Here is a 57,459-nt window from a genome sequence, read left to right as displayed (position 1 = left end):
GGCCATGCCGGCGCCATCATCAGCGGCGGCAAGGGCACGGCGGACGCCAAGATCGAGGCCATGCGTTCGGCCGGTATCATGGTTGCCGACAGCCCCGCCGCCCTGGGCGAGACCATGGTCAAGGCCATGAAGGGGTAAACGGCGAAGGGGTAAACGGCGGACCACATCCGCTGGAACATCCGAAAACGGGGGTCGGGCCTAGCGCTCGGCCCTTTTTTTCGGTGTGCCGGACTCACCCCGGCTCATTCGGGCGCCGCTCCAGCAAACTCGCATCACCATAGCTGTAGAACCGGTAGCCCGTCGCGATGGCGTGGGCGTAGGCGGCCTGCATCGTCTCCAGCCCGCTGAAGGCCGAAACCAGCATGAACAGCGTGCTGCGCGGCAGGTGGAAGTTGGTCAGCAGGCGGTCCACGATCCGGAACCGGTAGCCGGGCGTGATGAAAATGTCCGTGCCACCGGCGAAGGCGGACAGGGTGCCGTCCGGCGCGGCGGCGCTTTCCAGAACCCGCAGGGCCGTGGTGCCGACCGCGACCACCTTGCCGCCGGCCGCTCGCGCCGCCTGGATGGTCTCGGCGGCGGCGGCGGTGACCACGCCGTCCTCGACATGCATGCGGTGGTCGTCGGTGTCGTCCGTCTTGACGGGCAGGAAGGTGCCGGCGCCCACATGAAGCGTCACCGTCACGCGCTGCACGCCGCGCGCGTCCAGGGCCGCGAACAGGCGCTCCGTCATGTGCAGGCCGGCGGTGGGGGCCGCCACGGCGCCGTCGGCGCGGGCGTGCACGGTTTGATAATCGGCGCGGTCCTCGGCGTCGTCGGGGCGCTTGATGTAGGGGGGCAGGGGGATATGCCCGTGCGCCTCCAGCGCCGCCATCAGCGTCGCACCGCCCCGGTCGAAGCGCACCTCGACCTCGCCGCCGTCGCCCTTGGCGATGCATTCGCCCTGGAAGTCCGCGGCGATCCGCAGCGGCGTGCCGGGCTTCAGCTTGCGGGCCGGGCGGGCGAAGGCCCACCACGTGTCCGGCCCGGAGCGACGGTGCAGCATGATCTCGACCTTGCCCGCGCCGACCTGGGCGAACAGGCGGGCCGGGATCACGCGCGTATCGTTCAGCACCAGCACGTCGCCCGGGTCCAGCAGGTCGGGCAGGTCAAGCACCCCGTGATCCGCGAGCGCACCGTCGGCGCCGACATGCAGCAGACGCGCGGCGTCGCGCGGCCGGGCGGGCCGGTCGGCGATGCGATCCGGGGGCAGGGGAAAGTCGAACAGATTAACGCGCATGACAGGCCGGGTCCGGGGTGGCGGTCGAGTTTGGGGCGGTGTGGAGCGGGGCGCGCGAGGATGCGTCAGGCCACGTCAGCCGTCCAGTCAAACCGTTCCCCCAGGCGGATGACCGCCCGCACGGCGCGCAACCGGGCAACCGAGGCCATGGCGTCGACGCGGGGGCCACGCTACACTGGCGGCCCAGCCGTGGTCCCGTGATCGCAAGGAAAGCCGCATCCGATGCCTCCGCGCCCTTCCTCTTCCTGGCCCCCGTCGCCGCCCTCTCCCACTGGGGAGCCCCGGCCCGCGGATCAGCCGGCCGGTCCGGACGCGGTGTCCGCGCGGGATCCCGTGGTACCGGGCCGCGTGGAACACGAGGCTGGGGCGCCGACCGATAGGGTGTCCGACGATGCGTTGGACGCCCTGTTTGCGCGGCACGAAGATCGGGCCCATACCGTCAACGTGCGTTTGTCGATCCCGGTGTTCCGCTGGCGGTTCTATCTGGTGATGCTTGGGGGCCGGGAACTCCGCCATGCCGAGCGGCGCGCGCGGGACCGCTCGCGATATCCGCTGCTGACGCTGGGGAACGTGCTGTTTCTGGCGTGGTTCGTGTTCGCCGTCTATGCGTTCGTGCTGATCGTGTCGGTGGCGGTTCAGGGGATGCTGGGCGGGTGATGCCTGTGCGACCCGTCGGGAGTAAGATACCGTGATGAGTCTGTTGGCCGACCTGTATGCGTCGGGCAGGGTGGCCGACGTGCTGGTGGTGTTCGTGCTTTTGGAAGCGGTGGGCCTGATCTGGCTGCACCGCCGCGTGGGGCGCCCGGGCGCGCCCTGGGGTCTTCTGATCAATCTGGCGACCGGCGCGGCGCTCGTGCTGGCCCTGGGGGCGGCGCTCAAGGGTGCCGCCTGGCCCTGGATCGGCCTGTGGCTCATCGTGGCCCTGGTGGGCCATACGGCTGATCTGGCGGTGCGTTGGCGCGCCGGCGGCCGGTAACGGATCCCGTCCGGGATTCCGTTATCCGGTCGCGCCCAAGCCGGCGGCGATGGCGTTCACCGTCTGCAAAAGGGAGGGTAGCCAGCGGTCGGCTTCATGGTCGCGCCCGCTGGCCCGCAGGTCGCGCCACATTTCCAAGAGCTGAATCTGGCGGTCGTGGATTGGTACCAGCGCGGGGGCGCGCAGCGACAGAACATGCTGCACGCGCGGTCGCGTCTCGGCCAGCGGCCCCTGGTAGATCGCCTCCAAGCCCTCGCGCGTGCGCTCGTACTCCTCCAGGATCAGGCCAAGAAGACGTTCCCGGATCGCCGTGTCCCGGACCAACCCGGCGTAGCGCACCATCACATCGCGGTCGGCGCTGGCCCAGCCGGTGGCGGCGTTGCTGATGAGGTAGTGCAGCACCGGCCAGGAGGCGTCCCGCTTGCACGCGGCCAGCCGCTCGAACGCCTCCGGATCCGAATCCCGCAACGTCTTTAGGGCAGTGCCGACGCCGAACCACGCCGAGACGAGAAAGCGCGACTGGCCCCAGGCGAACACCCAGGGAATGGCGCGTAGATCCTCCAGCGTGCGTTGGCCCGAGCGGCGCGCCGGCCGGGAGCCGATACGACTGGATTCGATCACGTCGATCGGCGTCGCCTCGCTGTAGAATGCCATGAAGCCGTCGGCATCCAGCAACTCGCGGTATCGGGCGCGGCTGACCTTGGCCAACTGGTCCATCACCGGCGACAGCCCCTGATCGCCGCGCGGCCGGGCGGACCGCAGGGTGTGGTTCAGCGTGCCGGCGGTGAGCAGTTCCAGATTGTGCGCGGCGGTGACGACGTTGGCGTATTTCTGTGAAATAGTCTCGCCCTGTTCCGTCAAGCGCAGGTCGCCGCCGATGGCGCCGGGCGGCTGAGCCCGCACGAAGCGGTGCGTTGGGCCCGAGCCCCGGCTGATGGTGCCGCCGCGTCCGTGGAACACCCGCAGCCGCACGCCGTACTCCCGGCCGACAGCCACCATGGCGGTCTGCGCACTGAACAGACCCCACTGGCTGGCCATGAGCCCGCCGTCCTTCCCGCTGTCGCTGTAGCCGACCATCACCTGTTGACAGGGCCGCTCCGCTCCGGCGTCGAGGCGCTGGAACTCCAGGCTGGCCTTGGTCACCGGATGGGACAGGAAGCCCTCCAGGATCGCCGGGCCGTTCTCGAGGTCCTCGATGGTCTCCAGCAGCGGTACGACGGGCAGCGGGCAGACGGCGACCCCATCGCGGTAGGTCAACAGGCCGGCCTCTCGGGCCAGCAGATAGACGACCAAAAGGTCCGAGACCCCCCGGGTCATGCTGACGATCAGGGCGCCGAGACCGTCCGGTCCCCGGTCCGCGAGCCGGCGGGCGACCACCCGCAGGCAGCCGAGCACGCTCGCCGCCTCCGGTCCCGCACGGGTGCCGTCGTGCATGAACGGCCTGGGCGAGGCCAATTCCCGGTTCAGAAGCGCCAGGCGGCGCTCTTCGTCCCAGTTGGGGAAGTCCGCCCCGTCGATGCCGGCGGCGACCAGAAGCTGCGCCACGGCGCGGTCGTGGAAGGCGCTATTCTGCCGGATGTCCAGGGTTGCCAGATGGAAGCCGAAGCTGCGCACCATGGCGTGCATCGGTCCGACGTCGCGATCCGCCAGCCGGCGCGCACCCAGCGCCACCAGGGTATCGGCGAGGAGTTCCAGGTCCTTCAGAAGCTCGCGGGCGCGCCGGTACCGCCCGGGCGCCAGCGGGCCGGAGGGATCGGGCAGCGCCACGATCATCATGTTGACGAACTGGCGCCAGGGCTCGCCGCGATTGCGTTGGAATGCCTCTTCCGCCGGCGCCCCAAGCTCTTCGGTCATGCGGGTGAGGCGCCGGGTCAGGGCCGGGGGCACCACTTGCCGGGACAGCGTCAGCGACAGTCCGGCCGCCAGTTTGCCCAGGCGATCGCGCAGGTTCTCCAGCGCGCGGGCGGACAGATGCTCCAAGGTCCAGGCGGTGATTTCGGGCGTGACCAGGGGGTGGCCATCCCGATCGCCGCCCACCCAGTTGCCGAAGGTGACCGTCGGGCGGTGCGTGGGATCGTTGAGCAGGGCCGGATCAAAGCCGACGCGCCGCCACGCTGTTTCGAGGCGTCGGTCGAGCCAGGGCAGAGTCTGCGGAAACATCTCGCCCAGATAGTACAGGATGATGCCCAATTCGCCTTTGACGGTGGGCTTCTCCAGCAGGATTTCGCCGGTGCGCCAGAGCCGTTCCAGCCCGGCCTTCGTCTCTTCCCTCAAGGCGAGGCGTTCGCCAGGCGTCCACATCGTGTTCTCGTTGTCCACCAGCAGGCGATAGATGGCCCGGTGATGATGCAGCACGCTGGCGCGCTTAGCCTCGGTGGGGTGGGCGGTCAAAACCGGCTCGACCCGGATGGTCCCCAGGGCGTCGGCGATTTCCTGCGGCGTCCAGCCGTCGCGCGCGAGGCGGGTCAGGACATACTCCCAGGAGCCAGAGTCGGCCTCCAGGGCTTCCTCGGCTTCGACTTGGCGGCGGCTCTGCGCCCCCGCGTTTTCCTCGGCCTGCTGAAGGAGCTGGAAGGCAATGGAGCGGGCCTCGACGCACCGTTCGACCAGGGCGTCGCCCGGATCCTCGGGCCAGGTGTTGACGTTCGAATGGTCCACGGAGACAGCGGCGCCGTCCTGTTTCGGCCACGGCAGGCGTTCGGCCACGGTGTCCTCGCCGATCTCCCGCAGCACCTCGGCAAAGGCATCCATGAGATACCGCAGATCTCGCTCGACCTTCGGCAAGGCGGCTTCATCGGATAGGCGCGTCGTGTTGGCGGCGGGCATCGGCAGGCCTCGCAGGCAGAAAGCGGAACGATGTGGCAGGAACGGGGAGCGCGCACAGGTCCGCCCCCGAGGTGGCGGGCTTCAGGCACTCCCGAGGAGGATAACGTACGGACCGGCGACCGCAAGTCAACAGGCGGGATCTGTTGAATGGCCTCGGACGCCCCCTCGCAAGTGACCCTGCTCGCCGGTCACGGCGGGACTCACCCCTCCGCCGCCGGATTCTCCAGGCCCGCGCGCACATCCGTGTCTTGGGTGGGAGTCCATTTGCGGACAAAGGCTTTCAGGCGCTCGTCCTTCGGATCCTCCAGGACGATGCGCAGCCGCACGAGCTGGTCGCCGCGCGCGTCCAGAGCGCCGTCCTTGCGCGGCAGGCCCTTGCCGCGCAGGCGCAGGGTCGCGCCGGTATTGGAGCCCTCCGGCACGGTGACCGCCACGCGCCCGTCGACGGTCGGCACGGTGATCTTGCCGCCCAAGACGGCCTCGCGCAGGCTGATCGGCACCTCGGCGATGACATCGTCGCCGGACGCGGAGAACACCGGGTGGGGGCGGACGACGATCTCCACCAACGCATCCCCGGCGTTGCCGGAGATGCCGCTGCCCGTACCCTGGCCGCGCAGGCGAAGGGTCGTGCCCCCCACGCAGGCGGCGGGCACGCGCACCTTGAGCGTCTTGCCGTTGGCGAGGGTGACCGTGCGCGAGGCGCCCAACGCGGCGTCCTCGAACGACACCGTCAGGCGATAGCGCGAGTCCGCGCCGCGCTTCGCGTCCGCACCGTCGCCCCCTTCGCCAGCGGCCTTGCGCTTGGCCGACTGGGCGCGGGCGAAAATGTCGTCGAAGCTGCTGGCGCCCTTGAACAGGTCGTTGAACTGGAAATGGAAGCCGTCGTCCGCGCTGCCGCTCGCCGAGGCTCGGGACCCTCCGCCGAAGCCGCTGCGGAAGTTGCTGCCAAAGCCACTGCGCGGTCCGCTGGAGCGGAAGCCGAACGGGCGCTCCTGCCCATTGGCGTCGATCTCCCCCCGGTCGTAGCGGGCGCGCCGCGTTGGATCGGACAGCAGATCATGGGCCGCGTTCAATTCCTTGAACCGGTCCTCCGCCTTGGGGTCCGTGGTGTTGACATCGGGATGCATGGTGCGCGCCCGCGAGCGGTACGCGCGCTTGATGTCGTCGGGGCTGGCGTCGTGTGGAACGCCGAGCACGGTGTACGGGTCCTTCATGGCCGTCGGATCGACCCATATGTTGAATGATGCTCATGATATAGGGCGACGGACCGCCGCACGCCAGTTCCCACACGCACACGGCACCATCCCGTCCGCGGGTCCCTACGGCGCGGCGGAATGGCCTTGCCCCTTTGCCGTGACGCTAGCTCAGGATCTGCCACGTTCCGTCGGGCTGCTGGCAGGCGGTGCCCGTGGCCTCTTCCAGGCGACCGTCGATGGTCACGGTGGTCCGGAACTGACGGCAATACTGGCCGGTGTTGGTCTGGCCGCTGCGGATCGGCGTGATGGTGCCGGAGTTGCCGCTCTGCGGGTTGTTCCAGTTGATGGTCTGGCCGACCGGGGCTGTGTAGGCCTGCTGGGACGCCTGCCGCATCTGCTGGCGGTCGGTTTCGTCCAGGGACCGGCCGAGTTCGCTGCCGACCGCGGCGCCAAGCAGCACGCCCAGGCCGGTCGCGGCCATGGTCCAGCCCGAGGAGCCGCCGAACTGCGAGCCGAGCAGGCCGCCCAGCGCCGCGCCACCGAGCGTCCCGACAGTCTGCTTCGGATTGTTCTGCGCGGATTGACAGGCCGTCAGGGCCGGACCGGCGAGGAGGGAGACCGCCAGGACAGCGGCGGTGGAACGCTTGGCGAAAACGGGCATGGTTGGGACCTTTCGTCACGGACGCGGGAGCGTGCGCCTCCCTCTATGAAGCGGCAAGGTGGCGAAAAAATGAGCGGATCACGGAAATCCCGCGACGACGCCATCGCAAGGCCCTGTCAGGTGGCGTTTCCCTGCTCCACCGGCAACCCCTGGCCCCGCCAAGCCTGCATGCCGCCGCTGATCACCGACAGGTCGCGAAAGCCCGCCTTGCGCATCACGCGCGCGGCGTGCGCGGCCCGGCTGGCGGTCTGGCAGACCAGATAGACCGGCGTGTCCAGGACCTCGCCGCGGCTGGCTCCCATCTCCTTCAGGCGGGCGCCGATCTGGTCGAGCGGCAGGTTGACCGCGCCCGGAATATGGCCGGTGCGACCCGCGAACTCGCGCGGCGAGCGGACATCGACCACCAGCACGTCGTCGCCCTGGTCCAGGCGGGCTTTCACTGTCTTCGGAGGGACGAAGGACACACCGCGTGCCAGCAGGCGGGGCATCATGCGCATCAGCAGCACCGCGCCCATGCCGATGGCGATCGGCAGCACGATGTCCATCGAAAGCAGCGAGTCGAGGTTCTCCACGGTGGTCCGATCCCTGTCCAGTCGAGGTCGTGCCGGAGGTAGCCGCCGCCTCATGCGGAGTCAAGGTCGTGGCCCCGGTGTGAGACCATGGACACGGCGCGCGATCCCGCCTACATCCTGCCCCATGATGGACAGCACCAACGCCCCCCCCAATCCGCCCCGTATCCGCATCATCGGCGGCGGCCTCGCCGGCAGCGAGGCGGCGTGGCAATGCGCCCGCCGTGGCCTCGCCGTGACGCTGGTCGAGATGCGCCCCGAGCGCTCCACCGAGGCCCATGTGACCGATGGTCTCGCCGAGCTGGTGTGCTCCAACTCGTTCCGCTCGGACGATCCGGACGGCAACGCCGTGGGCTTGCTGCACGCCGAGATGCGGCGGCTCGACTCGCTCGTCATGGCGGCGGCCGACCGCAACCGCGTGCCGGCGGGCGGGGCGTTGGCCGTGGATCGCGAGGCGTTCTCGCGCGACGTTCAGGCCGCGCTGGAGGCGCATCCGGGCGTGACCATCACCCGGGGGGAGGTCACCGCCCTGCCCGAGGCGGACGACGGCCCCACCATCATCGCCACCGGCCCCTTGACGTCCCCGGCGCTGGCGGAGGCGGTGCGCGCCGACAGCGGGGAGGCGCATCTGGCCTTCTTCGACGCCATCGCGCCGATCGTGCACAAGGACAGCATCAATTTCGACGTGGCGTGGTTCCAGTCGCGCTACGACAAGGGCGACGGCGCGGACTACATCAACTGCCCCATGACGCGGGAGCAGTACGACGCCTTCCTCGACGCCCTGCTGGCGGCGGAGAAAGTCGCCTTCAAGGAATGGGAGGGCACGCCGTATTTCGAGGGCTGCCTGCCCATTGAGGTCATGGCCGAACGTGGGCGCGAAACCCTGTCCTACGGCCCCATGAAGCCGGTGGGCCTGACCAACCCGCGCGACCCGGAGCACAAGCCCCACGCGATCGTGCAACTCCGCCAGGACAACGCGCTGGGCACGCTCTACAACATGGTCGGTTTCCAGACCAAGCTGAAGCACGGGGAACAGGCGCGCATCTTCCGCATGATCCCCGGCCTGGAGACCGCCGAGTTCGCCCGGCTGGGCGGCATTCACCGCAACACCTTTCTGAACAGCCCGCGCCTGCTGGACACGACGCTGCGCCTGAAAACGCGGCCGTGGATCCGCTTCGCGGGGCAGGTGACCGGCTGCGAGGGCTATGTGGAGAGCGCGGCCGTCGGCCTGATGGCCGGCCTGTTCGCCAGCGCGGAGGCTCGCGGCGCCGAGGCTGTGGCGCCGCCGGCCGTGACCGCGCTGGGGGCGCTGCTGGGGCACATCACGAACCCGGCGCACGCCGAGACCTTCCAGCCGATGAATGTCAATTTCGGCCTGTTCCCGGAGTTGCCGGCCGAGATGACCCGCATCGGCAAGCGCAAGGTGCGGGGCCGCGACCGCAAGGCGCTGTACGGCCAGCGCGCCCGGCCGGCGCTGGAGGCCTGGATCCAGGATCCGGCGGTGGGCGAGGCGGCGTAAGGCCGCGTGCCCGGCTACTTCGCCGAGACCGGGACGGGTGCGGGCCTTGCCAGCGGGCGCTCGTCGATCGGCAGGTGCAGCACCATCGCCATCAGGCCCAGCGCGACACCGGCCCACCACACCGGATCATAGGTGCCGAAGGTGTCGTACAGATACCCGCCCAGCCAGACGCCACTGAAGCTGCCGAGCTGGTGGCTCAGGAACACGATGCCGAACAGGGTGTTCATGTAGCGCAGGCCGAACACCTGTCCGACGATGCCGGTGGTCAGGGGCACGGTGGACAGCCACAGCAGGCCCATGGCGGCGGCGAACAGGCCGATCACCAGCGGCGTCTTGGGCGCCAGCAGCAGCGCCAGGATGATGACCGAGCGCAGGCCATAGATCGCGGCCAGCCCGCCCTTCATGCTGTACCGCTGGCCGAACAGGCCCGACGCAAACGCGCCGACGATGTTGAACAGCCCGATCAGCGCCAGTGCCATCGCGCCCACCGATCCGCTCATGCCGAGGTCCTTCACATAGGCCGGGAAGTGCACGGTGATGAAGGCGACATGGAAGCCGCAGACGAAAAAGCCCGTGGTCAGCAGGACATAGCCGCGATGCCGACGGGCCTCGCCCAGCGCCTGTGCCAGGGTCTGCTCCAGTCCGGTGTCGAGACCCGGGCCGGTGGTGCGTGCCCGGGGCAGCGCGAAGGCGAGCGGCACCAGGGTCAGCGTAATGGCGGCCAGCAGCAGCAGCGCGGTCTGCCAGCCGAAGGCGACGATGAACCCTTGGCCCAACGGCGAGAACACGACCTGTCCCAGTGACCCGGCGGCGGTGCCCAGTCCGAGCGCGATGGACCGCTTTTCAGGCCCGACCACTCGCGCCATTGCGGCCAGGGCGAGCGAGAACGCGGTGAACGCCACCCCCAGACCGGTGATGACGCCCGCGAACAGATGCAGCATCCAAGGCACCGTCGCCAGCGCCATTCCAGCCGTGCCGGCGGCATACAGCAGCGCACCGACGGCGATCACCCGCGCCGCCCCGTGGCGGTCCGCCAGAATCCCCGCCAGCGGCAGGCCGAGGCCCCACAGCAGGTTCTGGATCGCCAGGGCGAGGGCGAAGGTTTCACGGCTCCACCCCTGGGCCGCCGTCATCGGCTCCAGGAACAGGCCGAAGACGGAGCGGGTGCCGAACCCCAGGAGGGCGATCAGGACACCGGCGACCATGACGGTGCGGACGTGACGGCGCGACGCGGACTCAGGCGAACCGCCCGGCGGACGGGGTTGGGATTGGCTCATAGCGCAAGATAGACGTAGAACCAGCCGAACAGGAAGAGCCAGACGATATCCACGAAGTGCCAGTACCACTCGGCGAACTGAAGGCCGAGGTGCTTGTCCTCGGTGAAGTGGCCGCGCCGGGCGCGCAGGGCACAGACGGTCAGGAACACCACGCCCACGAAGACGTGGAAGCCGTGGAAGCCGGTCGCCATGAAGAACACCGACGAATAGATGTTCGCATCGAAGGCGAAGGGTGCGTGGCCGTACTCGACGGCTTGCAACACCAGGAACAGCGCGCCCAGCCCGGCGGCGATGGCGATGCCCTTGACCACGCGGCCCTGGTTGGCGCGGTGCAGGCCCCCCCGGCCCCACATCAGGACGAAGCCCGAACTCACCAGGATGAGCGTGTTCGCCAGCGGGAGGCCCCAGGGGGAGAACACCTCGGTGCCCGCCGGCGGCCAACTCTTCACGACGGGGCTGAACAGGAACGCGTTGTGGAAGTAGGACCAGAAGAACGCGACGAAGAACATGATCTCGGAGACGATGAACAACCCCATGCCGGCGCGCAGGCCCCAACGGACACGGCGGGTATGGGCCAGCCCGGAGCGGGATTCCCGCACCACGTCACGCCACCACATCAGCATGGCCAGCAGCACGATCGCGAGGCCGCCCAGCATGATGTAGGGCGGCTCGCCGTGCATGAAATGCACCGCGCCATACGCCAGGACAAAGGCACCGATGGACCCCAGAAGCGGCCAGGGACTGGGGGCGACGATGTGGAACGGGTGGCCGCGCCTGGCGGCGGTGTCGATCATGGTCGAGGGGACGGTCATCGGGCGGATCTCCCTTCCGGGCCGGGCGCATCAGGTGGCGTCGAAGCGGGCGCCTCAGGTGGCGTCGAAGCGGGCGCCTCAGGTGGCGTCGAAGCGGGCGCCTCAGGTGGCGTCGAAGCCGGCCACCTCAGGTGGCGTCGAAGAAGGTGTACGACAGCGTGATGGTGTGCACGTCGCGGGCGTGCTCATCCTCCAGGATGGCCGGATCGACCGAGAACAGCACGGGCATGTCCACCGCCTGTCCCGGCTCCAGGGTCTGCTGGGTGAAGCAGAAGCATTGGATCTTGGTGAAGTACGGCGCGACCTTGGCCGGCGTGACGTTGAAGGTGGCCGTGCCGGTGATCGCGTGGCCCGAGGTGTTCTCGGCCCGATAGCTGATGAGGGACGGCCGTCCGATAGGGACGGTCACGGCCCGGTCGACGGGCTGGAAGCGCCAGGGCAGGGCGCGGTCCACGTTGGCGTCGAAGCGCACCGTGATGGTGCGGGCGGCGGCCCCGGGTTGGGTGTTGGAGCCCGCCGCCGGTGGCCCTGCGGTGGCTGGGGCGGGTGCGGTCTCTTGTGCCTTGGCCGCGATCTTCGGCGTGCCGCCGTAGCCGGTGACCTGACAGAACACCTGGTACAGCGGCACGGCAGCGAAGGCCATGCCGACCATGCCGACCGCCACCCCACCGAACAGCAGGCCGATGCGGGCGTTGGCGGTCCCGCGGGGGGGCGGGGGTTCTGTCCGGTGGGTGTCCATGCGCGGTTACTCCGCGTGGCTGGCGCGCCCGGCCAGGACGGGCGGTTGCTCGAAGGTGTGGGCCGGCGGCGGGGAACTCAGCGTCCACTCCAGGGTGGTCGCGCCCGGACCCCATGGGTTGGCGGCGACCCGGCGGCCGGCGATGAAGGCGTGCAGCACCACCACCAGGAACATGACCGCCGAGCCCATGGCGATGACGGCGCCGATCGACGAGATCATGTTCCAGCCGGCATAGGCGTCGGGGTAGTCCGGGATGCGGCGCGGCATGCCGGCGATGCCGGCGAAGTGCATGGGGAAGAACGTCAGGTTCACCCCGATGAAGGTCATCCAGAAATGGATCCGGCCCAGGGTCTCGCTGTACTGCCGGCCGGACATCTTGCCGAACCAGTAATAGAACCCGGCGAACATGCCGAACACGGCCCCCAACGACAGCACGTAGTGGAAGTGCGCCACCACGTAGTAGGTGTCGTGCAGCGAGATATCGACGCCCGCGTTGGCCAGGACGACCCCGGTCACGCCGCCGATCGTGAACAGGAACACGAAGCCCACGGCGAACAGCATCGGCGTCGTGAAGCGGATCGACCCGCCCCACATGGTCGCGATCCAGGAGAAGATCTTCACCCCCGTCGGCACGGCAATGGCCATCGTCGCGGCGATGAAGTAGGCGCGCGTGTCGACGTCCAGACCCACCGTGTACATGTGATGCGCCCAGACCACGAAGCCGATCAGGCCGATCAGCACCATGGCGTAGGCCATCGCGAGATAGCCGAACACCGGCTTGTTGGAGAACGTCGAGATCACATGGCTGACGATCCCGAACGCCGGCAGGATCATGATGTAGACCTCGGGGTGGCCGAAGAACCAGAACAGGTGCTGATACAGCACCGGGTCGCCGCCGCCGGCCGGCGCGAAGAAGCTGGTGCCGAAATTGCGGTCGGTCAGCAGCATGGTCAGGGCGCCCGCCAGCACCGGCAGGGCCATCAGCAGCAGGAACGCCGTCACCAGGATGGACCACGCGAACAGCGGCATCCGGTGCATGCCCATGCCCGGCGCGCGCATATTGATGATGGTGACGAGGAAGTTGATGGCCCCCAGGATCGACGACACACCCGCGATGTGCAGGCTCAGGATGGCGAAATCCACGGAGGCGTCGGGGTGGCTCGCAGCACTGGACAGCGGCGGGTAGAGCGTCCAGCCGGTCCCCGCACCAAACCCCGACAGTTGCGACAGCACCAACAGCGCGAAGGAGGACGGCAGCAGCCAGAAACTGATGTTGTTCATGCGCGGGAACGCCATGTCGGGCGCCCCGATCATCAACGGCACGAACCAGTTGCCGAATCCGCCGATCAGCGCGGGCATGACCATGAAGAAGATCATGATGAGTCCGTGCGCGGTCACGAACACGTTGTATTGCTGGTAGTTGTCGTTGAAGTACTGGATGCCGGGCTCGGCCAGCTCCAGACGGATGATGAGGGACATGCCCGCGCCCACGAGGCCGGCGATCACGGCGAACACGAGGTACATCGTTCCGATGTCCTTGTGGTTCGTGGAGAACAGCCAGCGGGACAGCCCGTAGGGCCGGTCGTGGTTGTGATCCCCGTGATCGGCGTGCGGGTGGGCCTCGGCGCCGGCGGTCGCGGCGTGTGCGGACGTGTCGGAGTTCATCGGCGGGGCGTCCCTTTGCTGTGCAGGTCCCTGTTTGGGTCAGCTTTTTTTGGTCAGCCTTTTTTGGGGGCGGGCGTCGGTGGAGGGGGGCGTCTGGGGGTGGCTAGTCGGCGGCGTCGGCGACCGAAACGGGCTCGCTCTCGCGAGCCGGCGGTGGAGGGTCGACGCGGGCGAAGTTCTCCTGGGCGTCCGCGAGCCAGGCCTGGAACTCCTCGTCCGGCACGGCGCGCACCGCGATGGGCATGAAGCCGTGGTTTACGCCGCACAGTTCGGAGCATTGGCCGTAGTACGTGCCCGGCTGTTCGATCTGCATCCAGCTTTCGCTGATGCGACCGGGGATGGAGTCGTTCTTGATGCCCAGCGCCGGCACCGCCCAACTGTGAATCACGTCGTCGGAGGTGAACAGCAACCGCACGGTCGCACCCACGGGCACCACGACGTGCTCGTCAACAGCCAGCAGGCGGGGCTCGTCGCCTTCCAGCTCCTCCGGGTACTTCATCCAGGAATCAAAGGTGAAGTTACCGTGATCCGGATACTCGTAGGACCAGTACCATTGATGGCCGATGACCTTGACGGTGAAGTCGGCCTCCTCTGTGCTGTCCATGAAGTACAGAAGCTTGAACGACGGCATCGCCACGGCCACCAGGATCGCCACCGGGATCAGTGTCCAAGCCACTTCCAGCGGGGTGTTGTGCGACCACGTGGAGGGTTCGGGGTTGCGGCTGTGGTGGAATCGCCACAGCACGAACCCCAACGCACCCATGACCGCCACGCAGACGCCGAGCATCAGCCAGTTGAGGTAGGCGTGCAGGTCCGTGATCAGGTGCATGGTCGGCGTGGCGGCCGGCTGGGACCACATCTGCCAGGGTTCGGGCTGGGCCGCGAGCGCCGCAGCGCAGGGCAGGCCGAGGATCAGCAGGGCGACGGTTCCAATGTGGGTGCCGATCCAACCGGTGCGCCGGACGGTCCGCGCGCAAACAGGGGCCGGGCGAACATCGGGCATGGCAGACGCATTCCTGTCGGTTTCGATGTTTTGGGCCTCGGGTGCGCACCCTGCGGCAGGCATCCGGGGCCGGCTCCGGTGGGTGAGGTCCGGTAGTAGACCAGCCACGCCACGCGGTTATCATGACCAAACTGTTAGAAACCGACAAGGGGGATCGGGAAAATTCATGGTTTCAGAACGCGCGGTATCGGGGTGTTTTGGGCGCGTGTGATGGTCTGAAAGTCGCCTCTTCTCGTGTCGGTAACGTTTCTTTATCGGCGGTGATGTGCGAAGCGTGCCTGGTTTTAAGTGGGTGGGCAGGGGGTTACGCGAGGGCCCGGCCATGTGGGTAGCGCGGCGGGTGGGGCATACTACTCGTCAGGGGAGGGGCGGCGTCGATGGACGCGCGGTGGCCGGTGTTTTGGAAGCCTCAGGGTGGTGGTCGGACGATCCAGTGTGAGGCGTCGTGCTCGGGCGCATCGGGTTGCGAAAGCATTTGTTTAGAGTCGCATGCCACACTGCCCGCCAGGGGAAGAGGCGGGGTAAGCACATCCCGGTCCGGGCGCGAACGCGCCGGGCCGTCTTGAGGTATGAGGGAGAGCGCGCGTATGCCCGTCCGCCGATCCGATAGTGGGTCCGCCGAGGCCCCGGCGCGGCCGTCTCAGACGTAGGAGCGGTCCATGCGCGGAATCGAACGCGGGTTCCCAAGCCGCCGGCCCGTTGGCGGGGTGCGGTTCGGGGCGGACGCCCGGGCAACGTCGCCCGGCACGCTGCCTGGGACATCCTTGGGCTTGGCCTTGCGGGCGCCGAAGGGCGGTGCGACGGGGCGATGCGATGGCGATTTGACCGGTTGGGCGGCCGCGCCGGTCGCGCGGGGCTCGCTGGCGCTCTTCCTGGCCCTCTACCTCCTGTTGCTGGCCTTCTTCATCATGCTGATGGCGTTGTCGAGCCTGGAGGGGCAGCGGGCACGGGCGGTCATGGAGAGCCTGACCGTGACGTTCTCCCATCCGCAGGAAACGACGGATGTCGTCGCCGACATGCCGATGGATGACCTGGACGGTAATGCCCGGGCGGCGGAGGCGTTCATTGCGCTGGTCACGGACCTGTTCGACGCGGCGTTACCGACGGTGCGGGTGCGGCATCTGGTGGCCGGGCGCTCGATTGAGGTGATGATGCGGGGCGACAGCCTGTTCGAGCCGGAGGCGGCCACACTGCGCCCGGCCCAGGTGCTGATGCTGGATGAACTCGTCGCGGCCCTGTCGGCACCGCCGGATGGCCTGCGGTTCGAGATGGCGGCGGTGGTGCAGACGGGCGCGGGTATGCCCGAGGCGGAAGCCGATCCGTCGCTGTCCGCGGGGGGGGCCTCCGGGCCTGATGCCCGGGATGGCTTCGGCGTCGGGAGCGTCGACGACCGCGGCGCGTTCGTGCCCCTTCCCGTTGCGCCGGACGCCCTGGCCCTGCAACGCGCTGCGGCTCTGGGGCGCGTGATGACGGCGCGGGGGGCCGTGCCGGGCAGCGTGCTCGTGGGGCTTTCATCGGGCGATCCGGCGTGGCTGCGGCTGACGTTCCGCGCCGTCGACGTCACCCGGTGGGATCCCGATTTCCGGGATATTCCGGCGGACGCCATCCCGGTGGACGAGCCCGACCCTGATCCAAATGCAACACCGGCGAGTGTCGCGCCGTCGTTTCAGGGCGGCGCACCGGGTGAAACCGGGTTTCGGGCTGCCCAACCGGGGGCCGCAAGTGCTAGAGTTTCCACAAATGATACGACCTCGCCGCCGGCTGCGGATTCCGAGTCCCCGGCCGCGCCGCAACGGACACAGCCATGATCGGTACCCGACGCGAAGACGGGTCTTCTATTGGAACGGCCTGGATGGTGACCTTCAGTGACCTTGTGGTCCTGATGCTGGCGTTCTTTGTTCTGCTGTTCTCCATGTCCGCGTTCAAGCTGGAAGCGTTCGAACGCTTGACCCAATCCCTGAGCGCGACGTTCAGTCCGTCGACCACGATCGCGCGGGAACCCGAGGCCGGCGAGCCGGGCGTCCTCGGCATCATGCGGCCGCGCGGGCAGAGCCTCGGTTACCTCGCCGGGGTGCTGGACTCTGTGTTCGACCGGGACGAGCGGTTCGCGGGAACGCTGGTCCAGCGGCTCGATGATCGGCTTGTCGTGCTTCTGCCGGCGGACCTGCTGTTCGAACCGGGCGGCGCGGCCATTGCGGCCGAGGCCCGGCCGGTGGTCACCGAACTGGGTAGCCTGTTGGCCAATCTTCGCAATCGGATCGCCCTGTCAGGCCATGCCGACCCGCGTCCGGTGGCGCCGGGCAACCCGTATCCCGACAATTGGGCGTTGTCCCTGGCGCGCGCGGCGGCGGTCGCGAACGGTCTGCGTCGGGCCGGCTTCGCCCGCCCGTTGGAGGTCTGGGGCCACGCCGACACGCGCTTTGCGGCGCTCGACTCGGTGCCCGAGGCGGAGCGCACGCGTCTGGCGCGCCGTGTCGATCTTGTTATCCTGCCGGACCGGGCCGAGGACGAGCTGCCATGATCCGTGACGTCCGGTCCCTGGGGCTGACCCTTCTTCTGGCGCTGGTGTGCGCCGCAACCCTGCTGACACGAGCCGCTCCCGCCTGGGCCGCCGAGGTGTCCGCCGCCGCCCATGACGGCTATGGGCGGATGGTGTTCCGGTGGGACGATCCGGTGCGCTATACGGTCGAGATCCGCAACGGCAACCTCGTGGCGGCCTTCGATGCCCCCATTCCAAACAGTGTGGCGAGCGTGCCGGGACGGTTGCCCGCCTATGTCGATACCGTGCGGGTCTCCCCGGACCGGCGCACCGTCACCCTGCCGCTGAAGGGCGACTTCACGCTGAACGTCTTCACGCTGAACAGCAGCGTGGTCGTGGACCTGAGGGGTGGCCCGGACCTGGACCCCACGCCCGCAGCCACGGCGACCCCGGCCGCGCCGGAGAGCATCCGTGTGCGTACGGGCAGCCACGACGGCTACCAACGCATCGTGTTTGATTGGCCGCGTCCGGTCGACCACACCCTGTCGCGCGACGGGCGGACGGTGACGCTGCGTTTCGACCGGCCGGCCCGTCTGGGCGTGGACGCGATCCAGGGCGATCTTCCAGCCGGGTTCGGCACGCTGACCAGCCGGATCGACGGTGATACCAGCGTGGCGGCCCTGACCATTCCACCGGGTGCCGAGCCCCGGGTGTTCACGTCGGGTCCCAAGGTCGTGCTGGACGTGACGACGCCGTCCGGCCCGGAGCCCAGGCCGGCCGCGCAGGCGCCCGAGCCGCCGCAGCGGCCGGCGGAACCGGAACAGACGGCCGAGGCCCCGGGTGCCCCGGAGAGCCCCGCGCCGTCGGTGCCGGATACCGCCGAGGCCACGCCACCGGCCGAAGGGGCTGGGGACGGCGGAACGGGAACCCTGACGCCCGAAGAATCCGTGCCGGATCCTTTCATCGGACCCACGGACGGAGAGGTCTCCATCCTTCAGCCCGGTCCTGAGGACGCCTCGGGGGCCGATGGGGTGGACCGCACACCCAACCCGGCCGCCATGGATGCCGTGGCGGAGGGTGGCCCTGCCCTGGCGCCCGGCGCCGAGGACGCCGCCGCGGATCGTCTCACGCAAGGACCCGGTGGGGGCGATGAGGCGGCCTCCCCAAGGGGCTCTGGCGGAGGTCAGGTGGTTAGCCTCGGGTTCTCGTGGGATCAGCCGACCGCCGCCGCCGTGTTCCGACGCGCGGGCTATCTGTGGGTCGTGTTTGATCGCTTCCAGGAGGTGGACCTGGGTCTGCTGCGCCGGCTTGGCGTCGGGGTCGTGCGCTCGGTCGAGCAGGTGCGGATTGGGCCGAACTCGACCCTGGTGCGGATGACCACCGCGCCCGGCTATAATCCCAGCCTGCGCCGCGACGGTCTGCTGTGGGTGGTCGACCTGATGCAGCAGCCGATGCGCCCCGAGCATCCGATCAACGTGCAGCCGCAGGTGCGCTCGCCGGTCGGCCCCCGCCTGCTTCTGCCGGTGATCGAAGGCGGTCGCGTCGTGCCGGTGCGGGATCCGGAACTGGGCGATCAGTTTTTCGTCCTGCCCCTGATCCAACTCGGACACGGAGTGTTTCCGGAGCGGACCTTCCCTGAGGTGACGCTGCCCGTGACCGCCCAGGGGGCCGTGGTGATTCCGCGCTCCGACCGGATCGAGGTGCGCTCCAGCCGCAGTGGCGCCGAGATTACGGCCGACGGCGGTTTGACCCTGTCGCCGGAGGACAACCGTTTGCAAACGCTGGCGACCCTGGGCGAGGGGGCGCTGCAGGAGGTCTTCGACATTCCGGGCTGGCGCCGCGAGGACGACGCCACGTCGTTCGACGATGTGCGCAAGGATCTGCAATACGCCGTGGCGATGGCGCCCGCCAGCCGCCGGGGACCGGCCCGCCTGGAACTGGCGCGCTTCTACTTCGCGAACGGTTATGCGCCGGAGGCGTTGGGCGTGCTGCGCGCCATCGCCGAGGAGCAGGTGGAGATGGTTGGGACGCCGGCGTTCCGCGCGCTGCGCGGGGCGACGCAGTTCCTGATGCATCGCGACCGCGAGGCCGTGGACGATCTCAGTCATCCCAGCCTCGTCGACGTCGACGAGGCGGCGTTTTGGCGCGCCGCCGCCCAGTCCCGGCTGGGGCAGGCCGGCTTGCAGGCGGCGATCCTGGAGGCGTCCGGCGGCGTGCTGGAGAACTATCCGCCGGACGTGCGCATTCCGCTGGCGCTGGTCGCTGCCGATGCCGCCATCAAGGCCGGCGACGATCTGGCCGCGAACACCTTCCTGGAATCGGCCCGCGATCCGGAGTTCAACACCACCCACGATGAAGCGGCCATTCATTATCTGGAGGGCAATCTGTTCGCCAGCGCGGGCGCGTTCGAGGCCGCCATCGCGGCCTGGAAGGAGGCTGAGATCGGCCAGAGCCGGCGCCATGCCGCGCTGGCCACCAAGGCGCGCCTCGATATGGAACACCGGCTCGACCTGATCGGCACCGACGAACTGATCGCCGGGCTGGAGGGGCTGCGCTTCGCGTGGCGCGGCGGCGACTTCGAATACGACCTGCTGCGCGAACTGGGCGATCTGTATCTGGACGAGGACCGCTACGGCGACGCCCTGCGCACCCTGCGCCTCGCGGCGTCGTACTTCGAGGACCGGCCGGGGTCGGAGGAACTGACGGAACGCATGCGCACCGTCTTCGACACCCTGTTTCTGGATGGGGCCGCCAACGACATGCCGCCGCTGACCGCCATCGCGTTGTTCGACGAATTCCGCGAACTGACGCCGACCGGGAACCGGGGCGACGAGATGATCCGCCGTCTGGCCGACCGGCTGGTGTCGGTGGATCTGCTCGATCCGGCGGCGGCGCTGCTGGAGCGCCAGATCCGCTACCGCCTGCGCGGTCTGGACCGCACCCGGGTGGGGGCGCGGCTGGCGCTGGTCTACCTGCTGAACCGGCAGCCGAGCAACGCGCTGGACGCTCTCGACAAGACGCGGTTCGCACCCTTGCCGGAGACTCTGGAACGCCAGCGCCGTCATCTGCGGGCGCGGGCGCTCGCCGACACCGACAATGTCCCGGCCGCGATTTCCCTGCTGGAGAACGACTCCAGCGAGGACGCCCGGGTGCTGCGCGCCGATATCCACTGGCGCGACCAGAACTGGGCCGAGGCCGCGCGCGCCCTGGCGGAGCTGGTGCCGCCGCCGCCAAGTGGGGACGAGACCCTGGCCGAGAAGGACGCCTTCCGCCTGATCGACTGGGCGACCGCCCTGACGCTGGCGGGCGACGAGACCGGGGCATCCCTGCTGCGCCAGCGCTACCTCGACGCGCTGGATGGCACGCCGTTCCGGGATGCGTTCGATCTGGTGACGGCCACGCCGGAGGCGGGTCTGATCGATATCGCGTCCGTCGGCGGCAAGATCCGGCAAGCGGAGAAGTTCCGCAGTTACCTGACGGCCTACCGGGACCGCCTGCGCGAGGACCGCCTCAGCGCGATCAACTGAGGGCAGGCGGGGCCGCCGCCCCGCCGTCCCGATCGCCGACCGACCAGGTGCCGGACGCAGGGCCCTTATGAGGGCGCCCGCTTGACGCCGAGTTGCGCGCCCGAAGGGGACCCGACAGCGAGTCCCATTCTGGCGCGATGCGCGTCGGCTGCGAAGGCCGTTCTTTTTTCGGACATTTCGTTTATCGTGTGTGAGCGGCCGGGCGAAGGGGACGCCTGGGGCGGCCGATGGTCCGCTCGCGCGCGATCCCGCACAATCCCATAAACGGAGAACGCCACGGCGCACAGGGGGCGGGGGAACCGTGGGGAGGGACGATGAACGTCACCGAAGGCGCGCTTGTGGAGCGGCTGCCGATCGCCACGTTCGTCATCGACCGCGATCATCGCATTGCCCACTGGAACGACGCGCTGGCGGACCTGACCGGGGTTCCCGCCGCCGCCATGATCGGTACGCGCGATCAATGGGCGCCGTTCTATCCGTACGAACGGCCCCTGATGGCGGATCTGGTCGTGGCCGGTGCGTGCCAGGCGGACATCGAGGCGTACTACCCCGACCAGTCCGTCCGTGCGGTGTTCCAGGGCGGGTACGAGGCCGAGGACTACTTTCCGGACCTGGGCAAGGGGCCGCGCTGGCTGCATTTCACCGCCGTGCCGCTGCTGGACTCCGACGGCGTCTGCGCGGGCGCCATTCAAACTCTGGTCGACGTCACCGGCCGGCGCGCGATGGAAACCGAGCGGCTGGCCAGCCAACGCCAGCTCACGGAGATCATCGAGGGCAATCCGGTGCCAACCTTCGTGATCGACGCGGACCACCGTGTCACGCACTGGAACCGCGCCTGCGAAGTGGTGATGGGGATTCCGGCCGCGACCATGATCGGGACCAAGGACCAATGGCGCGCGTTTTATCCGGAGCCCAGGCCGGTCATGGCCGACTTGATTCTGGCGCGCTCCAAGGGGGCCGAGTACCAGAAGTACTACAAGCACTATCGCGAATCGTCATTCATTGACGGCGCGTTCGAGGCCGAGGGCTTCTTTCCGCATTTTCCGCGCGGCGGCCGGTGGCTGGCGTTCACCGCGGCGCCACTGCACGGCGTTGACGGCGCGATCATCGGGGCCATTGAAACGCTCCAGGACACGACGGAGCGCAAGCGGGCCGAGGTCGCCTATGCCGAAAGCCAGCGCCAACTCGCGGAGGAAAAGTACCGGGTTTTGTTCGACGAGATGATCAACGCCCTGGCGGTCTACGAGATCGTGGCCGACGATGCGGGCTGTCCGATCGATTTCCGCTATCTGATCGTCAATCCGGCGTTCGAGGCCATGACCGGGTTATCCGGCGATGGTCTCCAGGGGCGGACCTTCCGGGAGATCAATCCGCCCGGAATCGTCTCGCGCGTATTCGAACGGTTCGCGCGGGTGGCGCTGACGGGTCAGCCCGATTCCTTCGAGATCAGCACGCAAGGTGACGGGCATCACTTCGATATCCGCGCGTTCCGGCCCACCGAGGGCGAGCTTGCCGTCACCGTCCAGGATGTCAGCGCCCGAAGGCAGGCGGAGGTGCGCCTGCAACTGCTGGCGAGTGTGTTCGAACATACGCAGGAAGGCATCATCATCACCAACCCCGACAGCGAAATGATCGAGGTCAACGACTCGTTTCTGCGCATCAGTGGCTACAGCCGCGAGGAGTTGATCGGCCGGCGACCCAACCTTTTGCAATCTGGACAGCACGGTCCGGAGTTCTACAACGCTATGTGGATGGCGCTGATGGAGGAGGGGTTGTGGCGGGGCGAGGTCTGGAACCGGCGCAAGACCGGCGAGATCTACCCGCAGCATCTGACCATCTCGGCGGTGCTGGACGAGCATGGGCATCCGTCGCACTACGTCGGCGTGGTGGTGGATATCACCGCCATCAAGCGGCACGAAGCCGAGCTGGACCGCATCGCGCATTATGACTCGCTGACCGGCCTGCCCAATCGCGTGCTGCTCAATGACCGGTTTCGGCTCGCCATCGCCAAGGCACGACGCGAGCACACCCGGCTTGCGGTCTGCTTCCTGGACGTGGACGGGTTCAAGCCGGTCAACGATTCGTATGGGCACGGCGCCGGCGACATGCTGCTGATCGAACTGGCGGAGCGGTTCCTGCTCGAGCTGCGCGGTGATGACACGGTGGCCCGGCTGGGCGGGGACGAGTTCATCATCCTGCTGGCGGATCTGCGGACCGAGGACGACTGTATCCAGATACTGGACCGCATCCTGGCCACCGTCAGCCGGCCATTCGCGGTCGCCGGCCATCCGGTCTCGGTGACGGCCAGCATCGGGGTCACCCTATTCCCGACCCGGGCCACGGACATCGATACCCTGATGCGGCAGGCCGACCAGGCGATGTACAAATCCAAGCAGACCGGCAAGAACAGCTACTTCTTTTACGACGACAACCAGGACGCGGTCGCCATCGAACACCATCGGATGGTGCACCGCTTCCGCCAGGCGCTGGCCGAGCGCGAACTGGTGTTGCACTACCAGCCGAAGGTCAACATGCGCTCGGGGCGCATCATGGGGGCCGAGGCCCTGATCCGCTGGCACCATCCCGAGCGCGGGCTGCTGCCGCCGGGCGAATTCCTGCCGGCCATCGAGAATGACGCCGTCATTGAGGACCTGGGGGACTGGGTGGTGGGGGAGGCCCTGCGTCAGGTCGCGACGTGGGAGCGCGCGGGCCTCACCGTTCCGATCAGCGTGAACATTTCACCGCGCCACCTGCAAAGCCCGCGGTTCGTCGAGCGGCTGGAGCGGCACCTGCGCGACGCCGGCCGCCTGCACCAGTCCTGCCTGGAGATCGAGATCACCGAAACGGCAGCCATCCATGACCTGCGCCACATCACCCGCCTGATCGAGGAGTGCCGGGCGCTGGGGGTGCCGTCGGCCTTGGACGATTTCGGCACCGGCTATTCCTCGCTGACCTACCTGAAGCTGCTGCCGGTGCACACGCTGAAGATCGACAAGTCGTTCATCCTGGACATGGCCCGGGACGCCGAGGATCACGCGATCGTGTCTGGGGTGATCGGTTTGGCGCGGGCGTTCGATTTGATCGTCATCGCGGAGGGTGTCGAGACGACGGACCATGGGCTGCTGCTTCTGGCCCTTGGCTGCGACTTTGCGCAGGGCTATGGGATCGCGCCGCCGATGGCGGCCGACCGGTTCCTGGAGTGGGCGCGCCATTGGCGCCCCGATCCCCACTGGGCGGCCGCCGGCCCCGGGATCGCGCCTGCGGACGCCTTCCGGATGAAGGGGCGGTAGGGAACTCTGGGGCCTACCCCCGCTTCCAGGTCGTGCCCTGCGGGCCGTCCTCCAGCACGATGCCCTGGGCGGTCAATTCGTCGCGGATGGCGTCGGCGCGGGCGAAGTCCTTGGCCTGGCGCGCGGCCTTGCGCTCCGCAATCAGGCCCTCGATCGCCGCGGCGGACAGGCCGTCCGCCGGGCTGTCGCCCTGGAACCACGCATCCGGATCCAGCCCCAGAAAGCCAAGCAGCGCGCCGCCGCCCAAAAGCTCGCCCTTCAGCCGCGCCCGCTCGGTCGGGTCTGTCGCCTTGTTCAGGGCGCCCGCCGTCTCGTGCAGCAGCGCGATGGCGCGCGGCGTGTTGAGATCGTCGCACAGGGCGTCCATCAGGGCGTCCGAGGGAGTCGGCTCGCCCTCCACGGTCACGTCGGCGGCGCCGCGCACGGCGGTGTACAGACGGTCAAGCGCAGTCTTGGCCTGCCTGAGCCCGACCTCGGTCCAGTCCAGCGGTTGGTGGTAGTGCGTGGACAGCATGCACAGGCGAATGGCTTCGCCCGGCGCGCGGTCGAGCAATTCGTGCACCGTGATGAAGTTGCCCAGCGACTTGGCCATCTTCTGGCCTTCGACCATCAGGAAGCCGTTGTGCATCCAGTAGCGCGCGAAGGTGCCCTTGCCATGGGCGCAGGTGCTTTGCGCGATTTCGTTCTCATGGTGCGGAAAGATCAGGTCCAGGCCGCCGCCGTGAATGTCGAAGCTGGGGCCCAGGTGCTCGGCGCTCATGGCGGAGCATTCGATGTGCCAGCCCGGGCGGCCCCGGCCCCACGGGCTATCCCAGCCCGGCAGGTCGTCGGTCGAGGGCTTCCAGAGCACGAAGTCCGCCGGGTCGCGCTTGTAGGGCGCGACCTCCACGCGGGCACCGGCGATCATCTCGTCGTGGGAGCGGCCGGACAGGCGGCCATAGTCTCCCATCTGACCCACCGCGAACAGAACGTGCCCCTCGGCCTCATAGGCATGACCGGACGCCACGAGCCGCTCGATCATCGCGATCATCTGGCCGATGTGGGCGGTGGCGCGGGGCTCCACCGTGGGGGGCAGGGCGTTCAGCGCGGCCATATCCGCGTGGAACTGGCGCGTCGTTTCCGCCGTGATCTCACCGATGGTGCGCCCGCTGGCCTTGGCCCGCGCGTTGATCTTGTCGTCCACGTCCGTGATGTTGCGGGCGTAGGTGACGCGCGGATACAGCTGCCGCAGCAGCCGGAACAGCACGTCGAACACCAGAACGGGGCGGGCGTTGCCGATGTGCGCGCGGTCGTAGACCGTGGGACCGCAGACGTACATCCGCACATGCGCCGGGTCGAGCGGCACGAAGGGGGTCTTGGTGCGGGACAGGGTATCCTGAATGGACAGCGTCGGCGGCATGGTGGCGGATCTCTGCGCTCGGGGGATACGGCAACGAAGGCCCGGTCTTACCGCGTCCGAGCCCCGCACCGCAACGGGGGGCGCCATGGGCGGTCGTGCCACGGCATCCCCGTCACGGGGCGAAGCGGGGGCGAGGCGGGACGGCTCAGGCGCCGCGTTGTGCCATATCGGCCAAGATCAGCAGGGCCAGGGACAGGCTCAAGCCGACCAGCGCCAGGGCGACGACGATGGCCAACCCGGTCAGATAAGGCAGATTCAAGTAAATCGCGTAGCCGCAAAACGGCATGGCGACGGCGGTCAGCAGGGCCACGATCCGGGCCAGTCGAAGGGTGCCGGGCGAGGACGATGGGCGGGCCGGGCTATCTGCAGCGGCCCCGTGATTTGGGTGATGAGGCATTCTGAGGTGAATCCGTCTCGGTCGTGGGGGCGGGGGCGAGATGGGGTACCGGAGGAATTCGTTCGGAACCGTTCAGTTCGCGCTAGGCAAGCCCATGGATCTCCAGTTTCTGGCGACGGTCTTTTTGCATGGCGAGATCGCCGTTGATGTACTTGTCTTTAAACACCGCCGACGCCTCGGCCGTGGTCGCCGTATAGATCTTCCGAGACAGACCGCTGCCCGGCTTGCGGTTCCAGGTCGTGACGATCCATTCGTTCGAAAAAAAGCCGTCCTTGGGCCGGAAGGATACACAACGACAGGCGCTCGTCGTCCCTTTCGGGATGGCGAAAATACGCATGGCCTGAATGGCGGGATTTGTGTAGCCGGTGCTTGTAAGGGTGGGGGTGGCTGGGTTCTCCCAATCCTCACGGTGAAGAAAGAAGTATTCCTCCGCGGCGCGCGACGCAACGACATAGTCATTTTGCCGTGCCGCCGTTTTCATGTCGCTGCGCAGGCGCTCAAAGCCTTTCTCGTCACTTGCGTAGTCGGTTCCGATCTGCCCGATGGTGATCGTGACTCCGAGAATTGTGGCGATTGCCGCCGCTGCGGCAAGGGGTATCGGCATCTCAGGCTCCTTCATCCCAGAGATCAGCGTTTGATGCTAGCGGGCGTGTCGGTTCGGTCAAACCATAGATTTCGGGCCGTCTCTCCGCGTTTGCACGGGGATGCGAGGCTTTGGCGACGTGTGTCCTGTGTGCCGTTACGCGGGGGCGTCGGTGTCCTTGATCGGATGCAGATGGACCGCCAGCCACACACAGGCGGGATCGGCGGAGGTCCTCAACACCCGGTGCGGCGTGTGGGCGGGCAGGAACAGGGTATCCCCGGTCTGCAACGGGATCTCCGTGCCGTCCACCCAGAGCGTCGCCGTGCCCTGAAGCAGCGCCACCCATTCGTCCTGCGGCTGGTCGTAGAGCGTGCTGTCCGGGCGGTCGCTGCTGATGATGCGCTCGACATGCAGCGGCCCGCGCCGCAGCAGGGTTTCGACCCGTTCGCCGGTCTCCGGCGGGAGCGCGTCCTGGAACAGGTTGGCCGAGCGCAGGGCGCTCGCTTTCAACCCGTCGCGCCCGCTCGGCCCGGTCATTTGGTGCCGAACAGGCGGTCGCCCGCGTCGCCCAGGCCGGGCACGATGTAGGCGTGCTCGTTCAGGCAGTCGTCCAGGGCGGCGGTGTAGATCGGGACGGTGGGGTGCGACTCCTGCACGACGCGCACGCCCTCCGGCGCCGCGACCAGCACCATGACGCGGATGCGAGAGTCGGGCACACCGTTGGCATTCAGGATGTCCAGGGCATGGGTGGTCGAATTGCCCGTCGCCAGCATGGGGTCCGTCACCAGGAAGAGGCGCCCGTCCACCGGCGGCAACTTCACGAGGTACTCGACGGGCTGGTGAGTCTCCGGGTCGCGGTACAGGCCGATATGCCCGATCCGCGCCGAGGGCATCAGGTCCAGAAGGCCGTCGGCCATGCCGGTGCCGGCCCGCAGGATGGGCACCACCGCGATCTTCTTGCCGGCGATCATCGGTGCGGCCGGCATGGCGGTGACCGGTGTTTCGATCGGGCCATGCTCCAGGGGCAAATCGCGGGTAATCTCATAGCCCATCAGCAGCGCGATCTCCCGCAGCAGGTTGCGGAAGGTGCGGGTCGACGTGTCGGTGCGCCGCATGAGGGTCAGTTTGTGCTGGATCAGCGGATGATCCAGGATCGACAGGGTCGGAAAGGCGGGGTCGGTCTTCATGGTAAGGCTCTCCGGAACTACGCGCGTGTCGGTGCCTGCGCCGCCCTGTCCGCCGCCCCGTCTGCTGCCGCGCGGCGCAGGCGGTCGAGGGCGCGGGCGCGGCCGATAAGGGGGAGCAGGGCGGCCAGCTCAGGTCCCTTGGGCTGCCCGGTCAGGGCCAGACGCAGCGGCATGAACAGGCCCTTGCCCTTGCGGCCGGTGGCGGCCTTCAACGCGCCGGTCCAGGTGGACCACGTCGCGGCGTCCCAGGGCTCTTCCGGCAGGGCCTCGGCGGCGGTGCGCAGGAACCCGGCGTCGGTGGCGGCATCGGCGCGCGGCACGACGTCACCGAAGGCGACCGCGTGCCACTCCGCCACATCGGCGAAACGCTCCAGGTTCCCGCGCACGGCGTCCCAGAACGCCGGGCCGCCGTCCGCCTTCAGCGCGGCCAGCCGCGGCTTGGCGGCGTCGTAGTCCAGGCCGTGCAGCAGCCGGGCGTTCAGGCGCGCGAGGTCGGCCGGATCGAACTTGGGCGCCGCCCGCCCGAAATGCCCGAGGTCGAAGGTGTCGGCCAGGGCGTCCAGTGTGGTGACGGGGGCCACGTCGTCCGAGGTGCCCAGGCGGGCCAGCAGGGCGTTGACGGCCATCGGTTCCAGGCCGTCGGAGCGCAGGTCCGCCACGGACACGCTGCCCAACCGCTTGGACAGGCCGCCGCCGCCGACGTCGGTCATCAGCGACAGATGCGCGAAGGTCGGGGGCGTGCCGCCCAGCAGGCGGCAGAGTTGAATCTGCACCGCCGTGTTGACCACATGGTCCTCGCCCCGGATGACATGGGTGATGGCCATGTCGATGTCGTCCACCACCGACGGCAAGGTGTAGAGCAGTGTACCGTCCGCCCGCACAAGAACGGGGTCGGACAGGTGGGCCGATTCGTAGTGGCAGGCGCCCCGCACGAGGTCGTCCCAGCGGATATCCTCGTGATCCAGGCGGAAGCGCCAGTGCGGGTGGCGGCCCTCGGCCTCCAGCCGGGCGCGCTCGGCGTCGGTCAGGGTGAGGCCGGCGCGGTCGTAGATCGGCGGCTGGCCGCGCGCGCGCTGGCGGCGGCGCTTGTACTCCAGCTCCTCCGGCGTCTCATAGCAGGCGTACAGCCGCCCCTCGGCCTTGAGGGTCTCCACCACGGCGGCGTGACGGTCGGCCCGTTCGGACTGGAACGCTTCCTCATCCCAGGTCAGGCCCAGCCAGCGCAGGTCGTCGCGAATGCCGGTGACGTACTCGGGGCGCGATCGCTCGGTGTCGGTGTCGTCGAAGCGCAGCACGAAGGCGCCCCCGGCCTTGCGTGCGAACAGCCAATTGACCAAGCCGGTCCGGATGTTGCCGACATGGAGATGGCCGGTGGGGCTGGGCGCGAAACGGACACGGGCGGCGGACATGGCGGGTCTCGGTTACGGTCACGGAGGCCCGGGTTGTCGCACGGACGGCCGCGCGATGCCAGACTCAGCCCATACCCCTGCGGTGACTTAAGCCGCGCCCAGGCGCACCGGCTGGCGTTGGCGGCCCCAGGCGCCGGGTGGACCGTCGAACACACCCGCGAGGCGGGTGCCGCAACTCCGGCAATGCCCGGTGTCGTCCAGGTGCCAGTCGCGCAGCTCGTACCAATCCCGTTCGATGACCCGCGCCCCGCAGCCGGGGCAGTGGGTGCTGCCGCCGTCCACGTCGTGAACGTTGCCGGTGTAGACGTGCCGCAGTCCCGCCGCCTTGGCGATAGCCCGCGCCCGCGACAGCGTGGCGGGCGGCGTCGGTGGCAGGTCGCGCATCTTGTGGTCCGGGTGAAAGGCGGAGAAGTGCAGCGGCACGTCCGGCCCCAAGGCCTCCGCCACCCAGTCGGCGAGCGCCTTGAGTTCATCGTCGCCGTCGTTCTGGGTCGGGATCAGCAGCGTCGTGATCTCCACCCACACGGCGGTGTCGTGGACGAGGTAGCGCAGGGTGTCCAGCACCGGCGCCAGATGGGCGCTGGAAAGCTGGTGATAGAAGCCCTCCGTGAACGCCTTCAGGTCCACGTTGGCGGCGTCCATGGGGGCGAAGAAGTCGGCGCGCGCCGCCGGCTCGATGTAGCCGGCCGTCACCGCCACGGACTTCAGGCCCCGCTCCCGGCAGGCGGCGGCGGTGTCGACGGCGTATTCCAGGAAGATCACCGGGTCGTTGTAGGTGAAGGCGACCGACCGGCAGGCCTGGGCCGCCGCGACCGACGCAATGCGGTCCGGCGTGGCGGGGGCGTTCAGGCGTTCCCACTGCCGGGCCTTGCTGATCTCCCAGTTCTGGCAGAACTTGCAGGTCAGGTTGCAGCCGGCGGTGCCGAACGACAGGATCGGTGTCCCAGGCAGGAAGTGGTTGAGCGGCTTCTTCTCGATCGGATCGATGCAGAACCCGGAGGAGCGGCCGTAGGTCGTCAGGACCAGGGCGCCGTCCTGCACGCCGCGCACGAAGCACAGGCCGCGCCCGCCCTCCGGGATGCGGCAGCGGCGCGGGCACACCCGGCATTCGATGCGCCCGTCGTCCAGGCGCATTCCGTGGCGCCCCGGGTGGGCAATCGGGAAGCGTTCGGCCGACGGTGTTCGCGCCGGGGCGGGGGCCGGATCGCGCGGGATCGATTCGCAGGTCATGGTAGGGCCGGACCCTCCGCGTCGCTGTGGTGGTCCATCGCATCATGATGACCGCTCACGGCGCGTCCGAAAAGGGACGATCCATCCGGGCCCGCGCTCATGTCCGGCGCCACCGTCATCGGCCGAGGCGGCGCCAGCCCCGGGCCAGGATCCGCAGCGTTCCCGGTCCATCCAGCCGCGCCAGGGTGACCAGATCGGTCAAGCGGCGCTCCAGGGCGTCGCCGTCTTGGCCGAGGAGCAGATCGGATGGGCGAAAGGCCCCTTGGGGCCCGTCACCGGGCCCCTCGGACCCGGTGCCGATGAGGCGCATGCGGCCTGCCACAACGGACGCCAACGCCCTGTGGCGCGGGTGGCGTCCCAGGCTGACCGTCAGAAGAACGCCCGCGAACCCCTTTTCCATCAGGGTGGGCGTCTGTGGGCGACTCGTACCGGGTGCGGTGGCTGGGCGCCGCGGCGGTTGCGGGCGAGGGGGCTCGGACTGCGGCACAGCGGGGGGCGTCCGCTCGCTCCGTTCATTGCGCAACAGCACGGAGCCGGCGAGCACGGCGTTTTCGATGTGCAGCCCGGCGCCGACATGCGTGTTCGGCAGGACGACGCTGTCCCGGATCACGGTATCGGGGCCGATCACGCAGCCCTCGGAGATCGAGACCCGGCCGGTCAGCACGGCATCACCGTCAACGAGGGTGAACGCGCCGATGTGAATGGAGCCGTTTTGTGTGCCCTGGTTGCGTGGCTTGACGGGGTCTGCGTTGGGCGTGGGGCCGGTTGCCGGGGGCGCGTCGAGCGCGAGTCCTCCCAAATGACCGGACAGGGTCCGCATGTTGGCGGTGTGGTAGTCCGCCAGCGTGCGGACGGGCAGCGCATCGCCGGACAGGTCCAGCGGCATGTCCGATGCCCCGTGGGGCGTTCCCGCCGTGCTGGGCGGGATCAGATGTACCCCGAAGCGGGTGTTGAACAGCATGCTTTTCGGCGCGCTCTCCGCTGCGGCCAGGGCAGCGCGCACCGACGGGGACCGCAGAACCATGGCGTCCAGAATCAGCGTGGGCCGCGCCATGGTCGGATCAATACGACGTCGGAGGGCCTGATTGGTCGCTCGCCGATCGGTTTGGAGCCACTCCACGGTTAGGCCCCACGCGCTGGCGTCGCCGACGGCGTCGCGGACGGATGTGTCGTCCGGCGCGATGGCGATCGCCACGGCGCTAAACCCGACGGCGGCGAGATCCTCCAGGGTGAAAAAGAGCAGCGGCTTGCCCGCGATGGGCAGGAGAGACGGCGGGACCGTCTCGGACAGGCACGCCAGGCCGGGCACGGGCCGGTCCGCGCGGATCAGCGCAAGCGCAGAAGGCCGCAGACTGTCAAGGGTGCTGGCGTACCGGGACCTCGACGCGATCGCAACCATGATGCGGTTCCCTTTTGTCTGACTCAGGGCCAACACGCGCGGGACGTCTGCCCGGATCCGACTTCAGCGGCGGCGGAGGTCGGCGTGAGCGACCGTTTGCTCGACCGATGGTTCGGACCTGCGGGTTCGGGGTGTTATCCGACCGTTCGGAGAAAGCAGGGATCGTGCCAGGACGGGACCAACAGACGGAGAGGCAGAGCCGGGCGCTGGGGTATGACCGGAGGCCTAGGATTTGGCGTCCCAACCGGCTCGCCCTGCGTGTGCCCCCATGGCGCGGTCTGCGGACGGGAAAGGCCGGTGTTGCAAAATGAAACCCGCAGCCGGTGCGCGGGTCGCAGATTGACACGTAGTTTGCCGCGGGACGCGCCGGGGGGGCGGGCGCATGGCGGGTCGGTCGGGGCGCTCGTCGCTCCGGTGGTGTCGGCGAGTGCATCCATTTCAGGTGGTTTGAATCGAGGTGGATCGCGGTTTCCTGTCGGTGCCCGACGCGCTACACTCCAGGATTGGCTTTGAGCGTAGCGACGCTCATATATCGCTCTATGGTAGGGGCGACTTGGCTGCTCTTGAGGGGCGGCGTGTCATGGCGGCAACCGGGGGATACAGGGGATAGCCTGACATGGTGGCTGGCCGAGAGGTGCCCGATGGGTCCACGCACGGATCGGACTCGCGCCGTCTGAAGCGTCTGGTGCGGGTCGCGGCGGCCGTTGTTTTCGTGGGGGCTGTCGCCCTGGCGGTTGTGACGATCATTCATACATGGCAGTCCGACTACCGGACCGCCAAACGGAGTCTCGACTCGGTGCTGGTGGCCTTGGGCCAGTACCTTGAGACGACGCTTGGGGGGATGGAGGCCCTCCTCGTCAACCTGGGCACCCGGTACGTGTTGGCCTCGGAGATCTCTGGCGACCTGTCGGAGACTCTCGAGGCGGCTGCGCTTCCGATGCCCATCGTCCGCACTCTTCTCCTGATTGATCGGGACGGTGTGGTCGTCGCCGAAAGCCGGCCGGGTCGTCCCGCCGTGGGTCTTGACGTCGGGGACCGGGCCTACTTCCAAATCCACAGGACCGCGCGCCGTCCGTTGACGATCGTCGCCCCTCCGGTGCGAAGCCGCGTGGACGGGGAGTGGGCCGTTCCCATTTCCCATGGTTTGCGGGCGCCGGGGGGCGCGCTGAGGGCCGTCCTGGTTGTGGCGGTATCGAGTGCGTCCCTGGACCAGATTCTCGCGGATCTGGGTGCCCGGGTTCCCGGCATGTCCATCCTATTCGGGAGCAATGACGGTGTCGTGGACGGGCGCTGGCCGACCGAGATGGTTCGGATCGGGACCGCGATCGCCGACGGCGCCGTCGTTCGGGAGCGTCTGACGGAGGCGCGAGGCGAGGCCTTTTGGGCGCCGCTCGTCCCGGGGGGACCGTCGGGCCTTGTGATGTATCGGGGGCTCGAGTCGCTGCCCGTGTTTGTCGCGGCGGGGATCGATCAGGGAGCTATTTTTGCCGACACCACCCGACAAGGCATTGTGTGGGCCTGCATCCTGGTCGTAACCGGCCTGTTGATGGGTGCGACGGTGCGTCACTTCGATCGGATCGTTGGGCGGCTTGATGCCAGCCGCGTGGCCGCCGAGGCGGCGGATCGCCGCAAGAACGAGTTCCTGACCAACATGAGCCATGAGATCCGGACGCCTCTGAACGCGATCATCGGGTTCGCCGCGATCATGCACGAGGACGATCTGCGCGCCGGCATTCCCAAGGTGTATGCCGATTACGCCCGGGATATCCAGGAAAGCGGGCGTTATTTGCTGGGCGTCGTCGACGAGCTTCTGGATTTGAGCGTGATCTCGGCGCGCGGGGTGGCGTTGTCCGATGACGTCGTGGATCCGGTGGCTCTGGTGACCGAACTGGTGCAGATCATGCAGGTGCGGGCGCGTGCAAACGCCATTGATCTGTCGGTCGAGCCGTCGCCCGGATCCACGCCGATGGTGCGGGCGGACGCCCGCCGTCTGTCGCAGATCCTCATGAATCTGCTAAGCAATGCCGTCAAATATACCCAGCCCGGTGGCACGGTCCGGACCGGCGTGCGGGCCGGTCCCGAGGGGCTGCACCTGTATGTGCGCGACAACGGGCCGGGCATCGGGTCCGAGCGGATCGAGGCGATCATGGAGCCGTTTCAACGCGACGGCGTGAACGAGGTCGCCTCGTCCGAGGGCATCGGTCTCGGCCTGGCCATCGCGCGCGGCTTGACGGAGGCGCACGGCGGCACCCTGCTGATCGTCAGCGCCGCGGGCAAGGGGACGGACGCCATCGTCAGCCTGCCGATGGACCGCGTCCTTCCGGAGGGGGGGACGGCGTGCCCCCCAACCGACCCGGGCGCGGCGTAAGCGATCGGGGGCTGCGTCACACCGGGGCCTGCGTGTGCGGGTACAAGCCGCTGGTGTCGCGCCCGTGCCGCCCGTACACTCCGCGCCATGCGCATTTTGTATCATCACTGGCTCTATCCCGGGGCGCGCCTGGCCCGGCTGGTTCTGGGTGAAAAAGGCCTGGACGTCTCGTTGCGTCCGGTGACCCCGTGGGTGCGGGACGAGGCGTTCCTGGCGCTTAACCCGGCGGGGGAGGTGCCTGTCCTGGTCGAGCCGACGGGGGCGGTCGTGGCGGGCGCGACCGCCGTGTGCGAGTACCTGGACGAGGTCCACGCCGATCCGCCGCTGCTCGGCACCGATGCGCTCGCGCGCGCCGAGGTCCGCCGGCTTGTGTGCTGGTTCGGCGAGGTGTTCCGCCGCGACGTCACCGAGCCGTTGGCCTGCGAGAAACTGCTCAATCGTGTCATGGGCGGGGGCGCGCCGGATTCCCGCGCGCTGCGGGCCGGGCGCACCAACATCCATATGCACCTGGAGTATATCGCCTGGCTGACGCAGTCGAACCGCTTCCTGACCGGGCCGCGGCCCACCCTGGCGGACCTGATGGCGGGCGCCCACCTGTCGTTGGTGGATTACGCCGGTGACGTGCCGTGGGACGATCACCCGGCGGCCAAGGAATGGTACATGCTGCTCAAGTGCCGCCCGTGTTTCCGGCCGCTGTTGACCGATCATGAACCCGGCTTGCGGCCGGCCCCGCAGTATGCCGACCTCGATTTCTAATCGGGATTTCCGACCCGCAATTTCAGACCCACGCGCCCCCTTTCCCCCCACGGAGCCCCGCCGTGACCGATCGCCCGGCCCCGTTCGACCCGCTTGACGACGTGGCGCTGTTGCGCTGGTACGAGGTCGCCGGCGTCGATGAGTGCGTGGGCGAGGCGCCGGTCGACCGGTTTGCCGCCGACGCCGCCCGGGCGGTCGCGCGGCGCTCGGGATCGGGCGCGAAGCCCGCGTCGGACTCCGGCGCACGCGCGGCGGGACCCGGCACGGCCGGTCCGCGCGCGCCGGCATCCATTGCGCGATCCGGCGCCAGCCGCGAGACCGGCTCTGGGGCGGCGGTGGCGCGCGAGGGCGCCGCCGCGGTGGCCGCCGGAGCCGCCTCGCTGGAGGCGCTTCGGGTCGCGCTGGAGGGTTTCGAGGGCTGTCCGCTGAAGGTGACGGCCACCAACACCGTGTTCGGGGAGGGCGCCGCCGACGCCCGCCTGATGGTGATCGGCGAGGCGCCCGGTGCCGACGAGGACCGGCAGGGCCGTCCGTTCTGCGGGGTCTCCGGCCGGCTGCTGGACGACATGCTGCGTTCGATCGGCTTCGATCGCACCACCGCCTACATCACCAACGTGGTGCCCTGGCGTCCGCCCGGGAACCGCAAGCCGACCCCGGCCGAGGTGGCGGTCTGCGGCCCGTTCATCGAGCGGCACGTGGCGTTGATCGCACCCCGGGTGCTGCTGCTGGTGGGGGGGCTGGCCGCTTCGACGCTGCTCGGCACGACCGAGGGCATCACGCGGCTGCGCGGCCAGTGGCGCACCCATCGGCCCGCCGGTGGTCCGCATAACATTCCGGCCATGCCGACGTTCCACCCAGCCTATCTGCTGCGCACACCCGAGGCCAAGCGTCTGGCCTGGCGGGACCTGCTGGCCGTGAAGGCGAAGCTGACGGACGACGCCTGACCGGGCGGTCGGGCTGGACCCAACGGTGCCCAGACGGGACCGAGGGGGGCGGTTACGCCATCGCGTCGATCTCGTCGTCCGACAGGTGCCCCGGCACGATGGTCAGGGGCACGCGCAAGCGGGCGGCATGCTTGCCGGTCAGGGCCGTCACAAGCGGTCCCGGTCCGTCGCCGCCAACCCCGGCGGCCAACACGACCACGGAGATGTTGGGCTCCTCGCTCAGCAGGTCGAGAAGCTGTTCGGTCGGCTCGCCCTCGCGGACGAACAGGGCCGGCATGCGCCCGGTCATGCGGCCGACCAGCGACGCCGTGCGCTGCAGCACCTCCTCGGCGTCCTCGCGGGCCTCGTCGCGCATGCGCTTGCCGACGAACATCCAGTGCTCGAATTCCGTCGGATGGCTGACGTGGAGCAGGGCGACATGGCCGCCGGTGGCGGTGGCGCGCCGACACGCGTACCGCAGGGCCGCTCTCAGTTCCGTGGACTGATCCACCACCACCAAGAAGGTGCGGTGGTCGGGACTGATGCTCACGCTCGTGTCGGTATCCTCGCGTTGCGTCGTCGTCATGAACATCATGGGTGGTCCTTCCTCCCGGTCCGATCCCGGGGTCGCCGCCGAGAGACTTTGGGTGTCTCCTTCTGCGTGGACGGTCGAAGCCTCCGGATCGGGGGGCGGGCACCACGTCCGGTGGTCCCGCCCCTGACACGACTCATCCGGCCATATTCGCCCGTCCAAACGATAAGGGCAATTGTCTTCGATGGGGGCGCGTGTCGACGCCGAGACGCGCGACTCGGTCCGAGTCGTGGAAACCGCGTCGCTTCCGAACGCTAGCGCGGGTTCTTCACAGGGGGAGGCGAGCTCCCGGCGTCCGCCTCGATGGGGCCGCCCGCCGCCTGCCACGCCGCCAGACCGCCCTCGATTCGGTGGATCGGCCCGGGGTGCCCCGCCTGCATGAGGGCCATCGCCGCGTGCTCGCACCGCACGCCGATGGCGCAATGCAGAACCAGCCGGCCGCCCTCCGGCACGGGGGGCAGCGCCTGCGGATCGAACGCCGACAGCGGGCGATTCGTGGCGCCGGGGATGTGGCCGCGGGCGTACTCATGGTCCTCGCGAACGTCCACGACGGTGGCACACTTTTGCGTGTACCAGTCGAGCGCCGTTGCGGCGTCCACGAGGTGCACGCGATCACGGGCGCGGGCCAGGGTGTCGGCGTCGAAGGGGGTGCGCATCATCGGGGAGGCTCCGGCCGGGGGCTCGAATCGGGGACGACGGGCCGGCGGCACAGGCGTCACCCGCCCCGGCGTATTGGTTCTGTCGTCACAAATGTGGGCTGTGGTATGACGCTGCAAGACGCCACCGCACGGACCCGGGCCCGATCGCCGGACGGTCCCGAGAGGGGGTTCGCCCATGACCACGCCATCCTCGCCCCAAACGCCGCCGCCGCCCCCGACCGATCCGCCCGCCGCCGATGCGACGCTGGACGCCCGGGACCTGCGGTGCCCGCTGCCGGTGCTGCGCGCCCGCAAGGCGTTGAACGCGCTGGCCCCCGGGCAGGTCCTGGCCGTCGAGGCGAGCGACCCGGCGAGCCTGGAGGACTTCCGGCAGTTCTGCGCGGCGGGCGCGGCCATGCTGGAGGCCCAGCAGGCCGAGCCGGAGGCCGGTGTGTTCCGCCACTGGCTGCGCCGGGGCCCCGCGTGACTCCTCTTGCCCGCGTGACTCCCCTTGAAGGCGCGGGGGTATTGTGGTTACTATACACCTCGGTCGCGCACGGTCTGACCCGGCCGGGTTGCGGCCTTTCGGCAACAGGCCCACCGCGTTTTTCGGGTGGTCCGGTCGGATCCTGGCGGGACCCCTTGATCAAATGTCTGAAGCTGAGTAGGGAGAGGCCCCGGGCAGTAAAGTCTGAGTGATGGACTTGGTGCCGCGCTGACCGGCGCGGCGGCGGGGTGGTCCACAGCCTCGATCATGCCGCACTCCGATCCGATGACCGCATCCGAGGTTGGCTCCGGGTTTGGCCCGCGCGTTTCACGGTCGCCTCGTTTCGCACCCTCCCTGGCGGTCAAGTATTGCGGTAGGCGGTGAAGTATAGTAGTTACTGGACCGCGCTTTGGAGCGCGTCCGCGTTCGTAAGGAAAGGCTCGCGATGTCCGCCGGCACGTCCCAGACCGGTTCTTCCCTCTCCAGCGATGTTCCGCTGGGCTCCACGCCCGCGTCGGACGGGTTCGCCCGGAACTTCGTGACGCCGTCGTTGAATGATCTCGCCAAGCAGGCCCAGGCCGCCAATCTGACAACCGCCGACTTTGTGGACGCCCTGGTCAACGCCGAGGCGGCATTCCTGGCGTCGATCTTGGGGCCGAAGGTCACCGGCGACATGCTCCAGGCCCTGGGCGCGCAGATATCGCAGACCGCCGCCGCGTCGGCCCATGGGTCGGAGGGCTCGTGAGCCGACGACATCGACGAAATGGCATCGCACAGCCCCTTGACAGCCGATAGGGACGTATAAAAGATGCTGTACACACGGATCATACGTCGACCCCACCGGCCTTTTTAAAGAGCCGGCCTGACCCCTCCCACGGCGGCCGCGCGTCCGACCGCCGTGGGAGCGGCCAAGCCCGCTTTCCGGGCTTTCCTCTCACGGAAAGCCGATCGATCGGCACCCAAGCTTCATCCAGCAAGAGAGAGGCACACTCATGTCCATGACGTTTAACGCGGAATACTACCTGGCGAACAATCAGGACGTCCGCGATGCGATCGTGCTCGGCACTTTCGGTGCCGGTCTGACCACCGACTACAACGGCGATGGCGAGGTCACCAACGCCGACCTGGCCGAGTACCACTACAACACCTTCGGCTGGCTTGAGGATCGCGACCCGAACGCGACCTTTGACACCTCCGCCTACCTGGATGCCAACCCGGACGTGCTGCTGGCCGGCGTGAACCCGTTCACGCACTTCCTGACACTTGGCCTGAGCGAGGGTCGCTCGCCGAACGCCTCGATCCCGCGTGTTGAGGACTTCGACGCCGAGACGTACCTGGCGAACAACGAAGACGTGCAGACCGCCGTGGACAACGGTGACTTCGACTCGGCCTACCAGCACTATGTCCTGTACGGCCAGTACGAGGGCCGCGCCGCCCAGACGACCGGCGGTCAGACGATCACGCCGCAGCAGAACAACGCGACCGGCGAGACCTTCACGCTGACCACCGCCGTTGGTGAAGAGATCGTCGGCACGGCCGGGAACGACACGTTCAACGTGATCATCGGGACGGGCGCGACGCTGAACAACTTCGACACGATCGACGGCCTGAACGGCACGGACAAGGCCAACATCCTGGCCGATGCCGACGTGACCGCCGCGCAGCTGGGTCAGTTCTCGAACGTCGAGACCGTGGTCATCAATCAGGCCGACGCCGACGGTCAGGCGGCCATCGACATCTCCGGCACGTCGGTCCGGAACTTCACCGTCGAAGGCAACGGCATGACGGCGGCTGCCGCCGTGACCGTGGCGGAAGGCACGACCGTGACGGCAAACACGACGGCCGCCGGCGCGCTGGCCGTGACCGGTGCCAAGGACGTCTCCGCCCTGACGGCCGTGGCCGACGGCACCAACGTGAATGCCTTCACGTTCGCCGAAACCAACGCCTCCGTGGAGACCGTCAACGCCTCGGGTGAGGCGGCTGCCACCGTCACCGTGACGGCCACCGCCACCACCGAAACCGCCAACATCAGCCTGTCGGAAGACACCGCGCTGACCGTGGTCGGTGGCTCGCTTGAGACCCTCAACATGGGTGGCTCCACCGGCGATATGACCGTGACCCTGCTGGCGAACATCACCAGCGTGACGGGCGGCAGCGGCGCCGACGCCATCACCGATGTCGCCGGTCTGACGGAGCTGACGGCGGACCTGGGTGCCGGTAACGACACCTTCGTGATTGCGAATGGCGACAACACCAAGGCCGTGTCGCTGACCCTCGGTGCCGGTGACGACACCGTTGACGTGAATGCGCTGGCGAATGCGGACATTGATGCCCTCGCGGACACGATGATCTCGATCAAGGACTTCAACGCGGCCGAGGACGTGCTGGACCTCGCCGGCCTCGCCGCTGGCGATGGCTACATCCAGCTCACCAACACGCAGCTGTCGAACATTGCTGGGGAAGCCACTCTGGAAGATGCGGCTGCGGCTGCGGTGGCTCTCACCGCCACCGGTGCCAACGACGGCTTCACGGCGTTCGACTATGGCGGCAACATGTACGTCGTTAAGAACGACGGCACCGCCGCATTTGCGGACACCGATGGCATCCTGGAAGTCGTGGGTGTTAACGTCGACGACATGGACGCCAGCAACTTCGTGACGGCGTAATCCGCATCCAGGTGGCGGGGCCGTATCCCGGTCCCGTCCTCGGAGACGGAAGACGACGGGCGAAAGCCGATTGGGGGCGGGGTCTTCGGACCCCGCCCTTTTTCGTGCCCGCGTGGTGGTGCATAAGCGGACGGGCATTCCCCCCCGCATCCCGTGGGTGCTATCCCGGACAGCATCGAAATGCGCGACGACCCGGATGGGATGAGATGCCAACGACACCCCCGACAGCACCCCCGAATACGCCCCCGTGGCACGGGCTTCTCGGTGCCGCCAAAAGTAACGCTGGCGCCGGGCGGTTCGCGGAGGCGCGGGCCCTGTGCGAGCAGGTGGCCCAGTCGTATCCGGATGACGGGGCGGCGCTGCTGGATACCGGCGGCCTGCTGCTGTCCTGTGGGCTTTTGAGCGAGGCGGAGCAGGTTTTCCTGCGGGCGCAGGCGCTGGCGCCAGGCGACATCCGCGCCCGGGTCAGCCTCGCCAATGTGGCGGCGCAGCGCGCGGATCATGGCACCGCGCGACGCCTGTATGCCGGGATTCTCGGCGCCGCGCCCGACCACCCGGTGATTCGGCGCAATGCCCTGACCACTCAGGAATATGATCCGGCGGCCACCGATGGCGAGCGGCTCGCGGCCGCGCGCGCTTGGGGGCGCTGGGCCGCGCGCCGGGCCGGCGGACCCCATTCACGGCCCGTTATGGCGCCCGCGACCGGCCGGCCGCTGCGGGTGGGGTATGTCTCGGCGGATCTCTGCCAGCATACCGTCGGGCTGTTCGTGAAGGATGTGCTGGCCGGCCACGATCCGGCCCGGGTTCAGGCCGTCGTGTACAGCGCCGGGTCTGTGGACGACTGGGTGACGGACGCCATCCGCCACACCACGACCTTTCGGGATGTGCGAGCCCTGGATGACGCCGCTCTCGCCCGGGCCATCCGCTTCGACCGCCTTGACGTTCTGGTGGACCTCTCCGGGCACACCAGTGGCTCGCGCCTGACCGCCCTTGCCCACCGGCCGGCCCCAGTCATGGTGTCTTGGTTGGGGTACTTCGCCACCACCGGGCTGCCCTGCCTGGACGCCGTGCTGCTGGACGATGCACACGCGCCCCCGGGCATGGAGGCGGGGTTCACGGAATCCATCGTGCGGATGACGCAGGGGCGTTTGTGTTATGCGCCGGTCCCGTTCGCGCCCCCCGTGGCGGACCCGCCGCACCGTCGGAACGGACACGTGACGTTCGGCAGCTTCAACAACACGGCCAAGCTCAATGAGGCCGTCCTGGCCGTGTGGGCGCGGGTTCTGGGCGCCGTTCCCGACAGCCGGCTGGTCCTGAAATGGCGTACGTTCAACGATACGGCTTTATGCGAGCGGATACGCGCGACCTTTCAGGCGCATGGCATCGCGCCCCATCGGATTGACCTGCGCGGGCCGTCCTTCCACAAAGAGATGCTGGCGGAGTACGGCGATATCGACATCGCGCTGGACCCGTTTCCGTTCACGGGCGGGCTGACGAGTTGTGAGGCCCTGTGGATGGGCGTGCCGGTCGTGACGTGGCCGCAGGGGCGTGTGGTCAGTCGTCAGACCTTCGCCTTCCTGTCACAGATCGGCCTGTCGGAACTGGCGGCGCGGGATGCCGACGACTACGTGCGCATTGCCTCCGATCTCGCCGGGGATCGGGCCCGCATGGCGACCGTGCGGGCATCGCTGCGCAATCGTATGCGCACCAGTCCCCTCTGTGACGTTTCGGCCTTTACGCGGGAGCTGGAGGATACCTTCATCGGGGTGTTCGAGGAGGCGTCTCGGTCGGAGTAGGGGGCGGTGCCGTGGTCTTTGAGGGGCTCGGGAAAAGAAGGGCCGGAGCGTTTGTCATTTTGCGGCTGCGCCGAATATGCGACAAGGGTCGCTCGCCCGGAGGGTGCGGGCGCATTCGACGCAAGGAGCGCGGGCATGTTGTGGACCGAGGGCTATGTTTCCGGCATCGACTACACACACGGCTTGTATCCGGAGCTGTCTCCGGCGCGGATGACGCTTGCGCTGCTGGCGAAGGGGATCGCGGGAGCGCCCGCCGGGCCCCTGCGCTATCTGGAACTCGGCTTCGGCCAGGGGCTGTCGCTGAATGTCCACGCGGCCGCCAACCCCGGAACGTTCTGGGGTGCGGACTTCAACCCGGGGCAGGCGGCCAACGCCCAGGACCTCGCGCGGGCCAGCGGCGCGGACCTGACGGCGCTGGAGGCCGCGTTCGATGAACTGGCGCGGCGCGATGACCTGCCGGACTTCGATATCATCGCCCTGCACGGCATCTGGTCGTGGATCTCCGACGCCAACCGGGCGGTGATCGTCGACATCGCGCGCCGCCACCTGAAGCCGGGCGGTCTGTTCTACATCAGCTACAACACCACGCCGGGCTGGTCGCCGGCCATGCCGCTGCGCCATCTGATGGCCGAACACGCCGCGCGGGCGGGGCAGGGGCCGTTGCCGGCGCGGATCGATGCCGCGCTGGCGTTCTCGCAGTCGATGGTGGACGCGGGGGCAGCCTACTTCCGGGCCAATCCGGCCGTGGCGGAGCGGCTGAAAAAGATCCGGGAGCAGAACCGCAACTACCTCGCGCATGAATACTTCAATCGCGATTGGCATCCCATGCCGTTCAGTCAAGTGGCCGACCGGCTGGCCGACGCCAAGCTGACGTTTGGGGCCTCGGCGCACCTGCTGGATCATGTGGACGCGATCAACCTGAGCCCGGAGGCGCAGGCGATCCTCGCGGATCTGCCCGATCCGGTGTTTCGCGAGACGGTGCGGGACTACTTCATCAACCAGCAGTTCCGGCGCGACATCTTCGTCAAGGGGCGGCGGGCGCTGTCCGCCTTGGAGCAGGCGCAACGCATCCAGGCCCTGCCGGTCGTGCTGCTCATCCCGCCGGAGGACCGCCCGACCAAGGTCAAGGGCGCCCTGGGCGAGGCCGAGCTTCAGGAGGCCATCTATGGCCCGGTGGTCGAGGGGCTGGCGGCGGACGACTTCGCGCCCAAGAGCATCGCCGACCTGCGCGCCCGGCCGGGCTGCCAGGACCTGACGGTGCCGCATCTGATCCAGGCCATGCAGGTGCTGTGCGGGCTGGGCAGCGCGGCGCCGGCCCATGATCCGGCCACGGCCAAGACGGTTCGCAAGACGAGCCGCGCGCTGAACACCGAGCTGTGCCGGCGGGCGCAGTTCTCCGAGGACGTGCAGTTCCTGGCTGCGCCGCTGATCGGGACGGGCGTGGCGGTGAACCGCTTCGAACAGCTCTTCCTGCGTGCGGCGGAGCGGAAGGAGGCCGATCCGCCCGCCTTCGTCTGGCGCCTGCTTCAGGCCCAGGGGCAGGTGCTGCGCAAGGACGGCCAGCCGATCACGGACCCGGAGGCCAACGTGGCGGAGCTGCGGGCGCGCTACGACACGTTCCAGACCAAGCGCCTGCCGATCCTGCGCCGGCTGGGGATCGCCTGAGGCGCGGCGTCCGTGTCGTGCGCGTGACGAATCCTTTGACAGGGACGCGGTGGCTTCGGTTGACTGAAGCTCATCCTGTTCACCGAGCCCGTTCCCTGATCGGAGTTGAGCCATGCCCCGTGTCCCCCGCGCACCCCGTTTTGCCGCGTTGGCGGTGTCTTCCCTGGCCCTGTCCGGCCTCGTCGGGGTCCCATCCGCCCTGGCGGCCGACTGCTCCCTGCCGCCCAAGGGCGTGCCCCTGAAGACCGAGGGCCGCACGCCGGTGCTCCACAACGCCTGCGGCCAGCCGTTCCAGGCGGGCTATCGGCTGGAGGGCACGACGTTGCACTTCCCCAGCGGCGCCACGCACGCGCTCCCGCAGGCGACGGAGGCAGAGGCCGAAGAGACCCTGCGCATCGCCTACGGTCTCGTCGGGCCGCGCGACGCCCTGGTGCGCACCCGCTGGCCCGAGTAGCGGATCGGGGCGCGGGCCGCCATCCTCCCGCCACGGTGCGTCCGGATCCTCCCCTCGAACGGTGAGAGCAAACGTGGGATAGTGACCGGCGCGCGAACGAACCATGCTGCGGTTCGCGCGCGCCGATCCAAGGAAACGGGCCGTCGGAGCCCGAGGGAGGAACAGCGATGTCCAAGAGGTACGCGGCCCGCAAGGCGGAGCAGCTCGATCAGGTGCGCGCCCGGGTCGCGGAACGGCTCGATCCCGCCGACGTCGCGGCCGTCACCCGGTTCGTCGAAGGGTACTACGCCCACGTTCCGCCCGCCGACATGGCGCCCATGGACCCGGAGAACCTGTACGGCGCGGCCCTGGCGGTGTGGTCGTTTCTGCGCCACCGCCGCCCGGGCGAGGCGCGGGTACGGGTCTACAATCCCGTCTACGAACAGCATGGCTTTCAGAGCGAGCACACGGTCATTGAGGCCGTGAACGACGACATGCCGTTCCTGGTGGATTCGGTGACGGCGGCGCTCGGCGCCCTGGACATGGTCGTGCACCTCGTCATTCACCCCGTGGTGTGGGTGGTGCGCGGGCCGGACGGCGCCTTCGTCGGGCTCGGCACGCGGGAGGACGCCGGCGCGGTCCGCGAGTCCGTCATGCACGTGGAAATCGGGGAGGTGAGCGATCCGGCCACCCTGGAGGCGGTCGAACAGACTCTCGTCTCGGTGCTGGCCGAGGTGCGCGCCGCCGTCGAAGACTGGCCCGCCATGCACGAGCTGTCCCGCGCCGCCGCCGAGGGCCTGAAGGGGGAGGTTGCCGCGCCGCCGGACGGCGATCCGGAGGTGGTCGCCGAGATGGCGCACTTCCTGGACTGGGTCAGCCAGAACCACTTCACGTTTCTCGGCAGCCGCGACTACGCCATGGTCGAGGTCGACGGGGTGCTGCGGGCGGAACCCGAGCCGGGGCTCGGCATCCTGCGCGATCCGGGGCGGCGGGTGTTCGGCCAGCTTCGCGACCTGGAGACCCTGCCCGAGGACGTGCAAAGCTATGTGCGGGGGTCGGCGCCGCTGCTCATCACCAAGACGGCGATGCGGGCGCGCGTTCACCGCTCGGTGCCCATGGACGCCATCGCCGTCAAACGCTTCGGACCGGACGGCGCCCTGGCGGGTCTGACGCTACTGGTGGGGCTGTTCACGGCGGACGTCTACACCGACAGCGCGGTCGCCATTCCCGTGGTGCGGCGCAAGGTCCAGCACGTCATGGAGCGCAGCGGCTTCGCGCCCGGCGGTCACGACAGCAAGCGCCTGCTGCATATCATGGAGACGCTGCCCCGCGACGAGCTGGTGCAGACCGACGAGACCAAGCTGCTCGAAACGGCGCTGGGGATTCTGGACCTTCAGGAACGCCAGCGCACGGCGCTGTTCCTGCGCCAGGACGAGTTCCAACGCTTCGTGTCCTGCCTCGTGTTCATCCCGCGCGACCGATTCGACACCGCGTTGCGCCTGACGGTCCAGGACATTCTGGAGGCCGACCTGCAGGGCAAGGTCGAGACCTATTCGACCCAGGTGGATGATTCGCGTCTGGCGCGGCTGCACTTCATCGTTCGCACCACGCCGGGCGCCATGCCGGTGCACGACGCGGACGAGATCGAATCCCGCATCGCCGCCGCCACCCGGTCGTGGCCGGATCACCTTGCGGACGTTCTGTACACCGCCAAGGGGGAGGAGCAGGGCCTGCGCCTGTTCCGCCGCTACGGCACGGCCTTCCCGGCGAGCTATCGGGAGCGGCACAGCGCCCAGGGTGCGGTCGCCGACATCGCCCGCATCGAGGAGGCCCTGACCAGCGGGCGCTTCACGCTCAACCTGTACCGCCCGATCGAGGCGTCGGAGCACGAGGTCCGGTTCAAGGTGTTCCAGCCGGACAGCTCCGTGGCGCTGTCGGACATGCTGCCGGTGCTGGAGAACATGGGCTTCCGCGTCATCGGCGAGGTCCCGTTCGCGCTGACCCCGCGTCTGGGGGACACCGTGGGGGGCCTTCCGGGGGAGGCGCGCGGCGGTCGCCTGACGACGGTCTGGATCCACGATTTTTCGATGCGCGCGGCCTCCGGCGGTGTGGTCGATATTGCCCGCGCGCGCACGCCGTTCCAGGAGGCCTTCACCCGGGTCTGGACCGGGGAGCTGGAAAACGACGGCTTCAACCGGCTGGTGATCGAGGCCGGGTTGGACTGGCGCCAAGTGGTGATCCTGCGGGCCTATGCGCGCTATCTGCGGCAGGCGGCGTTTACCTTCAGCCACGCCTACATCGAGCAGGCGCTGGCCAAGCATGCCGACATCGCGGCGCGGCTGGTGGCGCTGTTCGAGGCGCGGTTCGATCCCGACCGGCCCGAAGAGGAGGCGGCGCGGCGCCAGCGCGAGATCGTCGGTGCCATCGAGGAGGCGTTGAACGCCGTCACCAACCCCGACGAGGACCGCATTCTTCGCCGGTATCTCAACCTCATTCAGGCCACGCTGCGCACCAACCACTTCCAGCACGGCGATGATGGCGCGCCGAAGCCCTATCTGGCGCTGAAGTTCGACAGCCGCGCGGTCGAGGATTTGCCGCTGCCCCGCCCGTGGGTCGAGGTGTTCGTCTACAGCCCGCGGGTGGAGGCCATCCACCTGCGCGGCGGCAAAGTCGCGCGCGGCGGCATCCGCTGGTCGGACCGGCGCGAGGACTTCCGCACCGAGGTGCTGGGCCTGATGAAGGCGCAGATGGTCAAGAATGCCGTGATCGTGCCGGTGGGCTCCAAGGGCGGCTTCGTGGTCAAGCAGCCGCCGCCGCCCGACGCGGGGCGCGAGGCCGTCCAGGCCGAGGGCATCGCCTGCTACAAGACCTTCATGCGCGGGCTGCTGGACCTGACCGATACCCTGACGGGCGACGAGGTGGTGCCGCCGGCCCGGGTGCGGCGCCGCGACGGCGACGACCCCTATCTGGTGGTCGCGGCCGACAAGGGCACGGCGACCTTCTCCGACATCGCCAACGCGGTCGCGCTGGACTACGGCTTCTGGCTGCGCGACGCCTTCGCCTCCGGCGGGTCCAACGGCTATGACCACAAGGCCATGGGCATCACGGCGCGGGGTGCGTGGGAGGCCGTGAAGCGGCACTTCCGCGAGATGGGCCGCGACATCCAGAGCGAGGACTTCACCGTCATCGGTGTCGGCGACATGTCGGGCGACGTGTTCGGCAATGGGATGCTCCTGTCCCCGCACATCCGCCTGATCGGGGCGTTCAATCACCTCCATGTGATGATCGACCCGGAGCCGGACGCGGCGGCTTCTCTGGCGGAACGGCAACGGCTGTTCGCCCTGCCGCGCTCCACCTGGGCCGACTACGACGCCGCCGTGCTGTCCGAGGGCGGGCGGGTGTTCGAACGCCGCGCCAAGCGTGTCACCCTGACGCCGCAGATCAAGGCGCGGCTGGGGCTGCGCCAGGACGTGGTGACGCCGAACGACTTGATCCGCGCCCTGTTGCGCGCCGAGGCCGATCTGCTCTGGTTCGGCGGCATCGGCACCTACGTGAAGGCCAGCCACGAAAGCCACGCCGAGGTCGGGGACCGTGCCAACGATGCCATCCGCGTCGACGCGGACGACCTGCGGGCCAAGGTGTTGGGCGAGGGCGCCAATCTGGGCGTGACCCAGCGGGCGCGCATCCAGTTTGCCCTGGCCGGTGGGCGCATCAACACCGACGCCATCGACAATTCGGCGGGTGTGGACTGCTCCGACCACGAGGTGAACATCAAGATCCTGCTCGACGGCATCGTCGAGGCCGGCGACATGACGGAGAAGCAGCGCAACGCCCTGCTGCGCGAGATGACCAGCGACGTGGCGGAGCTGGTGCTGCGGGACAACTATTTGCAAACGCAGGCCATCTCTCTGATGGAGCGGAGTTCGGCCGGCCTGCTGGATCACCAGCACCGCCTCATGCGGGCGCTGGAGCGGATCGGCCGGCTGGATCGGGCGGTTGAATTCCTGCCGGACGACGATGAGATCGCCGAGCGGATCGGGGCCGGGCGTGGCCTGACCCGACCGGAGCTGGCGGTGCTCATTCCGTACGGCAAGCTCTGGATCTTCGACGAGGTGATGCAGTCCGACCTGCCCGAGGACCCCATGCTGACGGAGTCCATGGCGCTGTACTTCCCGCGGGCGGTCCAGACGCGCTACCGGGAGCAGATCGGCCGCCACCGCCTGCGCCGGGAGATCATCGCCACCTACATCGCCAACTCGATGATCAATCGGGTGGGCGCCGCCTTCGTCACCGAGATGATCGAGAAGACCGGCATGCGTCCGGCCGACATCGCGCGCGCCTACATGGCGGTGCGCGAGGTCTACGGTTTGCGGGCGCTCTGGCTGGATATCGAGACCCTGGATGGGCGCGTTGACGCCGGCATTCAGCTCGACCTGTTGCACGCCATCAACCAGTTGGTCGGGCGCCAGACGCAGTGGATGCTGCGGCACGGCACCTGGCCGCTGGACGTTTCGGCGACGGTGACCGAACTGGCGCCGGCCGTCCAGGTGCTGTCCGCCAACCTGGATGAACTGGCCACCGAGGAAACCCTGGCCGCGGCACGCGAGGCCATGGCCGGCTGGATCGAGGCCGGCGTGCCGGATGCGCTGGCGGCTGGCGTGGCCTGCCTGGACGTGATGGCGGCGGCGGGCGACATCACCCGCATTGCCGCCGCGCACGAGCGGCCGATCGAGCCGGTCGCGCGGCTGTACTTCGCCGTCGGGACCCGGTTGGGCATCGGCTGGCTGCACCGCACCGCCGAGCAGTTGGAGAACGGCGGGCACTGGAACAAGCTGGCGGTGTCCGCGCTGGCGGAGGAGTTTTCCAGCCACCAGCGTCAGATCACCGAACGTGTGATCGAGCATGGCGCGGCGCTCGACGATCCCGATACCGCGATCGCTGCCTGGAGCGAGACCAACCCCGTGACGGTGGAGCGCGCGGCCCAACTCGTCAGCGAACTGCGCGGCGCCTCGGGCGGCGTCGATCTGGCCATGCTCACGGTCGCAAGCCGCCAGTTCCGCGCCATGGCGGGGGGATGATGCTGGCGGCGTAGGAGGAGGCGGAGCCCGCCGGGCCTCGGCCCGGTGGGCGTGGGGTCGGCCCGGTGGGCGTGGGGCCCCGTCCGAAGGATATACGCGCCGGGCGGGACAGATCGCGCTGCCCCGCCCGTAAGCGTGGTCAGGTGCGCAAATTGCGTGTCATATCGCCAACGGCGTCCGCGACCCCGTCAATATCGGACACGACTTGCAGAACCCGGCTGGCGATTTCTTTTGTCGCGGAGTCCTGTTCGTCCACGGATCCGGTCACGTCGGCGGAGATCTCGCGCACCTCGCCGATGGTGCCGGCGATCCCGTTGATGGCTTCCACGGCCCTGCGGGCCTCCTCCTGCACCTGCCCTATCTGTTGCGCGATTCGGTCTGTTGCCGTGCTGGTCTGGGTGGCGAGGGATTTGACCTCACTTGCCACCACCGCGAACCCTTTGCCGGCATCGCCCGCCCGCGCGGCCTCGATGGTCGCGTTCAGGGCCAGAAGGTTGGTCTGCGAGGCGATGTCGTTGATGAGCTTGACCACCTCGCCGATCTGATCGGCGGCCGACACCAGGGCCGTGACCGTGGTGTTGGTCCGCTCCGCTTCCGTGAACGCGGCCTCGGATGCACGCGCCGCATCGGTCATGCGGGCGTTGATCTGTCCGATAGAGGCCGAAAGCTCCTCGGCGGCCGAGGCCACGGTCTGGGCGTTGTCCCGGGCCCGATCGACGACCTCGGTCACGGTCTGGTCCAGCTTGTCGGCGAGGGCTTGGATATCGGCCCGCCGCTGGTGCTCCAGCGCGCGCCGGTTTTCTTCCAGCACCTTCATGTCGTGGATGTCGATCAGCGAGCCGCAGGCGCGCCGCGCCGTTCCGGACCGGTCCCGCAGAACGCCGCCGACCGCCTGATACCAGCGATAGTCGCCGCTTTTGGTGCGGAGGCGGTAGGTGACGTCGTAGCCCGTGCGGCCGGATCGGTCGTTGAGGCAGGCCCCGAAGGCGGCAAAGGTCGGTTCTGCATCGTCCGGGTGCAGGCGGTCTGCCCATGACCCCACGCGGTTCGGAAAGCCCGCCAAATCATCCGGGTCGAAGCCCAGCAGCCGCCGGAACTCTGGCGACCACGTCCACACACTGTTGGCGTGCATGGGGTCGCCGTTGAACAGCCGCGCATCCCACAGTCCCACGCCGGCGTTGCGCTGCAGAAGCTCGGCGACTTCGGCTTCCATCTGCGTTTCATGAATGTCGATCAGCGAGCCGCACGCCCGCACGGCGGTGCCAGTGCTGTCACGCAACACGCCGCCGACCGCGCGAAACCAGCGGTACGATCCGGTTTTGGTCTTGAGCCGGTATTGGACGTCGTAGCCCGTCTTGCCTGTCCGGTCGTTGAGGCACGCTCCGAACGCGGCGGCCGTGGCCTCGGCGTCCTCGGGATGCAGCCGATCCGCCCAGGACCCAACCACCTCGGGAAACCCGGTCGTGTCGTTCGGATCGAAGCCCAGCAGCCGGCGGAACTCCGGTGACCAGCTCCAGGCGGAGTTGGGGTGCATCGGGTCGCCCTGGTAGAGTTTGGCATTCCACAGCCCCACCCCGGCGAATCGATTCAAAAGGTCCAGAACCTCCGCCTTGGCGGTCGACTCCGCCGTATCGGAGGACGCAAACAAACGAAACATGGCCAGCCTCTTATGAAAGAACCCGTGCCCGCCATGGACGAAAACCACAGACAGAAAGAGTGAGCCGTCCCACCCGCTCGGGTGCCCTCGGACGGTGGATCCCTCATGGTTCCTGTCGGGCCGCTCTTCTCTCGATAAGACGCCTCAAGCAACGCGCGGGCCACCCCGTGGGATTCGGGGCCGCCAAAGCGCGATCTATGCCGAATGGCCGAGGGGCCCGCCGGCTTACTCGTCGAACGGATCGCCCTTGAGCCAGCCCAGGATCAACCGCCGGCCGAGCGAATCCGCGCGCGGGAGGCGCCACGGCGCCGGGCCGTCGGAGCCTTCCCCTTGCATGAAGGATGCAACCTCGGCGCGGGTGTACCAGCCCGCATGGTCCAACTCGCGCGGGTCGATGACGATGTCCGTGGTGAGGGCCTCGCCGTGGAACCCCAGCATCAGCGAGGCCGGGAACGGCCACGGCTGCGATGCGCCATAGGCCACGCGGCCCACGCGGATGCCGGCCTCTTCGTGGACCTCGCGCCGGACCGCCTCTTCGAGGGTTTCGCCGGGTTCGACGAATCCGGCCAGGGTGGAGATCATACCGCTGGGCAGCCGCGGACCATGCCCGAGCAGGCAGCGGGCCTGCGCCCCCCGGCCGTGATGGATCAGCATGATAACCGCCGGATCCGTGCGCGGAAAATGGTCCGCTCCGCAGGTCGTGCACCGCCGCCGATAGCCGGCATCCACGCTTTCGCACAGCGCCCCACAGGCTCCGCAGAACCGGTGTCGGCGGTGCCAGCCCAGAACGCCGAGGGCCTGCGCCAGAAGGGTTGCCTCTGGACCCGGAAGGGTCGGGCCCACCGTGCGCAGGGGAAGGAACTGACCGCCCAGGCCGGTGTGCGGTCCCAGGTCGTCCTCGGACTCGGGGCCCTGCGGAAGCTGGAGCGCGAACCACGCCGTGCCGTCGGTGTCGAGGCCCAGCAACACCTCTTCCTCCGGGGCCAGATCCGGTGTCGGACCGGACCAGGTCCCCGGTGCTGTGACAAGGGCCGGGGCCGCTTCGTCTTCGGTGCCGTCGATCAGCACGCGATCGCGCCAGACCAGGACCAAACGACTGGACGGGTCCGCCCGCAGAGCGGCAAGCCGGGCGGTGTCGGTGCGCAGGGGTTCCGCCCGGTCCAGTGGGGCGCCGGTGTAGCTCAGGCCGTCCAGCGCGGCGCGCGTGGTTTCAGTCAGCGGCGGACTCAAGGGATGCCGCAGGGGGGGCTTGGGCGTGTGTCGTTGCGGGTGGCTCAGGGCGTCCATGTCATATCCCGGACCGCGTCCTCTGTCTTGTACAGGTACAGGGAGAAGTCGTTGGGGTCGTAGTCCTCGCGCAGGACGACCCGAACCACGTCGTCCTGGGATTCCGCCCAAGCCCGGGCGGCCTCCGGCTCGGCGTGGAACAGGGTCCAGCGGTTGGCGTGCGGTGCGTTCATGCTCAAGGAATTGACGGAGACGCCCCGGTCGGCGCGATCCAGCATGGCTCGGATCATGGCGCGCATGTAGGTCTCGGGATCGTCGCGCCGATGGGCGAAGATTCCGCTGGCCACCACCCAGTCGAACCGGGGCAGCGGCAGCACCGGGGGCGGCGTCGCCAGCAGGCAGCCCTGAACAAACGTGAGCTCCGGGAACCGGAAGGCGGCGTGGTCCACCATCGCCGGGGTCAGGTCGAGCCCGCAGTATCCCAGATCGTAGCCGTGGTCGTTGAGCCACTCCACGAAATCGCCGGTGCCGCACCCGACGTCCAGCAGGGAGTGCCCGCTGCGCAGACCCGCCTCGCTGAGCACCAGGAAGCGCCGTTGCTGGCTCTCCCGGCTGTTCCATTCCAGCGACGCATGACTGCGGCCGTGACGGGACAGAAGGCGGCTGAAATGCGTGATGGTGTGGCGGTCGTCATCGTGGCTGACCGCCTCCAGAACCCGGCGGGTCTCGCCAAGCATGCGACGGCTCGCTGATCCGATGTCCAGCCGCAACCGTAGAGCGGACAGCGTGGACTGAAGGGTAGGCGGCGACATGGGGCGTGACCCTCGGCTGGCCCGCGGTCCCGTGACGGGCGGTCTGGCGTTGGTGAGTGCGGCGGAGGGGCCGGATGCGCGCCGCTTGCGCATCGTCGCAAATCGGAGGGCTGTTCGCCAAGGACCAACTGCCAGGGGCGTCTAACCGGGGACCAACCGGTGGCCCGAAGAGCGTACCGAGGCCTAAGAACAACGGGAGCGATCATGACGACACTGACCTGGATCATCGGTGCCGGACGGGGCATCGGGCGGGCCCTGGCGCTTGCCCTGGCGCGGGAGGGCGGAACGGTCGTGGCCAGCGCCCGCAACGTCGAGGATCTGAAAGCCTTGGCGGGCGAGGCGGAGGACCTGCCGGGGCGCATCGTGCCGCAGCCCCTGGACGTGACCGATCGGGCCGCGACCGCGCGGGCGCTGGCGGAGATCGAGGCGCGGGACGGCCTGCCCGACACCGTGGTGCTGAACGCGGGCACCCATGCGTCCATGCCGGCCGCCCGGTTCGACGCGCGGGTGTTCGATCGGCTGGTCGGGGTCAACCTGATGGGGGCGGTCAACGGGCTGGACGCGGTCATTCCGCGCTTCGTCGCGCGGCGGCGGGGACACATCGCGGTGGTCGGCTCGGTTGCCGGTTACGTCGGCCTGCCTACGGCCGCGGCCTATAGCGCCACAAAGGCGGCCGTCATCGCCCTGTGCGAGTCGCTGCGCCCGGATCTGGCGCAGTTCGGGGTGCGCGTTCAGGTCATCAACCCGGGGTTCGTGCGCACGCCGCTGACCGACCAGAACACGTTTCCGATGCCGTTCCTGATGGAACCGGACGCGGCCGCGCGGCGCATCGTCAAGGGTCTGCGGTCCTCGACCTTCGAGATCACGATGCCGCGCCGGTTGACGTGGTTGATGAAGCTGTTGGCGGCGCTTCCCTATCCGCTGCTGTTCGCGCTGACCCGGCGGGCCATTCCGGATGAGGCCCGGCCTGACGCCATCGTTGCCGCCGGCTGTGCGCGGGACGGGGAGGGATCATGACCGGTGAGCGCACGGCCCCCACCTTGGACGCCCCCACCTTGGACGCTCCCGAGCCGACATCCGCCGTGCTCGCTGGGGCCGCGCGCTATGTCGCGTTTTTCGAGGCTCTGACCCCAGAGGCGCTGGATACCCTCGGGGGCGTCGTAACCGAAGACGTCCACTTCGTCGACCCGTTCAATGACACGGTCGGTCAGGACGCCTTGCGCCGGGTGTTCCTGCGCATGTACGCGGATACGCAGGACCCGTGCTTTCGTGTGACGCACCGGGCGTTCGACGGCTCGGTTTGCTTTCTGCGCTGGGTGTTCACCGCGCGGGTGCGTCGGCTGGGCGCCGTCTGGCGGATCGAGGGGGTGAGCGAGCTGCGCTTCGCCCCGGACGGCCGGGTGTGCGAACACGTCGACCACTGGGACGCGGGCCGGCAGTTCTACGAACGCTTGCCCGGTCTCGGCTGGCTGCTCCGCCGGGTGAGGCGGCGGCTCGGACACAACGAGCCCGACGCGGTCAGTCGAAGTTGAACTGAACCTCGTCGTCGAACGCGAACATTTCGGAGGCGTCCTTGGCTCGCTCCTGAAGTTTCTCCGCGGCCCGCGCATGGGCTTCGGCAAGCTTGGCGAGGATTGACAGGTTGGTCATGGACAGAAGCTGACCATAGGCCACTGCGAGCGCCCCGGCCTTGTTCAGTGCGTCGAGGACATCCGCCCCGGCCCCGTTGAGCGCGGCCTCATCCACCTTCAGCAAGCCCTCAATCGGGCGCTGGGTCTCGCCGGCGTTGATCGTGATGGGCCAGTCGACCAGCAGGCCGTGGCTGTCCAGCGCGGCGCAGGCGGCGCGGGTGGCCACGAGGTCGTTCCGGGACTGGCTGAGGAAGGTCATCAACTCCTGGAGGAAGGCGGTCGGCTGGTCGGCCGCGTCGAACAGGGCGCGGGCGCCCGCCGTCTCGGCCGGGACACCGGCGGTCTCGTCGATGCAGACCACCGTGCGGTTGTCCTGCGTGGTGCCCAGGGCGAACGGCCAGGCGCGGTACGTGGCCGGCACGTAGGCACCCGCCCAGCGAGCGTCGTGGGTCAGGAACAGGTTGTTTTCGGGGCCCAGACCCATCAACGCGACCAGCACCGGGCCGTCCGGCGTGCGCTGGAACCCGAGCGGAAAGGCGTGCCCCGCGCGGGGCAACTCGGCGCGGCCGATCGCCGCCAGGGCCTGATTCCGCGCGATCGGGAAGGTGTTCGGTGGGATGTAGGCCCGATGGTTCGGGTTGCTGCTTTGAAGCGGAACGAAGCTGGGCATGGGCAATCTGGTCCGGCGCTGGGGCGGAATGAGTATCGCGGACCCTACCGACCCGGTCCCCGGGGATCAAGGGCGCTGCTGGCCGTGTGAGGGCTGCGACCTACACCCCCATGAGGGTGCGGACGTGGGCCTGGACGCATCCGGCCAGCGACGGTAGGTCGTACCCGCCCTCCAGAACGGAAATCAGACGGCCATCGCAACAGTCGTCGGCCACCGCCATCATGCGCTGGGTGGCCCAGACGAAGTCGGCCACCTGTAGCCGCATATGGGACAGCGGATCGTGCGAATGGGCATCGAAGCCGGCCGAGATCATCAATAGGTCGGGTTTGAACGCCCGTATGGCGGGTTCGATGGTGGTTTCGACGGCGTCCCGGAAGGCCTCTCCGGTGGCGCCCGGTTTCAGGGGGCAGTTGACGATGTTGTTCGCGACCCCGCGCTCTTCGGGAAAGCCAGTGTTGGGAAAGTTTCCGGCCTCGTGGGTGGAGGCGTAGAACAGGCCCGGGTCGGTGTGAAAGATGTCCTGGGTGCCGTTGCCGTGGTGCACGTCCCAGTCGAACACCGCGATTCGCTCGGCGCCGTGGGCCGCCCGCGCATGCAGGGCGCCGACGGCCACGTTGTTGAACAGGCAGAAGCCCATGGCGCGGGCGGTTTCGGCGTGATGGCCGGGCGGGCGCACCGCGACGAAGGCGTTACTGACCTCGCCCTTCAGCACCGCATCCACCGCGACAATGACGCCACCGGCCGCGCGCCGGGCCGCTTCGCCGGACCCGGGGGAGATGAGCGTATCGCCGTCGATATGGCGGTGCCCGCTGGCCGGGACGATCTGAAAGATATGGTCGACGTACTGCTGGGGGTGAGCCCGCAGGAGATGCTCGTCCAAGGCGGCTGGCGCATCCTGGCGATGCAGCAGCATGAAATCCTCGGCCTCTAGGATACGTTGAACCGCTCTCAGCCTGTCGCCGCTTTCCGGGTGGAAGTCGCCCGTGTCATGGTCGATGCAGGCATGGTGTGTCACGTAAAGCGTCGCCATGCGTCCGAGTCCTCCCCGCTTTTTATAATGGTTTTGTCTCATCGGTCCAAACGGGGCCGCAACACGTTTTTTTTGTATGTGGGTCGTGCGCCCCGTTGTCGTCGTCACATTTTGTCATGCTCCTCGGCGCGTCCGGTCATCGCCCTGTGACGGATCTAGGCTCTTTTGGGTTGTCTTTCGAGGGTCGCGGATCGCGCGAGTGTTCCCCGCGTGTCGCGCTCTCCGACGGTACCCCCATTCGATCGAGGATCCCTCCATGGCTGTTCCTGCGCGTTCGTTCTCCTCTGTCTTGTCCCGGGACATCGTGACTCCCGTGACGATCATCCTGTTTGGGGTGTCCACGGTGACCGGCATCATGCTGCTCGTGCACTGGCAGGGGGCTCTCGTCAAACCGTCGCATGAATGGCTGAGCGTCGTGTTCTCCGCCATTGCGGTCTGGCATCTGGTCCGGAACTGGCGGCCGTTCCTGGGCTATCTGCGTCGTCGCGTGGCCGTGGTGGCCCTGGCCGTGAGTCTGGTGCTGTCGGTGGTGTTCACCGGCATGACCGGCACCACGGCGCCTGTAAGTCCCGGTGCGGTGTTCCATGCGCTGGCCGAGGCCTCCCTGGCCGACGTGGCCCCGGCCTTCGGCCTTGAGCTTGACCAGGCGCGGGCGACCCTGCGCGCGGCTGGCGTCGACGCCACGGGGGACGACACCCTGGCAACAATCGGCGCGCGTGCCGGCCTGGGCGGGCCCGGTGTGATGACCCTGTTGGCCCGGTCCCCCGACCGCACGCGCCCGTGAACGACCGCCCATACGTGAACGGCGGATCTTTTCCACGCGTTTCGGATGTCCATCTATGCCCGATGGCGGCGTTGACCGCCGGCCGTTCGCCCGGGATAAAGCGGGGACGGCGGGCCGGGGACCACGCCGGGGGCTGCCCGGATCGGAGCGGATGCACCCGAGCGCACCGGACCCGGAGAATCGGGCGGGTATTGCGCAGCCGAAATGTGTTACCGTTTTGCCTCCTGCCGGCCGGACCGGAGGGCGGCAGAGGCGGGGGCGTTGCGCGGTCTCGACCCCACGGGCCCGGGGTCCTGTTGTCGGACTCCAGCCGGACTGGGATCAGTGGAGTGGCAATGGATACGAACGACCTTCAAAAACTGCAAGACCAGGCGCGCAATGCCAGCGCGCTGCTGAAGGCCATGAGCAATCAGTATCGGCTGCTCATTCTGTGCCAGTTGCTGCAACAGGAGCGGTCGGTCGGTGAACTGGAGCGCGTCGTCGGCTTGAGCCAGTCGGCGCTGTCCCAGCATCTCGCGCGGCTGCGCCGGGATGATCTCGTGAAGACGCGGCGCGTCGCCCAGACCATCTTTTACTCGCTGAAGGGTGAAGAAGTGGCGGCTGTGCTGCACACGCTGTACGGCATTTACTGCGCGCCGGCTGAGGCGTCCGGTGGCCACGCGGACGCCAGTGCGGACCTCGCCGATACCCCGCCGCGCGGACGGTTGGCCGGGGCCGCCTGAAGGTGGCGCGGGCAGGGGAATCGCATTTGAGAAATCGGGGTAGCGGTCGGGCTTGAAATGGATTCTGTAGGGGACTCCCTTGGATTAAGCGGGAGGCTCCATGTC

At 68.7% G+C, this 57,459-nt stretch carries 47 protein-coding genes (1 of these 47 only partly in view); 22 read left to right on the top strand and 25 right to left on the bottom strand.

The features are described from left to right. Nucleotides 1-138, top strand: the final stretch of a protein-coding gene (gene sucD, locus GGD82_RS04765; protein WP_150061981.1) for a succinate--CoA ligase subunit alpha. Its footprint begins 738 nt before the window's first position; 138 of the gene's 876 nt are visible here — the last part of the coding sequence; its start codon lies off the left edge, out of view; the stop codon is at nt 136-138. 94 nt (nt 139-232) lie between these two features. Here sucD and queA read toward each other — a convergent pair whose 3' ends face one another. Next, complete coding sequence (gene queA, locus GGD82_RS04760; protein WP_150061982.1) at nt 233-1,276, bottom strand: tRNA preQ1(34) S-adenosylmethionine ribosyltransferase-isomerase QueA; 1,044 nt, start codon at nt 1,274-1,276, stop codon at nt 233-235. A gap of 333 nt (nt 1,277-1,609) precedes the next feature. Between queA and GGD82_RS04755 the strand changes: the two genes are divergently transcribed. Further along, on the top strand, nt 1,610-1,933 hold the full coding sequence (locus GGD82_RS04755) for a hypothetical protein (RefSeq protein ID WP_150061983.1): 324 nt from the start codon (nt 1,610-1,612) through the stop codon (nt 1,931-1,933). Nucleotides 1,934-1,964: 31 nt separating this feature from the next. Further along, nucleotides 1,965-2,252: a hypothetical protein gene (locus GGD82_RS04750; protein ID WP_375782113.1), complete on the top strand. Its 288-nt coding sequence runs from the start codon at nt 1,965-1,967 to the stop codon at nt 2,250-2,252. Between the two features lie 21 nt (nt 2,253-2,273). Here the strand turns inward: GGD82_RS04750 and GGD82_RS04745 are convergent, their stop codons facing one another. The 4 genes from GGD82_RS04745 to GGD82_RS04730 form a co-directional block, all read right to left on the bottom strand. After that, on the bottom strand, nt 2,274-5,078 hold the full coding sequence (locus GGD82_RS04745) for a phosphoenolpyruvate carboxylase (RefSeq protein WP_150061984.1): 2,805 nt from the start codon (nt 5,076-5,078) through the stop codon (nt 2,274-2,276). A gap of 200 nt (nt 5,079-5,278) precedes the next feature. Continuing rightward, complete coding sequence (locus tag GGD82_RS04740) at nt 5,279-6,292, bottom strand: DnaJ C-terminal domain-containing protein (protein ID WP_150061985.1); 1,014 nt, start codon at nt 6,290-6,292, stop codon at nt 5,279-5,281. 145 nt (nt 6,293-6,437) lie between these two features. After that, nucleotides 6,438-6,935 carry an RT0821/Lpp0805 family surface protein gene (locus GGD82_RS04735; protein ID WP_150061986.1) on the bottom strand — a complete coding sequence of 166 codons (498 nt, stop codon included), beginning with the start codon at nt 6,933-6,935 and terminating at the stop codon, nt 6,438-6,440. 116 nt (nt 6,936-7,051) lie between these two features. Then, entirely contained in the window at nt 7,052-7,507 is a 456-nt protein-coding gene (locus GGD82_RS04730; protein ID WP_170284247.1) for a rhodanese-like domain-containing protein, read from the bottom strand. Between the two features lie 124 nt (nt 7,508-7,631). On the opposite strand from GGD82_RS04730, the gene trmFO reads away from it, so the two are divergent. Then, a complete protein-coding gene (gene trmFO, locus GGD82_RS04725) occupies nt 7,632-9,023 on the top strand; it encodes a methylenetetrahydrofolate--tRNA-(uracil(54)-C(5))-methyltransferase (FADH(2)-oxidizing) TrmFO (protein WP_211364743.1) in 1,392 nt (463 codons plus the stop codon). A gap of 14 nt (nt 9,024-9,037) precedes the next feature. Here trmFO and GGD82_RS04720 read toward each other — a convergent pair whose 3' ends face one another. The 5 genes from GGD82_RS04720 to coxB all read right to left on the bottom strand — a co-directional run bounded on the left by GGD82_RS04720 (nt 9,038) and on the right by coxB (nt 14,519). Continuing rightward, entirely contained in the window at nt 9,038-10,228 is a 1,191-nt protein-coding gene (locus GGD82_RS04720; protein ID WP_246163809.1) for an MFS transporter, read from the bottom strand. 68 nt (nt 10,229-10,296) lie between these two features. Continuing rightward, nucleotides 10,297-11,112 (bottom strand): cytochrome c oxidase subunit 3, encoded by an 816-nt coding sequence (locus tag GGD82_RS04715; RefSeq protein ID WP_246163811.1) that lies wholly within the window; start codon nt 11,110-11,112, stop codon nt 10,297-10,299. Between the two features lie 127 nt (nt 11,113-11,239). Next, nucleotides 11,240-11,851, bottom strand: a complete 612-nt coding sequence (locus GGD82_RS04710; protein WP_150061989.1) for a cytochrome c oxidase assembly protein — start codon at nt 11,849-11,851, stop codon at nt 11,240-11,242. Nucleotides 11,852-11,857: 6 nt separating this feature from the next. After that, nucleotides 11,858-13,516, bottom strand: a complete 1,659-nt coding sequence (gene ctaD, locus GGD82_RS04705) for a cytochrome c oxidase subunit I (RefSeq protein WP_150061990.1) — start codon at nt 13,514-13,516, stop codon at nt 11,858-11,860. Nucleotides 13,517-13,619: 103 nt separating this feature from the next. Further along, on the bottom strand, nt 13,620-14,519 hold the full coding sequence (coxB, locus tag GGD82_RS04700) for a cytochrome c oxidase subunit II (protein ID WP_150061991.1): 900 nt from the start codon (nt 14,517-14,519) through the stop codon (nt 13,620-13,622). Nucleotides 14,520-15,178: 659 nt separating this feature from the next. Between coxB and GGD82_RS04695 the strand changes: the two genes are divergently transcribed. The 4 genes from GGD82_RS04695 to GGD82_RS04680 all read left to right on the top strand — a co-directional run bounded on the left by GGD82_RS04695 (nt 15,179) and on the right by GGD82_RS04680 (nt 23,815). After that, nucleotides 15,179-16,327, top strand: a complete 1,149-nt coding sequence (locus GGD82_RS04695) for a hypothetical protein (RefSeq protein WP_150061992.1) — start codon at nt 15,179-15,181, stop codon at nt 16,325-16,327. Then, nucleotides 16,324-17,040: an OmpA/MotB family protein gene (locus tag GGD82_RS04690; RefSeq protein ID WP_150061993.1), complete on the top strand. Its 717-nt coding sequence runs from the start codon at nt 16,324-16,326 to the stop codon at nt 17,038-17,040. Before GGD82_RS04695 ends, GGD82_RS04690 begins: the two co-directional genes overlap by 4 nt. After that, nucleotides 17,037-20,525 (top strand): tetratricopeptide repeat protein, encoded by a 3,489-nt coding sequence (locus tag GGD82_RS04685; RefSeq protein WP_150061994.1) that lies wholly within the window; start codon nt 17,037-17,039, stop codon nt 20,523-20,525. Before GGD82_RS04690 ends, GGD82_RS04685 begins: the two co-directional genes overlap by 4 nt. Before the next feature lie 314 nt (nt 20,526-20,839). Continuing rightward, complete coding sequence (locus tag GGD82_RS04680) at nt 20,840-23,815, top strand: EAL domain-containing protein (protein ID WP_170284248.1); 2,976 nt, start codon at nt 20,840-20,842, stop codon at nt 23,813-23,815. Nucleotides 23,816-23,828: 13 nt separating this feature from the next. Here the strand turns inward: GGD82_RS04680 and cysS are convergent, their stop codons facing one another. The 8 genes from cysS to GGD82_RS04640 form a co-directional block, all read right to left on the bottom strand. Continuing rightward, nucleotides 23,829-25,214, bottom strand: coding sequence for a cysteine--tRNA ligase (gene cysS, locus GGD82_RS04675; protein ID WP_150061996.1), 1,386 nt, complete (start codon nt 25,212-25,214; stop codon nt 23,829-23,831). Nucleotides 25,215-25,359: 145 nt separating this feature from the next. Beyond that, the gene (locus tag GGD82_RS04670) at nt 25,360-25,611 is read right to left on the bottom strand and encodes a hypothetical protein (RefSeq protein ID WP_150061997.1); all 252 of its coding nucleotides are present in this window, start codon (nt 25,609-25,611) and stop codon (nt 25,360-25,362) included. Nucleotides 25,612-25,693: 82 nt separating this feature from the next. Next, a complete protein-coding gene (locus GGD82_RS04665; RefSeq protein ID WP_150061998.1) occupies nt 25,694-26,215 on the bottom strand; it encodes a hypothetical protein in 522 nt (173 codons plus the stop codon). A gap of 135 nt (nt 26,216-26,350) precedes the next feature. After that, complete coding sequence (locus tag GGD82_RS04660) at nt 26,351-26,731, bottom strand: cupin domain-containing protein (protein WP_150061999.1); 381 nt, start codon at nt 26,729-26,731, stop codon at nt 26,351-26,353. Beyond that, nucleotides 26,728-27,381, bottom strand: a complete 654-nt coding sequence (gene upp / locus GGD82_RS04655) for a uracil phosphoribosyltransferase (protein WP_150062000.1) — start codon at nt 27,379-27,381, stop codon at nt 26,728-26,730. The genes GGD82_RS04660 and upp overlap by 4 nt, the downstream gene beginning before the upstream one ends. A gap of 17 nt (nt 27,382-27,398) precedes the next feature. Then, nucleotides 27,399-28,790 (bottom strand): glutamate--tRNA ligase, encoded by a 1,392-nt coding sequence (gltX, locus tag GGD82_RS04650; protein WP_150062001.1) that lies wholly within the window; start codon nt 28,788-28,790, stop codon nt 27,399-27,401. Between the two features lie 87 nt (nt 28,791-28,877). After that, nucleotides 28,878-29,924, bottom strand: a complete 1,047-nt coding sequence (gene amrS, locus GGD82_RS04645) for an AmmeMemoRadiSam system radical SAM enzyme (RefSeq protein WP_150062041.1) — start codon at nt 29,922-29,924, stop codon at nt 28,878-28,880. Between the two features lie 211 nt (nt 29,925-30,135). Then, on the bottom strand, nt 30,136-31,419 hold the full coding sequence (locus GGD82_RS04640; protein ID WP_150062002.1) for a glycosyltransferase: 1,284 nt from the start codon (nt 31,417-31,419) through the stop codon (nt 30,136-30,138). Between the two features lie 616 nt (nt 31,420-32,035). Between GGD82_RS04640 and GGD82_RS04635 the strand changes: the two genes are divergently transcribed. The 3 genes from GGD82_RS04635 (at nt 32,036) to GGD82_RS04625 (ending at nt 35,487) form a co-directional block, all read left to right on the top strand. Then, the gene (locus GGD82_RS04635) at nt 32,036-33,787 is read left to right on the top strand and encodes a sensor histidine kinase (RefSeq protein WP_150062003.1); all 1,752 of its coding nucleotides are present in this window, start codon (nt 32,036-32,038) and stop codon (nt 33,785-33,787) included. An 87-nt stretch (nt 33,788-33,874) separates the two neighbouring features. Next, nucleotides 33,875-34,543, top strand: coding sequence for a glutathione S-transferase family protein (locus GGD82_RS04630; protein ID WP_150062004.1), 669 nt, complete (start codon nt 33,875-33,877; stop codon nt 34,541-34,543). Nucleotides 34,544-34,605: 62 nt separating this feature from the next. Continuing rightward, on the top strand, nt 34,606-35,487 hold the full coding sequence (locus GGD82_RS04625) for a uracil-DNA glycosylase (RefSeq protein ID WP_150062005.1): 882 nt from the start codon (nt 34,606-34,608) through the stop codon (nt 35,485-35,487). Between the two features lie 52 nt (nt 35,488-35,539). On the opposite strand, the gene GGD82_RS04620 is transcribed toward GGD82_RS04625, so the two are convergent. Together GGD82_RS04620 and GGD82_RS04615 are read right to left on the bottom strand one after the other, a co-directional pair. Further along, nucleotides 35,540-36,061 carry a universal stress protein gene (locus tag GGD82_RS04620; RefSeq protein WP_150062006.1) on the bottom strand — a complete coding sequence of 174 codons (522 nt, stop codon included), beginning with the start codon at nt 36,059-36,061 and terminating at the stop codon, nt 35,540-35,542. Nucleotides 36,062-36,312: 251 nt separating this feature from the next. Next, on the bottom strand, nt 36,313-36,717 hold the full coding sequence (locus tag GGD82_RS04615; protein WP_246163813.1) for a rhodanese-like domain-containing protein: 405 nt from the start codon (nt 36,715-36,717) through the stop codon (nt 36,313-36,315). A 175-nt stretch (nt 36,718-36,892) separates the two neighbouring features. On the opposite strand from GGD82_RS04615, the gene GGD82_RS04610 reads away from it, so the two are divergent. The 7 genes from GGD82_RS04610 (at nt 36,893) to GGD82_RS04580 (ending at nt 48,821) form a co-directional block, all read left to right on the top strand. Further along, nucleotides 36,893-37,183, top strand: a complete 291-nt coding sequence (locus GGD82_RS04610) for a sulfurtransferase TusA family protein (protein WP_150062007.1) — start codon at nt 36,893-36,895, stop codon at nt 37,181-37,183. Nucleotides 37,184-37,628: 445 nt separating this feature from the next. Beyond that, on the top strand, nt 37,629-37,928 hold the full coding sequence (locus GGD82_RS04605) for a hypothetical protein (RefSeq protein WP_150062008.1): 300 nt from the start codon (nt 37,629-37,631) through the stop codon (nt 37,926-37,928). 247 nt (nt 37,929-38,175) lie between these two features. Next, nucleotides 38,176-39,849, top strand: a complete 1,674-nt coding sequence (locus GGD82_RS04600; RefSeq protein WP_150062009.1) for an autotransporter outer membrane beta-barrel domain-containing protein — start codon at nt 38,176-38,178, stop codon at nt 39,847-39,849. Between the two features lie 206 nt (nt 39,850-40,055). Continuing rightward, the gene (locus tag GGD82_RS04595; protein WP_150062010.1) at nt 40,056-41,645 is read left to right on the top strand and encodes an O-linked N-acetylglucosamine transferase, SPINDLY family protein; all 1,590 of its coding nucleotides are present in this window, start codon (nt 40,056-40,058) and stop codon (nt 41,643-41,645) included. 135 nt (nt 41,646-41,780) lie between these two features. Continuing rightward, on the top strand, nt 41,781-43,310 hold the full coding sequence (locus GGD82_RS04590) for a class I SAM-dependent methyltransferase (protein ID WP_150062011.1): 1,530 nt from the start codon (nt 41,781-41,783) through the stop codon (nt 43,308-43,310). A gap of 112 nt (nt 43,311-43,422) precedes the next feature. Further along, nucleotides 43,423-43,764, top strand: a complete 342-nt coding sequence (locus GGD82_RS04585; RefSeq protein ID WP_150062012.1) for a hypothetical protein — start codon at nt 43,423-43,425, stop codon at nt 43,762-43,764. Nucleotides 43,765-43,931: 167 nt separating this feature from the next. Further along, nucleotides 43,932-48,821: an NAD-glutamate dehydrogenase gene (locus tag GGD82_RS04580; protein WP_150062013.1), complete on the top strand. Its 4,890-nt coding sequence runs from the start codon at nt 43,932-43,934 to the stop codon at nt 48,819-48,821. A 139-nt stretch (nt 48,822-48,960) separates the two neighbouring features. On the opposite strand, the gene GGD82_RS04575 is transcribed toward GGD82_RS04580, so the two are convergent. From GGD82_RS04575 to GGD82_RS04565, 3 genes are all read right to left on the bottom strand, one after another. Further along, nucleotides 48,961-50,478 (bottom strand): methyl-accepting chemotaxis protein, encoded by a 1,518-nt coding sequence (locus GGD82_RS04575; protein ID WP_150062014.1) that lies wholly within the window; start codon nt 50,476-50,478, stop codon nt 48,961-48,963. Nucleotides 50,479-50,703: 225 nt separating this feature from the next. Continuing rightward, nucleotides 50,704-51,765 carry an NAD(+) diphosphatase gene (gene nudC, locus GGD82_RS04570; protein ID WP_150062015.1) on the bottom strand — a complete coding sequence of 354 codons (1,062 nt, stop codon included), beginning with the start codon at nt 51,763-51,765 and terminating at the stop codon, nt 50,704-50,706. Then, nucleotides 51,753-52,517 (bottom strand): class I SAM-dependent methyltransferase, encoded by a 765-nt coding sequence (locus tag GGD82_RS04565; RefSeq protein ID WP_170284249.1) that lies wholly within the window; start codon nt 52,515-52,517, stop codon nt 51,753-51,755. Before GGD82_RS04565 ends, nudC begins: the two co-directional genes overlap by 13 nt. 204 nt (nt 52,518-52,721) lie before the next feature. Here GGD82_RS04565 and GGD82_RS04560 point away from each other — a divergent pair, with 204 nt between their 5' ends. Then, nucleotides 52,722-53,534: an SDR family NAD(P)-dependent oxidoreductase gene (locus GGD82_RS04560; protein ID WP_150062017.1), complete on the top strand. Its 813-nt coding sequence runs from the start codon at nt 52,722-52,724 to the stop codon at nt 53,532-53,534. After that, the gene (locus tag GGD82_RS04555) at nt 53,531-54,049 is read left to right on the top strand and encodes a nuclear transport factor 2 family protein (protein WP_150062018.1); all 519 of its coding nucleotides are present in this window, start codon (nt 53,531-53,533) and stop codon (nt 54,047-54,049) included. Before GGD82_RS04560 ends, GGD82_RS04555 begins: the two co-directional genes overlap by 4 nt. Here the strand turns inward: GGD82_RS04555 and GGD82_RS04550 are convergent. Continuing rightward, the gene (locus GGD82_RS04550) at nt 54,036-54,818 is read right to left on the bottom strand and encodes a SapC family protein (protein WP_150062019.1); all 783 of its coding nucleotides are present in this window, start codon (nt 54,816-54,818) and stop codon (nt 54,036-54,038) included. The two genes, GGD82_RS04555 and GGD82_RS04550, sit on opposite strands and share 14 nt — an antisense overlap. Before the next feature lie 100 nt (nt 54,819-54,918). After that, a complete protein-coding gene (locus tag GGD82_RS04545) occupies nt 54,919-55,848 on the bottom strand; it encodes a histone deacetylase family protein (RefSeq protein WP_150062020.1) in 930 nt (309 codons plus the stop codon). Between the two features lie 256 nt (nt 55,849-56,104). Here GGD82_RS04545 and GGD82_RS04540 point away from each other — a divergent pair, with 256 nt between their 5' ends. Both GGD82_RS04540 and GGD82_RS04535 read left to right on the top strand, forming a co-directional pair. Then, entirely contained in the window at nt 56,105-56,632 is a 528-nt protein-coding gene (locus GGD82_RS04540; protein WP_150062021.1) for a DUF4405 domain-containing protein, read from the top strand. 335 nt (nt 56,633-56,967) lie between these two features. Further along, nucleotides 56,968-57,354, top strand: a complete 387-nt coding sequence (locus GGD82_RS04535; RefSeq protein WP_150062022.1) for an ArsR/SmtB family transcription factor — start codon at nt 56,968-56,970, stop codon at nt 57,352-57,354. The last annotated feature ends 105 nt before the right edge of the window (nt 57,355-57,459 follow it).

The organism is Roseospira marina, from assembly GCF_014197855.1.
Classification (GTDB): Bacteria; Pseudomonadota; Alphaproteobacteria; order Rhodospirillales; family Rhodospirillaceae; genus Rhodospira; species Rhodospira marina.
This window is presented reverse-complemented; position numbering and strand designations above follow the sequence as displayed.

Bases quoted from the DNA above. Each gene is read 5' to 3' on its own strand.
- queA (WP_150061982.1), bottom strand. From the start codon at position 1,276: ATGCGCGTTAATCTGTTCGACTTTCCCCTGCCCCCGGATCGCATCGCC.
- GGD82_RS04745 (WP_150061984.1), bottom strand. From the start codon at position 5,078: ATGCCCGCCGCCAACACGACGCGCCTATCCGATGAAGCCGCCTTGCCG.
- GGD82_RS04740 (WP_150061985.1), bottom strand. From the start codon at position 6,292: ATGAAGGACCCGTACACCGTGCTCGGCGTTCCACACGACGCCAGCCCC.
- GGD82_RS04735 (WP_150061986.1), bottom strand. From the start codon at position 6,935: ATGCCCGTTTTCGCCAAGCGTTCCACCGCCGCTGTCCTGGCGGTCTCC.
- trmFO (WP_211364743.1), top strand. From the start codon at position 7,632: ATGATGGACAGCACCAACGCCCCCCCCAATCCGCCCCGTATCCGCATC.
- GGD82_RS04720 (WP_246163809.1), bottom strand. From the start codon at position 10,228: ATGGTCGCCGGTGTCCTGATCGCCCTCCTGGGGTTCGGCACCCGCTCC.
- GGD82_RS04715 (WP_246163811.1), bottom strand. From the start codon at position 11,112: ATGACCGTCCCCTCGACCATGATCGACACCGCCGCCAGGCGCGGCCAC.
- GGD82_RS04710 (WP_150061989.1), bottom strand. From the start codon at position 11,851: ATGGACACCCACCGGACAGAACCCCCGCCCCCCCGCGGGACCGCCAAC.
- ctaD (WP_150061990.1), bottom strand. From the start codon at position 13,516: ATGAACTCCGACACGTCCGCACACGCCGCGACCGCCGGCGCCGAGGCC.
- coxB (WP_150061991.1), bottom strand. From the start codon at position 14,519: ATGCCCGATGTTCGCCCGGCCCCTGTTTGCGCGCGGACCGTCCGGCGC.
- GGD82_RS04695 (WP_150061992.1), top strand. From the start codon at position 15,179: ATGCGCGGAATCGAACGCGGGTTCCCAAGCCGCCGGCCCGTTGGCGGG.
- GGD82_RS04690 (WP_150061993.1), top strand. From the start codon at position 16,324: ATGATCGGTACCCGACGCGAAGACGGGTCTTCTATTGGAACGGCCTGG.
- GGD82_RS04685 (WP_150061994.1), top strand. From the start codon at position 17,037: ATGATCCGTGACGTCCGGTCCCTGGGGCTGACCCTTCTTCTGGCGCTG.
- GGD82_RS04680 (WP_170284248.1), top strand. From the start codon at position 20,840: ATGAACGTCACCGAAGGCGCGCTTGTGGAGCGGCTGCCGATCGCCACG.
- cysS (WP_150061996.1), bottom strand. From the start codon at position 25,214: ATGCCGCCGACGCTGTCCATTCAGGATACCCTGTCCCGCACCAAGACC.
- GGD82_RS04670 (WP_150061997.1), bottom strand. From the start codon at position 25,611: ATGCCTCATCACCCAAATCACGGGGCCGCTGCAGATAGCCCGGCCCGC.
- GGD82_RS04665 (WP_150061998.1), bottom strand. From the start codon at position 26,215: ATGCCGATACCCCTTGCCGCAGCGGCGGCAATCGCCACAATTCTCGGA.
- GGD82_RS04660 (WP_150061999.1), bottom strand. From the start codon at position 26,731: ATGACCGGGCCGAGCGGGCGCGACGGGTTGAAAGCGAGCGCCCTGCGC.
- upp (WP_150062000.1), bottom strand. From the start codon at position 27,381: ATGAAGACCGACCCCGCCTTTCCGACCCTGTCGATCCTGGATCATCCG.
- gltX (WP_150062001.1), bottom strand. From the start codon at position 28,790: ATGTCCGCCGCCCGTGTCCGTTTCGCGCCCAGCCCCACCGGCCATCTC.
- amrS (WP_150062041.1), bottom strand. From the start codon at position 29,924: ATGCGCCTGGACGACGGGCGCATCGAATGCCGGGTGTGCCCGCGCCGC.
- GGD82_RS04640 (WP_150062002.1), bottom strand. From the start codon at position 31,419: ATGGTTGCGATCGCGTCGAGGTCCCGGTACGCCAGCACCCTTGACAGT.
- GGD82_RS04635 (WP_150062003.1), top strand. From the start codon at position 32,036: ATGGTGGCTGGCCGAGAGGTGCCCGATGGGTCCACGCACGGATCGGAC.
- GGD82_RS04630 (WP_150062004.1), top strand. From the start codon at position 33,875: ATGCGCATTTTGTATCATCACTGGCTCTATCCCGGGGCGCGCCTGGCC.
- GGD82_RS04620 (WP_150062006.1), bottom strand. From the start codon at position 36,061: ATGATGTTCATGACGACGACGCAACGCGAGGATACCGACACGAGCGTG.
- GGD82_RS04615 (WP_246163813.1), bottom strand. From the start codon at position 36,717: ATGATGCGCACCCCCTTCGACGCCGACACCCTGGCCCGCGCCCGTGAT.
- GGD82_RS04610 (WP_150062007.1), top strand. From the start codon at position 36,893: ATGACCACGCCATCCTCGCCCCAAACGCCGCCGCCGCCCCCGACCGAT.
- GGD82_RS04605 (WP_150062008.1), top strand. From the start codon at position 37,629: ATGTCCGCCGGCACGTCCCAGACCGGTTCTTCCCTCTCCAGCGATGTT.
- GGD82_RS04600 (WP_150062009.1), top strand. From the start codon at position 38,176: ATGTCCATGACGTTTAACGCGGAATACTACCTGGCGAACAATCAGGAC.
- GGD82_RS04595 (WP_150062010.1), top strand. From the start codon at position 40,056: ATGCCAACGACACCCCCGACAGCACCCCCGAATACGCCCCCGTGGCAC.
- GGD82_RS04590 (WP_150062011.1), top strand. From the start codon at position 41,781: ATGTTGTGGACCGAGGGCTATGTTTCCGGCATCGACTACACACACGGC.
- GGD82_RS04585 (WP_150062012.1), top strand. From the start codon at position 43,423: ATGCCCCGTGTCCCCCGCGCACCCCGTTTTGCCGCGTTGGCGGTGTCT.
- GGD82_RS04580 (WP_150062013.1), top strand. From the start codon at position 43,932: ATGTCCAAGAGGTACGCGGCCCGCAAGGCGGAGCAGCTCGATCAGGTG.
- GGD82_RS04575 (WP_150062014.1), bottom strand. From the start codon at position 50,478: ATGTTTCGTTTGTTTGCGTCCTCCGATACGGCGGAGTCGACCGCCAAG.
- nudC (WP_150062015.1), bottom strand. From the start codon at position 51,765: ATGGACGCCCTGAGCCACCCGCAACGACACACGCCCAAGCCCCCCCTG.
- GGD82_RS04565 (WP_170284249.1), bottom strand. From the start codon at position 52,517: ATGTCGCCGCCTACCCTTCAGTCCACGCTGTCCGCTCTACGGTTGCGG.
- GGD82_RS04560 (WP_150062017.1), top strand. From the start codon at position 52,722: ATGACGACACTGACCTGGATCATCGGTGCCGGACGGGGCATCGGGCGG.
- GGD82_RS04555 (WP_150062018.1), top strand. From the start codon at position 53,531: ATGACCGGTGAGCGCACGGCCCCCACCTTGGACGCCCCCACCTTGGAC.
- GGD82_RS04550 (WP_150062019.1), bottom strand. From the start codon at position 54,818: ATGCCCAGCTTCGTTCCGCTTCAAAGCAGCAACCCGAACCATCGGGCC.
- GGD82_RS04545 (WP_150062020.1), bottom strand. From the start codon at position 55,848: ATGGCGACGCTTTACGTGACACACCATGCCTGCATCGACCATGACACG.
- GGD82_RS04540 (WP_150062021.1), top strand. From the start codon at position 56,105: ATGGCTGTTCCTGCGCGTTCGTTCTCCTCTGTCTTGTCCCGGGACATC.
- GGD82_RS04535 (WP_150062022.1), top strand. From the start codon at position 56,968: ATGGATACGAACGACCTTCAAAAACTGCAAGACCAGGCGCGCAATGCC.